50 protein-coding genes and 2 tRNA genes (1 of these 52 cut by a window edge) are annotated in these 56,863 nt (G+C 72.0%); 23 read left to right on the forward strand and 29 right to left on the reverse strand.

What is annotated here, in order from left to right:
* Positions 1 to 590 precede the first annotated feature (590 nt).
* From ABD709_RS07435 to ABD709_RS07465, 7 genes are all read right to left on the reverse strand, one after another.
* Positions 591 to 666, reverse strand: a tRNA-Ala gene (locus ABD709_RS07435).
* A 96-nt stretch (positions 667 to 762) separates the two neighbouring features.
* On the reverse strand, positions 763 to 1,626 hold the full coding sequence (gene sepX, locus ABD709_RS07440; protein ID WP_344773888.1) for a divisome protein SepX/GlpR: 864 nt from the start codon (positions 1,624 to 1,626) through the stop codon (positions 763 to 765).
* 199 nt (positions 1,627 to 1,825) lie between these two features.
* The gene (locus ABD709_RS07445; RefSeq protein ID WP_425575079.1) at positions 1,826 to 2,464 is read right to left on the reverse strand and encodes a GNAT family N-acetyltransferase; all 639 of its coding nucleotides are present in this window, start codon (positions 2,462 to 2,464) and stop codon (positions 1,826 to 1,828) included.
* 32 nt (positions 2,465 to 2,496) lie between these two features.
* Entirely contained in the window at positions 2,497 to 2,973 is a 477-nt protein-coding gene (locus ABD709_RS07450; protein ID WP_344773890.1) for a MogA/MoaB family molybdenum cofactor biosynthesis protein, read from the reverse strand.
* A complete protein-coding gene (gene moaC, locus ABD709_RS07455; RefSeq protein ID WP_344773892.1) occupies positions 2,970 to 3,443 on the reverse strand; it encodes a cyclic pyranopterin monophosphate synthase MoaC in 474 nt (157 codons plus the stop codon). Before moaC ends, ABD709_RS07450 begins: the two co-directional genes overlap by 4 nt.
* Positions 3,440 to 4,681 (reverse strand): molybdopterin molybdotransferase MoeA, encoded by a 1,242-nt coding sequence (locus ABD709_RS07460; protein ID WP_344773894.1) that lies wholly within the window; start codon positions 4,679 to 4,681, stop codon positions 3,440 to 3,442. Before ABD709_RS07460 ends, moaC begins: the two co-directional genes overlap by 4 nt.
* Positions 4,674 to 6,062, reverse strand: coding sequence for a UTP--glucose-1-phosphate uridylyltransferase (locus ABD709_RS07465; RefSeq protein ID WP_344773896.1), 1,389 nt, complete (start codon positions 6,060 to 6,062; stop codon positions 4,674 to 4,676). Before ABD709_RS07465 ends, ABD709_RS07460 begins: the two co-directional genes overlap by 8 nt.
* 49 nt (positions 6,063 to 6,111) lie before the next feature.
* Here ABD709_RS07465 and ABD709_RS07470 point away from each other — a divergent pair, with 49 nt between their 5' ends.
* Positions 6,112 to 6,726, forward strand: coding sequence for a 5-formyltetrahydrofolate cyclo-ligase (locus ABD709_RS07470; RefSeq protein WP_344773898.1), 615 nt, complete (start codon positions 6,112 to 6,114; stop codon positions 6,724 to 6,726).
* A 162-nt stretch (positions 6,727 to 6,888) separates the two neighbouring features.
* Here the strand turns inward: ABD709_RS07470 and ABD709_RS07475 are convergent, their stop codons facing one another.
* Entirely contained in the window at positions 6,889 to 9,531 is a 2,643-nt protein-coding gene (locus ABD709_RS07475; protein WP_344773900.1) for a penicillin acylase family protein, read from the reverse strand.
* Between the two features lie 77 nt (positions 9,532 to 9,608).
* Here ABD709_RS07475 and ABD709_RS07480 point away from each other — a divergent pair, with 77 nt between their 5' ends.
* The 3 genes from ABD709_RS07480 (at position 9,609) to ABD709_RS07490 (ending at position 11,081) form a co-directional block, all read left to right on the forward strand.
* Positions 9,609 to 9,944 (forward strand): FmdB family zinc ribbon protein, encoded by a 336-nt coding sequence (locus tag ABD709_RS07480; RefSeq protein WP_344773902.1) that lies wholly within the window; start codon positions 9,609 to 9,611, stop codon positions 9,942 to 9,944.
* A gap of 72 nt (positions 9,945 to 10,016) precedes the next feature.
* Positions 10,017 to 10,661, forward strand: coding sequence for a Flp pilus assembly protein CpaB (gene cpaB, locus ABD709_RS07485; protein WP_344773904.1), 645 nt, complete (start codon positions 10,017 to 10,019; stop codon positions 10,659 to 10,661).
* A 57-nt stretch (positions 10,662 to 10,718) separates the two neighbouring features.
* A complete protein-coding gene (locus tag ABD709_RS07490; protein WP_344773906.1) occupies positions 10,719 to 11,081 on the forward strand; it encodes an MscL family protein in 363 nt (120 codons plus the stop codon).
* Positions 11,082 to 11,108: 27 nt separating this feature from the next.
* On the opposite strand, the gene ABD709_RS07495 is transcribed toward ABD709_RS07490, so the two are convergent.
* From ABD709_RS07495 to ABD709_RS07510, 4 genes are all read right to left on the reverse strand, one after another.
* Positions 11,109 to 11,279, reverse strand: a complete 171-nt coding sequence (locus ABD709_RS07495) for a hypothetical protein (protein ID WP_344773908.1) — start codon at positions 11,277 to 11,279, stop codon at positions 11,109 to 11,111.
* Between the two features lie 8 nt (positions 11,280 to 11,287).
* On the reverse strand, positions 11,288 to 12,562 hold the full coding sequence (locus ABD709_RS07500) for an LCP family protein (RefSeq protein ID WP_344773909.1): 1,275 nt from the start codon (positions 12,560 to 12,562) through the stop codon (positions 11,288 to 11,290).
* 96 nt (positions 12,563 to 12,658) lie between these two features.
* On the reverse strand, positions 12,659 to 14,047 hold the full coding sequence (locus tag ABD709_RS07505) for a metallophosphoesterase (RefSeq protein ID WP_344773911.1): 1,389 nt from the start codon (positions 14,045 to 14,047) through the stop codon (positions 12,659 to 12,661).
* A 48-nt stretch (positions 14,048 to 14,095) separates the two neighbouring features.
* Positions 14,096 to 14,168, reverse strand: a tRNA-Arg gene (locus ABD709_RS07510).
* Positions 14,169 to 14,272: 104 nt separating this feature from the next.
* Here ABD709_RS07510 and uvrA point away from each other — a divergent pair.
* A complete protein-coding gene (uvrA, locus tag ABD709_RS07515; protein ID WP_344773913.1) occupies positions 14,273 to 16,645 on the forward strand; it encodes an excinuclease ABC subunit UvrA in 2,373 nt (790 codons plus the stop codon).
* On the opposite strand, the gene ABD709_RS07520 is transcribed toward uvrA, so the two are convergent.
* Positions 16,626 to 17,798, reverse strand: coding sequence for a saccharopine dehydrogenase family protein (locus ABD709_RS07520; RefSeq protein WP_344773915.1), 1,173 nt, complete (start codon positions 17,796 to 17,798; stop codon positions 16,626 to 16,628). The genes uvrA and ABD709_RS07520 overlap by 20 nt on opposite strands.
* A gap of 95 nt (positions 17,799 to 17,893) precedes the next feature.
* On the opposite strand from ABD709_RS07520, the gene ABD709_RS07525 reads away from it, so the two are divergent.
* The 4 genes from ABD709_RS07525 (at position 17,894) to ABD709_RS07540 (ending at position 21,689) form a co-directional block, all read left to right on the forward strand.
* A complete protein-coding gene (locus ABD709_RS07525; protein WP_344773917.1) occupies positions 17,894 to 18,418 on the forward strand; it encodes a sigma-70 family RNA polymerase sigma factor in 525 nt (174 codons plus the stop codon).
* Positions 18,415 to 20,565 (forward strand): beta-propeller domain-containing protein, encoded by a 2,151-nt coding sequence (locus ABD709_RS07530; protein ID WP_344773919.1) that lies wholly within the window; start codon positions 18,415 to 18,417, stop codon positions 20,563 to 20,565. Before ABD709_RS07525 ends, ABD709_RS07530 begins: the two co-directional genes overlap by 4 nt.
* A gap of 269 nt (positions 20,566 to 20,834) precedes the next feature.
* On the forward strand, positions 20,835 to 21,101 hold the full coding sequence (locus ABD709_RS07535; RefSeq protein WP_344773921.1) for a DUF2277 domain-containing protein: 267 nt from the start codon (positions 20,835 to 20,837) through the stop codon (positions 21,099 to 21,101).
* A gap of 15 nt (positions 21,102 to 21,116) precedes the next feature.
* On the forward strand, positions 21,117 to 21,689 hold the full coding sequence (locus ABD709_RS07540) for a protein-L-isoaspartate O-methyltransferase family protein (protein ID WP_344773923.1): 573 nt from the start codon (positions 21,117 to 21,119) through the stop codon (positions 21,687 to 21,689).
* On the opposite strand, the gene ABD709_RS07545 is transcribed toward ABD709_RS07540, so the two are convergent.
* On the reverse strand, positions 21,690 to 22,340 hold the full coding sequence (locus tag ABD709_RS07545; RefSeq protein ID WP_344773925.1) for a hypothetical protein: 651 nt from the start codon (positions 22,338 to 22,340) through the stop codon (positions 21,690 to 21,692).
* Complete coding sequence (locus ABD709_RS07550) at positions 22,337 to 22,867, reverse strand: SigE family RNA polymerase sigma factor (RefSeq protein WP_344773927.1); 531 nt, start codon at positions 22,865 to 22,867, stop codon at positions 22,337 to 22,339. The genes ABD709_RS07545 and ABD709_RS07550 overlap by 4 nt, the downstream gene beginning before the upstream one ends.
* A gap of 50 nt (positions 22,868 to 22,917) precedes the next feature.
* Between ABD709_RS07550 and ABD709_RS07555 the strand changes: the two genes are divergently transcribed.
* A complete protein-coding gene (locus ABD709_RS07555; RefSeq protein WP_344773929.1) occupies positions 22,918 to 23,799 on the forward strand; it encodes a Sir2 family NAD-dependent protein deacetylase in 882 nt (293 codons plus the stop codon).
* 70 nt (positions 23,800 to 23,869) lie between these two features.
* On the opposite strand, the gene ABD709_RS07560 is transcribed toward ABD709_RS07555, so the two are convergent.
* Positions 23,870 to 24,556 (reverse strand): iron-dependent transcriptional repressor DtxR, encoded by a 687-nt coding sequence (locus ABD709_RS07560; RefSeq protein ID WP_344773931.1) that lies wholly within the window; start codon positions 24,554 to 24,556, stop codon positions 23,870 to 23,872.
* Positions 24,557 to 24,599: 43 nt separating this feature from the next.
* On the opposite strand from ABD709_RS07560, the gene ABD709_RS07565 reads away from it, so the two are divergent.
* Together ABD709_RS07565 and ABD709_RS07570 are read left to right on the forward strand one after the other, a co-directional pair.
* Positions 24,600 to 25,337 carry a hypothetical protein gene (locus ABD709_RS07565; protein WP_344773933.1) on the forward strand — a complete coding sequence of 246 codons (738 nt, stop codon included), beginning with the start codon at positions 24,600 to 24,602 and terminating at the stop codon, positions 25,335 to 25,337.
* Entirely contained in the window at positions 25,334 to 27,001 is a 1,668-nt protein-coding gene (locus tag ABD709_RS07570; RefSeq protein ID WP_344773935.1) for a glycoside hydrolase family 13 protein, read from the forward strand. The genes ABD709_RS07565 and ABD709_RS07570 overlap by 4 nt, the downstream gene beginning before the upstream one ends.
* A gap of 20 nt (positions 27,002 to 27,021) precedes the next feature.
* On the opposite strand, the gene ABD709_RS07575 is transcribed toward ABD709_RS07570, so the two are convergent.
* From ABD709_RS07575 to ABD709_RS07595, 5 genes are all read right to left on the reverse strand, one after another.
* The gene (locus ABD709_RS07575) at positions 27,022 to 27,474 is read right to left on the reverse strand and encodes a MarR family winged helix-turn-helix transcriptional regulator (RefSeq protein ID WP_344773937.1); all 453 of its coding nucleotides are present in this window, start codon (positions 27,472 to 27,474) and stop codon (positions 27,022 to 27,024) included.
* Entirely contained in the window at positions 27,471 to 29,159 is a 1,689-nt protein-coding gene (locus ABD709_RS07580; protein ID WP_344773939.1) for an MDR family MFS transporter, read from the reverse strand. The genes ABD709_RS07575 and ABD709_RS07580 overlap by 4 nt, the downstream gene beginning before the upstream one ends.
* 371 nt (positions 29,160 to 29,530) lie before the next feature.
* A complete protein-coding gene (locus tag ABD709_RS07585) occupies positions 29,531 to 31,555 on the reverse strand; it encodes an ABC transporter ATP-binding protein (RefSeq protein ID WP_344773941.1) in 2,025 nt (674 codons plus the stop codon).
* Positions 31,552 to 33,297 (reverse strand): ABC transporter ATP-binding protein, encoded by a 1,746-nt coding sequence (locus ABD709_RS07590; protein ID WP_344773943.1) that lies wholly within the window; start codon positions 33,295 to 33,297, stop codon positions 31,552 to 31,554. Before ABD709_RS07590 ends, ABD709_RS07585 begins: the two co-directional genes overlap by 4 nt.
* On the reverse strand, positions 33,297 to 33,887 hold the full coding sequence (locus tag ABD709_RS07595; RefSeq protein WP_344773945.1) for a TetR/AcrR family transcriptional regulator: 591 nt from the start codon (positions 33,885 to 33,887) through the stop codon (positions 33,297 to 33,299). Before ABD709_RS07595 ends, ABD709_RS07590 begins: the two co-directional genes overlap by 1 nt.
* 67 nt (positions 33,888 to 33,954) lie before the next feature.
* On the opposite strand from ABD709_RS07595, the gene ABD709_RS07600 reads away from it, so the two are divergent.
* From ABD709_RS07600 to ABD709_RS07615, 4 genes are read left to right on the forward strand one after another with little or no spacing between them, the layout of a single operon-like run.
* Positions 33,955 to 34,950 (forward strand): 3-oxoacyl-[acyl-carrier-protein] synthase III C-terminal domain-containing protein, encoded by a 996-nt coding sequence (locus ABD709_RS07600; RefSeq protein ID WP_344773947.1) that lies wholly within the window; start codon positions 33,955 to 33,957, stop codon positions 34,948 to 34,950.
* Positions 34,951 to 34,961: 11 nt separating this feature from the next.
* A complete protein-coding gene (locus ABD709_RS07605) occupies positions 34,962 to 35,783 on the forward strand; it encodes an MBL fold metallo-hydrolase (RefSeq protein ID WP_344773949.1) in 822 nt (273 codons plus the stop codon).
* Positions 35,783 to 37,042, forward strand: a complete 1,260-nt coding sequence (locus ABD709_RS07610) for a F390 synthetase-related protein (RefSeq protein WP_344773951.1) — start codon at positions 35,783 to 35,785, stop codon at positions 37,040 to 37,042. Before ABD709_RS07605 ends, ABD709_RS07610 begins: the two co-directional genes overlap by 1 nt.
* Entirely contained in the window at positions 37,039 to 38,010 is a 972-nt protein-coding gene (locus ABD709_RS07615) for an NAD-dependent epimerase/dehydratase family protein (RefSeq protein ID WP_344773953.1), read from the forward strand. The genes ABD709_RS07610 and ABD709_RS07615 overlap by 4 nt, the downstream gene beginning before the upstream one ends.
* A gap of 9 nt (positions 38,011 to 38,019) precedes the next feature.
* Here ABD709_RS07615 and ABD709_RS07620 read toward each other — a convergent pair whose 3' ends face one another.
* A complete protein-coding gene (locus ABD709_RS07620; RefSeq protein WP_344773955.1) occupies positions 38,020 to 39,474 on the reverse strand; it encodes a GGDEF domain-containing protein in 1,455 nt (484 codons plus the stop codon).
* Positions 39,475 to 39,939: 465 nt separating this feature from the next.
* Here ABD709_RS07620 and ABD709_RS07625 point away from each other — a divergent pair, with 465 nt between their 5' ends.
* On the forward strand, positions 39,940 to 42,147 hold the full coding sequence (locus ABD709_RS07625) for an MMPL family transporter (RefSeq protein ID WP_344773957.1): 2,208 nt from the start codon (positions 39,940 to 39,942) through the stop codon (positions 42,145 to 42,147).
* Here the strand turns inward: ABD709_RS07625 and ABD709_RS07630 are convergent.
* The 4 genes from ABD709_RS07630 to ABD709_RS07645 all read right to left on the reverse strand — a co-directional run bounded on the left by ABD709_RS07630 (position 42,104) and on the right by ABD709_RS07645 (position 48,086).
* Positions 42,104 to 42,811, reverse strand: coding sequence for a DUF2306 domain-containing protein (locus ABD709_RS07630; RefSeq protein WP_344773959.1), 708 nt, complete (start codon positions 42,809 to 42,811; stop codon positions 42,104 to 42,106). The genes ABD709_RS07625 and ABD709_RS07630 overlap by 44 nt on opposite strands.
* The gene (locus tag ABD709_RS07635) at positions 42,808 to 44,970 is read right to left on the reverse strand and encodes an MMPL family transporter (protein ID WP_344773961.1); all 2,163 of its coding nucleotides are present in this window, start codon (positions 44,968 to 44,970) and stop codon (positions 42,808 to 42,810) included. Before ABD709_RS07635 ends, ABD709_RS07630 begins: the two co-directional genes overlap by 4 nt.
* On the reverse strand, positions 44,967 to 45,269 hold the full coding sequence (locus ABD709_RS07640) for a hypothetical protein (RefSeq protein WP_344773963.1): 303 nt from the start codon (positions 45,267 to 45,269) through the stop codon (positions 44,967 to 44,969). Before ABD709_RS07640 ends, ABD709_RS07635 begins: the two co-directional genes overlap by 4 nt.
* Positions 45,270 to 45,344: 75 nt before the next feature.
* Positions 45,345 to 48,086 (reverse strand): winged helix-turn-helix domain-containing protein, encoded by a 2,742-nt coding sequence (locus ABD709_RS07645; RefSeq protein WP_344773965.1) that lies wholly within the window; start codon positions 48,084 to 48,086, stop codon positions 45,345 to 45,347.
* 62 nt (positions 48,087 to 48,148) lie between these two features.
* On the opposite strand from ABD709_RS07645, the gene ABD709_RS07650 reads away from it, so the two are divergent.
* Entirely contained in the window at positions 48,149 to 49,390 is a 1,242-nt protein-coding gene (locus ABD709_RS07650) for an MFS transporter (protein WP_344773967.1), read from the forward strand.
* On the opposite strand, the gene ABD709_RS07655 is transcribed toward ABD709_RS07650, so the two are convergent.
* Positions 49,374 to 49,616 carry a putative antibiotic biosynthesis monooxygenase gene (locus ABD709_RS07655; protein ID WP_344773969.1) on the reverse strand — a complete coding sequence of 81 codons (243 nt, stop codon included), beginning with the start codon at positions 49,614 to 49,616 and terminating at the stop codon, positions 49,374 to 49,376. The genes ABD709_RS07650 and ABD709_RS07655 overlap by 17 nt on opposite strands.
* Positions 49,617 to 49,639: 23 nt before the next feature.
* Positions 49,640 to 50,581 carry an NAD(P)/FAD-dependent oxidoreductase gene (locus ABD709_RS07660; RefSeq protein WP_344773971.1) on the reverse strand — a complete coding sequence of 314 codons (942 nt, stop codon included), beginning with the start codon at positions 50,579 to 50,581 and terminating at the stop codon, positions 49,640 to 49,642.
* A 77-nt stretch (positions 50,582 to 50,658) separates the two neighbouring features.
* Here ABD709_RS07660 and ABD709_RS07665 point away from each other — a divergent pair, with 77 nt between their 5' ends.
* The 4 genes from ABD709_RS07665 to ABD709_RS07680 are packed head-to-tail and all read left to right on the forward strand — an operon-like array spanning position 50,659 to position 54,300.
* On the forward strand, positions 50,659 to 51,243 hold the full coding sequence (locus ABD709_RS07665; RefSeq protein WP_344773973.1) for a helix-turn-helix domain-containing protein: 585 nt from the start codon (positions 50,659 to 50,661) through the stop codon (positions 51,241 to 51,243).
* A gap of 29 nt (positions 51,244 to 51,272) precedes the next feature.
* The gene (locus ABD709_RS07670) at positions 51,273 to 52,448 is read left to right on the forward strand and encodes a glycosyltransferase (protein ID WP_344773975.1); all 1,176 of its coding nucleotides are present in this window, start codon (positions 51,273 to 51,275) and stop codon (positions 52,446 to 52,448) included.
* A complete protein-coding gene (locus ABD709_RS07675) occupies positions 52,445 to 53,011 on the forward strand; it encodes a hypothetical protein (protein ID WP_344773977.1) in 567 nt (188 codons plus the stop codon). Before ABD709_RS07670 ends, ABD709_RS07675 begins: the two co-directional genes overlap by 4 nt.
* Positions 53,008 to 54,300, forward strand: coding sequence for a glycosyltransferase (locus ABD709_RS07680; protein WP_344773979.1), 1,293 nt, complete (start codon positions 53,008 to 53,010; stop codon positions 54,298 to 54,300). Before ABD709_RS07675 ends, ABD709_RS07680 begins: the two co-directional genes overlap by 4 nt.
* Here ABD709_RS07680 and ABD709_RS07685 read toward each other — a convergent pair.
* Positions 54,249 to 55,958, reverse strand: a complete 1,710-nt coding sequence (locus ABD709_RS07685) for a CocE/NonD family hydrolase (RefSeq protein ID WP_344773981.1) — start codon at positions 55,956 to 55,958, stop codon at positions 54,249 to 54,251. The genes ABD709_RS07680 and ABD709_RS07685 overlap by 52 nt on opposite strands.
* A 24-nt stretch (positions 55,959 to 55,982) precedes the next feature.
* Between ABD709_RS07685 and ABD709_RS07690 the strand changes: the two genes are divergently transcribed.
* Positions 55,983 to 56,863: the 5' portion of a GNAT family N-acetyltransferase gene (locus ABD709_RS07690; protein WP_344773983.1), read on the forward strand. It continues 22 nt past the right edge of the window; 881 of the gene's 903 nt are visible here — the first part of the coding sequence; its start codon is at positions 55,983 to 55,985; the stop codon falls past the right edge of the window.

Below are 56,863 nucleotides of genomic sequence, written 5' to 3' on the forward strand. Positions count from 1 at the left end.
GATCCTGCCGCAGTTCGACCGCCATCCGGGTGGCCCGCTCACGCAGCTCGTCGGGGTACTTCCTGGGTGCTGCCATGACTCTCATCCTCCATGGATTGAGAGCCTCCATCAGACCCGGGGCGATTCAACCGTGACTGTTCGTAAGTAGCATCGCAACCGCCCCGACGGCTGCCACGAACGGCAACATTTGGGCAGCAGGCTGAGGCTCACTGCGGCATAGCCAGCTCAAGTTCACCGTCACCCGGATGGCTGCCGGAGCTACCGGGAGCGCCGGACTGAGTGACATCTCGGTCCTAGGCCCCCCGCCGGCGCCGTAAACGAGTGCGGGTAGTCGACACCTAGGGGGGAGTGACCCTCATTGAGCGCTTAGGCCGGCCTCTTAGCCAAATCGTGCTTACGTTGACTGCAATTGTCGGAGTTTGGTTGGCAGTCCGCGCTTGGAAGCTGGAGACGGCGAAGTCCAAACAAAGACGCCAGGCTCTTGCCAGGCGTCTTTGGGTTCAAACTTCGAACCTTAGTTCTTCGGAGCGACCGGACTAGCGACCGGTACATCCTGACCTCGAGACTAACTATTCGACCGTATGTTCTATTGGTGGAGCTGAGGGGATTCGAACCCCTGACCTTCTCATTGCGAACGAGACGCGCTACCAACTGCGCCACAGCCCCGGGTGTTGAGTTGTGACCGCTCCTGGGGAGCGATGCGAGGGATGACGTTAGCACCCGGCGCGGTGCCGTTCCGAATCGGGATCCCGCTGGGAAGGGTCAGGCGCCGGACGCGCGCCGAGCGGCCGCGGAGCCGTCCGCGGGGCGCTCGGCGACCGCCTCCGCCTCGCGCGCGAGCTGGGAGTCGGCGGCGTTGCGGCCCGAGCTCCACACGCCGGTGGAGTCGAGGTCGATGGTGCGGACGGTGCGGCCCGCGGGCGCCTTGGCGACGTACGTCGGCAGCGTCATCGGCACCGGGTCCCAGCCGCCGGGCGTCGGCTCCTCGGGCACCTCCGCGACCGCGGCGACCTCCGAGGTCTCGTCCGACAGCTCCTCGGCGGCGGAGTCCTCCTCGGCGATGGCCTCGTCGGCGAGAGTGCGGCGACGCTTGCGCACGACGGCCGCAGGCGCCTCGGCACGCTCCTTCTTGACCATCAGCCGGCAGGCGACCAGCCAGCCGACGAGCAGCGCCGCCGGCAGGACCGCCCAGGCCCACGCGAGAACGGACGCACTGGCGAGGGCCACGACGACCAGGTTGAGCACGAGGATCGAGCCGAGCACCCGGCGTCGGCGCGCTGCCGCGCGCGCAGCCTTCGCGCGGCGGAGACGGGCCTGGAGCGGGGTCGGCGGCGCGGGCGCAGCGGCCGGCGTGGGCTCGGCCGTCGCCACCGCCGGCTCGTCGGCGGGCTCTGCCACGGGCGCGGGCTCCGGCTCCTCGGTGGCCTTCGGCTTCCGGCTCGGTACGACGAGCTCCGCCTTCGCCGCGGACACGGCCTCCCGCCGCGCGAGCACCCGCATCCGGTCGGAGAAGCTGTCGACGGAGCGGCTGAGTGCGTCCTCCTCGTGGTGGCGCAGCGCCTTGGGGATCAGGTAGACGGCCCAGGCCACCGCCAGGGCGACGAAGATCAGTGCGCTCAGGTCCACAGACGAGAGGCTAGGTGCGTTAGCGCAGGACCCCTTGCATGTCCAGCCGTGTGTCGCAGATTGAGTTGTGTGACTGGTGTGGTTTGGGCTCGGGGCCGGGACGAATCACCACGGTATGTGGGCGAGTGGTCGCTCCCCCATGCGAGCTCCGCACGGGAAGTGGCGACTCACCTGCATACCGTGATGATTCGGCCGCACCTCACTCCGCCGCCGACACGTCCCCGCCCGACTCGATCAGCCGGGCGAGCACGCCGCGGGGTGCCTCCTCCTTGGTGATGGCGAAGATCCGGTGGTCGCGCCACTCGCCGTCGATGTGCAGGAACCGCGGCGCGTAGCCGACCTCGCGCACCCCGAGCTTCTCCACGACCCGCAACGAGTTGGTGTTCTCGGGCCGGATGCAGATCTCGACCCGGTGCAGCCCGGCGGTGAGGAAGCAGTGGTCGATGACCATCGCGACCGCGCGCGGCACGACGCCGCGGCCGGCGTACGCCTGGTCGATCCAGTAGCCGATCGACGCGAACTGCGCGGACCCGCGCACGATGTTGTTGACGCTGACCTGGCCGGCGAACCGGCCGTCGACCTCGATGACGAAGGGGTACGTCGTCCCCTGCCGGGCCGCCCGGCTCAGCCGCTTGACCAGGGCCCGGAACGTCGTCGGGCGTCCTTCACCGCCGGGCGGGACGGTGGCGTCCCACGGCGAGAGCCAGTGCAGGTTCTTCTGACGGGCCGAACGCCAGGCGCCCGCGTCGCTGCGGCGGATCGGCCGCAGCGTCACCACCGGGTCGTCGCCGGACATCAGCACGTTCGGCCAGGCGCGCCCGGGGATCGAGGTGAACATCCGGTTCGCCGGCGCGCGGTGCGTGTCGCCGCTCAATGGTCACTCCCGCGGATCTGCTCGACCGCGTGCACGAGCACCGGGCGCAGCACCTCGAGGGCGTCCTTCACTCCCCCGCGCGAGCCGGGAAGGTTGACGACGAGGCAGTCACCGGCGACGCCGGCCAGGCCGCGGGACAGCGCCGCCGTCGGCACGCCCTTCGCGACGCCGGCCGCACGGATCGCCTCGGCCAGCCCGGGCACCTCGCGGTCCAGCAGCGGGCGGGTCACCTCGGGTGTTCGGTCGGTCGGGGTCAGCCCCGTGCCGCCGGTCGTGAGCACCACGACCGCACCCTCCTCCACCGCCGCGGCGATCGCCTCGGCGACCGGCTCGCCGTCCGGGCGGACCACCGGCTCGCCCACCTCGAAGCCGAGCTCCCGCAGCGCGTCGACGATGAGCGGCCCGGTCGTGTCCTCGTAGACGCCCGCCGCCGCCCGGTTGCTCGCCACGACCACCGCGCCGACCCGGGTCATCGGGCCCAGTCCCCGGACCTACCGCCGGTCTTGGTCTCGACCCGGACGTCACTGATGACGGCGGCCTTGTCGACCGCCTTGATCATGTCGACGACGGTCAGGGCGGCGACCGAGACAGCGGTCAGCGCCTCCATCTCGACCCCGGTGCGGTCGGTGGTCCTGACGGTGGCGGTGATCTCGACGGCGTCGTCGGCGACGGTCAGGTCGACCTGCACGCCGGAGATCGCGAGCGGGTGGCACAGCGGGACCAGGTCGGGGGTGCGCTTGGCGCCCATGATCCCGGCGACCCGGGCGACGGCGAGCGCGTCGCCCTTCGGCACGCCCTCGCCGCGGAGCAGCTCCACCACGCGGGACGACACGAGGACCCGGCCGCTCGCGGTCGCCGTACGCGCCGTCACGTCCTTGCCCGACACGTCCACCATCCGCGCCGCGCCGGACTCGTCGACGTGGGTCAGCCGGTCCTCGCTCATCGTCCCTCCGGGTCCAGGGGGATCACCTCGACCGACGTCCCCACGGGCAACAGCCTGTCGCCCGGAGGCACGATGAGCAACGCATCGGCGTGCACGAGGGCGGTCTGCCGGTGCCCGCCGGCCTCCGGGTCGGGCGCCGCGGCGCCGGTCGAGGCGTCGTACCTCCCCGGCAGCAGCACCGTCCGCGCGTGCGCCCGCACCTCGCTCGTCAGCCGGCCGTGCAGCGCGGGCAGCCGGCGCCGGCCGGCGAGCTCGCGGATCGCGGGGCGGACGAAGACGACGAAGGTGAGGTACGCCGCCACGGGCGTGCCCGGCAGTGCGAAGACCGGGACCCGCCGGCCGTCCGGCGAGGTGAGCACGCCGAAACCCTGCGGGCGCCCGGGACGTACGGCGACCTTGCCGAACCACATCCCGTCCTCGCCGGCGAGCGTCTCCTTGACCACGTCGTGGTCGCCGGCGGAGATGCCGCCGGTCGTGACGACGGCGTCGGCCGAGACGAGGGCCTGGTCGAGCAGCTCGCGGAACGCGGCGGGGTCGTCGCCGACCGGCCCGAGCGTCGTCACGTCGGCGCCGGCGATCCGCGCGGCGGCTCCGATGACGACGGCGTTGCTGTCCAGGACCGAGTCCGGACGCAGCGAGCCGGGGTCGGAACCCGACGCGACCAGCTCCGTCCCGGTCGAGATCAGCGCGACCCGGGGCCGCGGGTGACACGCCACGTGCGGTCGCCCGACCGCGGCCAGCAGGCCGAGGTGCCGCGCTCCGAGGAAGGTCCGCTCGCGCAGCACCAGCGTCCCGGCCGCGGCGTCGCCGCCACGTCGGCGGACGTGCCGGCCCGCGGCCACCGGCGCCCCGAACCCGACGGTCGCCGGTCCCGCGCCGAGCACCTCCTCGAACGGCACCACCGCGTCGGCACCCGGAGGCACCGCCGCGCCGGTCATGATCCGCACGGCCGTCCCCGGCGCGACCTCCGCGCCCGGGCCGCCACCGGCGGCGACGACACCCGTGACCGGCAGGCGCACCGGCTGCTCCGCACTCGCCGAGACCAGGTCGGCGGCGCGGACGGCGTACCCGTCCATCGCCGAGTGGTCGAACCGCGGCAGGTCGAGCGCGGCGGTCACGTCCTCGCCGAGGACCAGCCCGGCCGCGTCGTCGATCCGCGTCGGCACGGGCGCCAGGCGGTCGATGGCGCCCAGGATCCGAGCGACGTGCTCCTCGAGCGCCGCCGGAGCGTCAGGCACCCGACCCGGATGCGGCCTCGGAGCCCGAGATGACCTCGTCGGCCGGGATCCGCTCGGCGCCCTTGCTCTGCAGGTGCACCTCGCCGACCAGCTGCACGTTGTGGCCGAAGGTCCAGTCGCCGTCGATCGTCACGGACGTAGCCTTCGCCAGCGACGGCGCGCCCTCCGGGAACCGCTTGTCGAACTCGCCGACCAGCTTGTAGTAGTCGCCGTCGAGGTCGATGTAGGGCACGTCCGCGGCAACCTGGTCGAGGACGAAGTCCTTGCGGATCTCGTAGACGTCCGAGCGCAGCACCAGCAGGTCGTTCGTGGTCTTCACCGGCACGAACCGGTCACGGCCGACCTCGATCAACTGGGAGTCGTCGAAGACCTCGATCGCCGCGCCCATCGCGCACTCGATCTGCACGACCTCGGGCGTGGACGCGTCGCTCGGGTCGAGGTGCTTGACGTTGCGGATCAGCGGCAACCCGAGGATGCCGTCGCGCTGGTCGAGGGTGTCGCGCATCGCGACCAGGTCGAACCAGAGGTTGTTGGTGGAGGTGTACTTGTGCCGCTCCAGGTCGGCCAGCGCCTCCCTGTCGGCGTCCGGCGTCTGCGCGGTCTCGCGCAGCACCAGCCGGCCGTCGGCCTTGCGGCGGGCGAAGTGGCCGCCCTTGCGGTCGGAGGGAGTACGGCGAACCGCCTCGATCGCGAACGGTGCGCCGCTCTGCGCGAACCAGCCCGCCACCCGGGCCTCGGGCACCGCGCCGAGGTTGTCGGAGTTGGACACGAAGGCGTAGCGGAAGCCCTTCTCGATCAGCAGGTCGAGCGTGCCGGACCCGCGCAGCGCCGGGTAGAGGTCGCCGTGGCCGGGCGGGCACCACTCGAGCTCGGGGTCCTTCGGGTAGCTCGCCGGCGTGAGCCCGTCCTTGAGGAGCTTGGGCTCCTTGTTCTGGAGGAACTCCAGCGGGAGCCCGTCGACCGCGAGGTCCTCGTAGCGCGCCAGCGCCTCCCGGGTGTCCTCGGACGTGCGGAAGCTGTTCATGAACAGCAGCGGCAGCGTGGCGTCGTACTCGCGGCGGAGGTGCAGCACCTGCCGGGCGATGATGTCGAGGAACGAGAGCCCGCGGCGCACGCACAGCAGCGACTTCGCGCGGTCCATGCCCATCGACGTCCCGAGGCCGCCGTTGAGCTTGATCACGACGGTCTTCCGGATGGCGTCCGTGGCGGTTGCCTCGTCCACCTCGGCGTCCGCCAGCCGGCCGATCTCGACGGGGTCGATCGACGACTCCGGGATCAGTCCCGTCTCGCCGTGCTCGAGCAGCCGGTAGTAGTGCGCGAAGTTGTCGATCGCGACCGGATCGACGCCCGCCGCCTGCATCTTGGCGCGCGCCAGCTCCATGCCATTGCCTCGCGGGGACCCACCCATACCTCGATCGTAGGCTGGTCCGGTGGCGACCTCGCAATTTCCCGGCGATCGGTCCACAGGGACGGCCAAGCTCGCCCTCCGCGACCAGCTCCTCACCGCCCGTCGCCGGCGCCCCCTCACCGAGGTCGGCGAGGCCGCCCGCGCGATCGCCGGCCACCTCCTGGCCACCCCGGAGGTACGCCGAGCCGCCACCGTCGCGGCGTACGTCTCCGTCGGCACCGAGCCCGGCACCTCCGAGCTTCTCGACCTCCTCGTCGACGCCGGCAAGCGCGTCGTGCTCCCCCAGCTGCTCCCGGACAACGACCTGGACTGGGCGGTCTACCACGGCCCCACCTCCCTGGCCCCGGCCCGCCGCGGCCTCCTCGAGCCCGTCGGCCCCAGCCTCGGCGTCGACTCGATCGCCCTGCCCGACGTCGTCCTGGTCCCCGGCCTCGCCGTGTCCCCCACCGGCATGCGCCTCGGCCGCGGCGGCGGCTCCTACGACCGCGCCCTGGCGAGGGTCCCCGTCGGCACCTTCACCTGCGTCCTGTTGTATGACGACGAGGTCGGCGTCGACCTGCCGTTCGAGGCCCACGACCGACCCGTGCTTGCAGCGTGCAGCCCGGCAGGCATCAGGCTCTTCCCCCACCCCGGCTGACGCGTCCGGGGTCGCCGGTCCCGGGCCCCGCCCGGCGATTCCTCGAAGACGCGCCGGCCGGAGCCCCAGCGGCGGCCGGCCACAGAGCCGAGCGCGGCGAGAGGCTAAGCCGGGTGGGGTTCGGGACCGGCGACGCCGGACCCGCCGGCCACCAGAAAGTCCCTAGTCGGACGGCTTGAGCGTCAGCGTGTCGTCGGCGGCATCGTCGACCGCGTCCTTGGAGAACGCCCACGGAAGGGTCTCGTTCCTCGCCCACAGGTCGGTCTGGTCCGTGTAGTGCGGGTTGAACGCGTGCCCGGAGACACCGGTCAGCGAGATCCACCGGGCAGCGTCGAGGTCGTCCATCGGCACGATCATCCGCATCGACGGCGCGCTGGTGACGCCGTAGCCGTCCCGCGCGTCCCAGCTGGTCGCGTCGACCAGGGAGCCGCCGGAACCCACGTCCCACGGTCCGCGGTTGAAGAGCCACTCGATCGGCCGGATGCCCGACTCCCCCAGCGTCGAGCTCCTCAGGTCGAGCCGGTGCAGCTGTCCCCACGACCACTCCTCCGGGTCCGGCGACTGCTTGGCGGTCAGGTCGTCCCGGGCGGCGCGCAGCGCGGCGGTGAGGATGTCGTCGCGGTGCTCGACCTCGTCGGTCTCGACGTCGTCCCACCACGGGTCGTCGGGCCGCTTCAGCAGGTCGGTGACCACGGCGAACCACCGGTCCCCGCCGTCCGGCTCGACCGACTTCGGCAGCTCGTCGGCGAAGGTGCGGTGCAGCAGCTCGCTCCACACGACGTTGTAGTAGGCCGCCGCAGGGCTGTCGGCCGGCTCGTGGAAGTCCCAGTGCTCCAGCAGCCGCTGCCCGGCGCCGTAGTAGCCGGAGCCGGGGTGCACGTCGAGGAGGTACGGCGTCAGCACCGCCGCCATCGCGTTGTCGTCGTCGCCCTGGATCCGGCTCATGTCGCCCACGGTCAGGCTGTCGTCGTCGGCCAGCAGCTGGGCGATCCGGGCCGACCGGTAGCCGTAGTCGTTGTCGTCGGACAGGAAGTACGGGTAGCCGCCGGCCGGGTCGACGACCGGCTGGTTCGCGGTGACGATCATCCCGTCGTCGGGGTTGCGGACGCTCGGGAGCGCGTCGAACGGCACGTAGCTGCCGGTCCAGTCGTCCTCCGGCTTCCAGCCCGCCGTCGGCACGAGCCCGTCGTTGCCCGACCGCCGGATCGGCACGCGGCCGGTCGCCTGGTAGCCGATGTTGCCGTCGCGGTCGGCGTACACGACGTTCTGGCCGGGTACGTCGAACTTCGACAGCGCGGCCCGGAAGGACGTCCAGTCCGTCGCCGCGTCGAGGGCGAAGAGCGCGTCCGCGGTGGGCCGCGGCGTCAGCGCCGTCCACTCCAGCGCCACCTCGTGGTCCCACTTCCCGTCGTCCCCGACCGAGCTGCCCGCGTCGGCGACCTGGTCCCCGAGATCGACCTCGGCGCCGCCGGCCTGGTCGGCGATGTCGGACAGGAGCGGCCCGTGCGCGGTCGACCGGACGGTCAGGTGCACGTCGTCGCCGTCGCGGACCTCGATCGTCTCCGTCCGTTCGCGGAGCTTCCGCATCCTGCCGTCGTACTGCCACTTGTCGCCGCGGACCCGCTCCACGTAGAGGTCGGTGACGTCCGGCGCCTCGTTGGTGAAGCCCCACGCGATGTCCTGGTTGTGGCCGATCACCACGCCGGGCACGCCGGAGAAGCTGAAGCCCGCCACGTCGAACGGGCAGTCCGCAGTGACCTCCTTGCAGTGCAGCCCGACCTGCATCCACACGCCGGGCAGGGACACCCCGAGGTGCGGGTCGTTGGCGAGGATCGGTGCACCGCTCTCGGTGCGGTCCCCGGACACCACCCAGCTGTTGCTGCCGATGCCGTCGCCCTGGCCGAGCAGCGGAGGTACGGCGTCGATCGCGCCGCCGGCCGAGCGCAGCGCGGCGGTGATCTCCGGCGCGGGCCGCTCCGGCAGCCGGGACTTGCCCGGCGTCGCGTCCTGGTCGAAGACATCGTCCACGACGGCGCCCTGCTTCACGATCGGCGGGTGCGCGGCGAAGTCGTGGGCCGGGTAGAGCTGGCCGGCGCGCTCCTTGCCGACGGCGGCCGCCGACAGCGCCCGGCCGATCTCCTCGTCCAGGTTCCCGCGCAGGTCCCACGCCATCGCCTTGAGCCAGGCCAGCGAGTCGACGGCGGTCCACTTCTCGGGGTGGTAGTCGAGCCCGGAGAGGTCGAGGATCGAGTACTCCAGGGAGATCTGGGAGAGCGACCGGCCGTCCAGGTAGGCGTTCACGCCGTCGGCGTAGGCGTCGAGCAGCGCACGGGTGCTGGGCTGGAGCATGGTCAGCTCGCGCTCGGCGACCCGGCGCCAGCCGAGGGTGCGGGTGACCAGGTCGGTCGGCAGCGCGTCCTCGCCGAACAGCTCCGCGAGCCGGCCGGCGGTGGCGTGGCGGCGTACGTCCATCTCGAAGAAGCGCTCCTGGGCGTGGACGTAGCCCTCGGCGAGCATCAGGTCGTGCGTCGTGCTCGCGTAGATCTGCGGGATCCCGTGGTCGTCGCGGACCACCTCGACGTCGCTGTCCAGACCGGGCACGTCGAGCGCGCCGGAGGTCTGCGGCCACGAGCGGCGGACGACGACGGCCCCGGCGATCAGCACCACGACGAGGACGAGGGCGAGCGCCGCGGCGGCGTACACGGAGAATCGGAGGAGGGCCGGCGATCGTCGGAAGGCACGCCACCAGCGCACCGGCGCGACGATCCGCCGGGGCTGCGGCGGACCCTCGCCTGCATCGACCATGGTGGGCGCCATTGTCATCCATCGCGTATCATTGGCAGTCGAAAGCCGAGAGTGCTAACCACCGGAGACGGAAAGCCATGCCCACTTATCAGTACGCCTGCACCGAGTGCGGCCACGCCTTCGAGCAGTTCCAGAGCTTCTCCGACGACGCCCTGACCGTCTGCCCCGAGTGCGACGGCCGGCTCCGCAAGGTCTTCAACGCGGTGGGTGTCGTGTTCAAGGGGTCGGGGTTCTACCGCACCGACAGCCGAGGCAAGGAGTCGGCGAGTACGTCGCCCGCCGCCTCGTCGTCGACGTCGTCCGACAGCGGTTCGTCGTCCAGCTCGACCGGCTCGTCGTCGAGCTCGTCCGGGTCGTCGTCCAGCTCGTCCAGCTCGACCGGCTCGGCCGCGGCTGCGCCGGCCGCCGGCTGACACACCCGCTTCCTGGAGCGGCCTGTGGATGAGGGCCTCGGAGCCGCCACGCGCTGACTAGCGTCTCGCGGCATGAGTTCTCGGGACCCCGACAGTCCTCGACGGCGCGTCCGCGACCTGCTCGGCTCGGCGCGGCGAGCCGTGCTGCGGCGCCGGCGCCTGCTGGCTGCCCTCTGTGCCGCCGGAGCCGTCCTCGCCGCGGTGCGCGTCGCGGCACCACCGGCGCCTGCCACCGTGGACTTGGTCGTCGCCGCACGCGACCTGCCTGCGGGGACCGTGCTCAGCGCCGAGGACCTGCGGACGACGCGGGTGGCGGCGGGCGCGGTGCCGGCCGACGTCGTGGCTGCGCCGGCAGGAGCGACGCTGGCGGCTCCGTTGCGCGAGGGCGAGGCCGTGACCGACGTGCGGCTGGTCGGGCCCGGGTTGGCGGCGCCGGACCCGGGACGGGTGGCGGTCCCGGTGCGGTTCTCGGACGCGGGCCAGGCCGCGCTCCTCGGACCCGGCGACCGGGTCGACGTGCTGGCGACCGATCCCGAGCAGCGGACGACCAGCACGGTCGCCTCCGACGCGGTCGTGCTGGCGACACCGGGGACCCAGGACGACACCGGCGCGCTGACCGGGCGAGTCGTGGTCCTCGGGGTGACACCGGCGGAAGTGGAGCAGGTCACCTCGTCGGCGGTGACGGCGTTCGTGACTTATGCGTGGCGCAACCAGTAGGTTCGTCGGCCGTAAGGACCCCCTGACCCACCCCCATCTCGGCACTGAGGAGCACGCATGTCCGGGTTCAAGAACTTCGTCCTGAAGGGCAACCTGGTCGAGCTGGCCGTGGCCTTCATCATGGGCGGCGCCTTCGCGTCGGTCGTGACGGCCACGGTCACGCTGATCATGGAGATCATCGGCAAGATCGGCGGTCAGCCCGACTTCACCAAATGGCGTCCGGGCGACCTCGGCGTCGGCGCCTGGCTCACCGCGCTCGTGGCCTTCCTCATCCTGGCCGCGGTCGTCTACTTCGTGATCGTGATGCCCTACACCAGGGCCCGCGACCGGTTCTTCCCGCGCGAGCCCGAGGAAGGCGGTCCCTCCGAGCTCGACATCCTCGTCCAGATCCGCGACGCGCTCACGGCTCAGCAGCGCTGAGCTCGACACCCGCACAACGGTGTCGCCTCACCCGTGGTGGGGCGGCACCTGTGCCTTCAGCCAGCGGTCGCCCGCGGTCTCCCGCTCGGCGGACGGCTCGTCCTGCTCGTCACGGGTGACCTCCGGGAGCACGTCGCCGAACACCTCGGCGAGGCGGCGCTTGCGCTGCCACTCGGTCTCCCGCTTCTCCTCGGCCATCGGGTGCCTCAGGTGCAGAGGCCCGCGGCCTCGCGGGCGTCGGTGGACAGGCCACCGTCAGAGCCGCCCTTCTTGCCGCCGTCGGTGGTCCCGGCCGAGGGCGAGGTCGAGCCGCTGGACGGAGCCGTCGAGCCGTCGGGGTTGTCGGCCGCGCTGATCGACTGGTCGGAGAACTCCGGGGTCAGGGGCTCGTCGTTGATGACCAGGTTCCAGAGCTTCTTGACCTCCGGCGTCCACTCGACGCGGCCGGGCTGGCTCTGCGAGTAGACCCAGGGCGTGGTGACGAACTTGATCTGGCCGAGCCCGATGCCGCGGAAGTTCTTGGCGACGTCGGCGATCTGGGCGATGTTCTTGAAGTCGGTCTGCAGCGAGCCGGTGAGCGCGTTCATGAAGCCCACGATCCGGTCCGGGCGCGCGAGCATGCCCGCGGAGATCGCCTTGTTGATCATCGAGGCCATGAAGGCCTGCTGGCGCCGGATCCGGTTGGGGTCGGTGCCGTCGCCCACGGTGTAGCGCACCCGGACATAGCTGAGCGCCTCGTCGCCCTTGATCTCGCGGGTGCCGGGCTGCAGCGTGATCTGGTGCTCGGGGTCGTAGATCTCCTGCGGGATGCAGACCTCGACACCGTCGAGCGCGTCGACCATGTCCTTGAAGCCGGCGAAGTCGATGACGACGTAGTTGTCCACCCGGATCCCGGTGTTCTGCTCGAATTGCTCGAGCGTGCAGGCGGGACCGCCGACCGAGTAGGCGTCGTTCCAGATGATGTCCTTGGCGGGCGGGATCTTGGTCCCGTCTTCCTTGTAGCAGGCCGGCCGGTCGACCAGGGTGTCGCGCGGGATCGAGATGCCGTAGGCGAACTTCCGGTCCGCGGACAGGTGGATCAGGATCGTGGTGTCCGACCGCGCCCCGATGTGGGTCATGCCGTCGATGTTGCAACCGTCGCACTGCCGGGTGTCGGAGCCCATCACCAGGATGTTGATGGGGCCGGACTCCTTCTTCTCCGGCCGGTCGTGCAGCTGCTTCTCGAGGCCGACGACGTTGAGGTTGCCGTTCCAGTGGTTGTAGACCATCACCACGGAGACGCCCGTCGCGAGGGCGAGCGCGAGCAGCGTGGCGCCGATCGTGCGGGCCACGGTGCGGCCCGGCGTCGGGGCGCGGCGCTTCCCCGCGGCCTCGGCCTCCGCCTCCGAGCGGGAGCGCCCTGCCTTACGCGCGCTGCGCCGACGCCCGGGGTCGCTCGAGGGGTCACCCGTGACGGCGTCGTCCTGCTCGTCCTCGGTCATCGATCCCCCGGTGCGCTTTCGCCGTACGGCGTCGCATCCACGGTACCGAGCAGGCGCAAGAAGTGCCCATTCACGGTGGAAGGCAAACGGGTGCTCTCAGCCCGCCAGGAACGGCGGCCGGACGATCCGGTTGTTCTCGTCGAGCGCCGTCAGCGGGTGCGGCGCTCCGCCCGGGAGGCGCCCCGAGACCGGGGTGAGGACCGCCCGGTCGCCGTCGATGTCGACCGCCAGCAGGTGCGCGTGCGCCGCCCACAGGTCGACGCCGCGCTCGCCGAGGCGCGCCGGAGGCTCCTCGCGGACCTTCCCGCCGGATCCGGAGACCACGTAGGTGCGGCCTTCGACCCGACCGAGCTGGAAGTTGTGCTCGTGGCCGGCGAGCACCAGCCGGACCTCGGCCCGGTCGAAGAGCGGGACCAGGGTCTGGATCATCCCGGGATCGTCCTCGTGGGAGGGGCCGGCGCAGTAGGTCGGGTGGTGGGACACGGGGATCCGCCACCTGACGTCCGGCCGCTCGAACGCCTGCCGCAACCACCCGAGCTGCCGCTCGGCCTGGAAGTGGCGGTGCACGTCCTCCTCGGGGTCCGTGGAGGTGTCGATCGCGACGAGCTCGAGGTCGCGACCGAAGCGGACCCGGTAGAAGAGGCCGGGGTCCACCCGATCCCGGCCCGGCCCTTCGAACCGCTCTGCCAGGTGGAAGTTGTCCTCCATCTGGGCGCGGTCGTCGCTGCCCTCGGTGTCGCTGGTGTCGTGGTTGCCGATCACCGGGAAGACCGGCACCTGGGCAAGGACGTAGCGGTAGGGCTGGAAGAAGCTGGAGTACCAGTCGTCGTCCTCGCCTCCGCTCTCGTCGTCCACCGCGCCCGCCTCGCCCTGGTAGATGTTGTCTCCGAGCGAGACGACGAACCGGACGTCGCCCTCGGCGACCAGGGTGTCGAGCAGGTCCGCGATCCGGCGCTGCCGGCGGCTGGCCTCTGAGTCCGAGCGGATGCCCACCCCGTAGTCGCCGAGCGCGACGAACCGGACGGGCGGCGTGGGCGCCGCCGGATCCGGGAAGGTGCGCAGTCGCAGGTCGTAGGACCGTCCGCCCGGCGCGAGGTCCCAACCGCCCCGAGGATCCTCGACGCAGTCGTGGCGCTCACCCGCCGCCCACTCCCGTCCGTCGACGAGCACGCGGTAGCGGTAGTCGGCGTCCGGGGCCAGGCCTCGGACCCAGACCCAGGTCCGGTCCGTGGTGCTCGCGCTCGCGACGACCTCGCCGTCCCGATCGAGGACCTCGACGGTCGCGTCGCCGTAGGGCTCGGCGTCGTGGCCGATGCAGGTACGGCGCCCGCACACCTCCGGCAGCTCGGAGTCGTCGAGGATCTCCCAGCGCGCCTCGTCGTGGTCGCGGCGGAAGTGGAACGCCCCCCACGCGACGAGCGCAGCGTCGTGGGTCACGTCGACCAGGTGGATGAACGGCTCGACGAGCAGCTCGGGCTTCGACATAGGACCTCCCCGTGCGGGGGTACCCACCGTCAGCCGCCCGGAGACCGGTGCCCCCGGTAGGAGTCGAACCTACGACCTTTCGCTTAGGAGGCGGCTGCTCTATCCACTGAGCTACGGGGGCGCGACGCGCGGACGAACCGCGCGGCGGTGCAGAAGTCTAGTGAGGTGGTCGCCGGAGGACCCAGCCGCACGGGTGGACGCGCTCGACGCGGGTACGGGACAAGCGTGAGCACCGAGGCGAGCGACCACTTCGTGCGCGTCCGCGGCGCGAGCGAGAACAACCTCCGGGACGTCGACGTGGACATCCCACGGGATGCCATGGTCGCGTTCACCGGCGTGTCCGGCTCGGGGAAGTCGTCACTGGCCTTCGGGACGCTCTACGCCGAGGCGCAGCGCCGCTACTTCGAGTCGGTGGCGCCGTACGCGCGCCGCCTGCTGCAGCAGGTCGGCGCACCTCACGTCCAGGAGGTCACCGGGCTGCCGCCGGCGGTGGCCCTGCAGCAGCGTCGCGGAGCAGCCACCTCCCGGTCGTCGGTCGGCACCATCACCACGCTGTCCAACCTGCTGCGGATGCTCTACTCCCGAGCGGGTGACTACCCCGAGGGAGTCGACGCCCTCCCGGCCGAGGCCTTCTCCCCCAACACGGCGGCGGGTGCGTGTCCGCGCTGCCACGGTCTCGGCGTCGTCCACGACGTCACCGAGGAGCTGCTCGTCCCGGACCCCTCACTGAGCATCCGCGAGGGGGCGATCGCCGCCTGGCCCGGGGCCTGGCAGGGCGCCAACCTGCGCAGCATCGTGTCCGGGCTCGGCATCGACATCGACAGGCCGTGGAGGCGGCTGCGGAAGAGGGACCGCGACTGGCTCCTCTTCACCGACGAGCAGCCGTCGGTCCTGGTCGAGCCCGAGCGCGACCGCGTCGACTACGGCTACTACGGGAAGTTCTGGAGCGCGCGCAAGCACGTGATGCACGTGCTGGCCGACTCCAAGAGCGAGCGGATGCGCGAGCGGGCCCTCCGCTTCGTCGAGGACGCTCCCTGCCCGGAATGCGGGGGCAGCGGACTGCGGCCCGAGGCGCTGGCGGTGACGTTCGCCGGCCGCTCGATCGCCGAGATCAACGCGCTGCCGCTCGTCGAGGTCGTCACGGTCCTTCGTCCCGTCGCCGAGCTGCCCGAGGAGGCCAACGAGGTGGCGGTGCGGATCTGCGCGGACCTGACCGCCCGGCTGGAGGTGCTCCTCGACCTGGGCCTGGGCTACCTCAGCCTCGGGCGGAGCTCGACGACCCTGTCGCCGGGTGAGGCGCAGCGCCTCCGGATCGCCACCCAGCTGCGCTCCGGGCTGTTCGGGGTCGTCTACGTGCTGGACGAGCCCTCCGCCGGCCTGCACCCGGCCGACGCGGAGCCGCTGCTCGACGTGCTGGACCGTCTCAAGGCCTCGGGCAACTCGCTGTTCGTCGTCGAGCACGACCTCGACGTCGTCCGGCGCGCCGACTGGGTGGTCGACATCGGGCCGGGGGCGGGCGAGGCCGGCGGAGAGGTGCTCTACAGCGGCCCGGTCGCCGGGCTGGAGGACGTCGTCGAGTCGGCCACGAGCGCCTACATGTTCGGCCGCGCCGAGCGGCTGGAGCACGACGTGCGCGAGCCGGAGGGCTGGGTCAAGCTGACAGGGGTGACCCGCAACAACCTGCGGGACGTGTCCGTCGCCATCCCGCTCGGCGTGCTCACCGCCGTCACCGGGGTCTCGGGGTCCGGCAAGTCGACGCTGGTCAGCCAGGTGCTCGCGGAGGAGACGACCGCCGTCGAGGCGTTCGACCGGCTGGTGCTCGTGGACCAGCGTCCGATCGGCCGGACGCCGCGGTCGAACCTCGCGACCTACACCGGGATGTTCGACGCGGTGCGCAAGCTCTACGCCGCCACGGAAGAGGCGCAGGAACGCGGCTACGGCGTCGGGCGGTTCTCCTTCAACGTCCCCGAGGGCCGCTGCGAGACCTGCCAGGGCGAGGGCTTCGTCGCGGTCGAGCTGCTCTTCCTGCCCGGTACCTATGCGCCGTGCCCGACCTGCCACGGCGCGCGGTACAACGCCGAGACGCTCGGGGTCACCTACCGCGACAAGAACATCGCGGAGGTGCTCGGCCTGTCCGTCGACGAGGCCGCGACCTTCCTCGCCGACGTGCCGGCCGCCGCGCGGAGCCTGGGGACACTACGGGAGGTCGGTCTCGGCTACCTGCGCCTCGGCCAGCCGGCGACCGAGCTCAGCGGCGGGGAGGCGCAACGGATCAAGCTCGCCACCGAGCTCCAGCGAGCGCACCGCGGGCACGCGCTCTACCTCCTCGACGAGCCGACGTCCGGGCTGCACCCCGCCGACACCGCGCTGCTGCTGCGCCAGCTGCACCGCCTCGTCGACGCCGGGAACACGGTGGTGCTGGTCGAGCACGACCTCGACGCGATCGCCACGGCCGACTGGGTCATCGATCTCGGCCCGGGCGGCGGGGACGCGGGCGGCCGGGTCGTCGCGACCGGCACACCGGCCGAGGTCGCGACGGCACCCGGCAGCGCGACCGCGCCCTACCTCGCGCGTCGGCTCAGCGGGTCTCGAACGTGATGCCCACAGCCTGGAGGCGGGCGAGGAGGGCGTCGCCCATCGCCTGCGCCGTGGTCACCTGGCCGGCGGTCTTCGGGTTGTCGTCGACCGCGAGGCAGATCGCGCTCTCGGCGAGCATCTTCGCGGTCTCGGTGTAGCCGGGGTCGCCGCCGGAGACGCGGGTCCGCACCGTCGTGCCGCCGCTCTCGGCGACGAAGTCGACGGTGAACCACGACTTCTCGCGCCGGCCGACGCTCGGGCCGCTCCCCTGGGGCACCCGCTTCTTGAGCTGCTCGCGGATCGGGGGGACCTGCGCCGCCAGGGCGAGCGCGCCGGCGCCGACGCTGCCGCCGACGGCGTACCGCAGGGTCTTGACGCCGGCGTAGTGGGTGTAGGCGAACTCCGGGCCGTACTCCGGGAGGGCGGCGCCGCTGCGGGCGACGACGAACGGGTCGATCGTGGGCAGCGGGAGCAGCCAGTAGCCGAGGTCGCCGTCACGGGACGGCTTCCCGGCGACCGCGCGCGACGTGCGGCCCTCCGGGCGCGGCTCCATCCGGCGTCGCGCCACCATCGCCTCGCGCATCTGCTTCGCGCGGGAGAACGCGCCGAGCGCGGAGTGGAAGGTGCCGCCGGAGAACGTCGCGTTGCTGCGGACGATGCCGCGCATCTTGACCGGCGCGGTGATCTCGCCGCCGAGCTTCTTCGCCAGCTGCTGGATCGTGTAGTAGGCGCCGAGGTCGTGCGGGATCGAGTCGAAGCCGCAGGCGTGCACGATCCGGGCGCCGCTGCGCTCGGCGACGGCGTTCTGCTCGAGGTAGGTGCGGTCGACGAACTCCGGCTCACCGGTCAGGTCGCAGTAGTCGGTGCCGGCCTCCGCGCACGCCGCGACCAGCGGGGCGCCGTACTGCAGGTAGGGGCCGACGGTCGTCGCCACGACCTTGGTCCGGCCGACCACGTCCGCGAGCGCCGCGGCGTCGGAGACGTCCGCGACGAGCGTGGGTACGTCGACGCCCAGCCTGTCCCGCACAGCGGCCAGCTTCGTCTCGCTCCGCCCCGCGATCGCCCACCTCAGGTCCGCGGGCGCGTGCTCGGCGAGGTACTCGGCGGTCAGCCCGCCGGTGAACCCGGTCGCGCCGAAGAGGACAACGTCGTACGTGCGATCGCCTGCGGCCATGCCCGAATCGTCCCATCCTCCTCGGAGGAGATGGAACCTCCCCGGGTCGTAGTCCCGTCGTAGGGGAAACAGGGCGGCAAGAAACGGCAGGACTGGTGGACGAAGAGAGCGAGTCGGCGTACGCCGCGTACGTCGAGCAGGCGTGGGCGCCGCTGGTGCGCGCCGCCGTGTTCCTCGGCGCCATGCCGCACGAGGCGGAGGACCTGGCGCAGACCACGCTGGTGCGCTGCTACACCGGCTGGGAGAGGGTCCGCACCGCCGCGAACCGGGACGCCTACGTCTACCGGATGCTGCTCAACTGCCTGCGCGACTCCCGCCGCACCCGGTGGTGGAAGAGCCGCGCCGACGCCGATCCCGAGGAGGCGGCCGCGGCGGGGAAGGACGTCGTCGACGCCGCCGAGGCGGTGGCGATGGCCGATGCCGTGCACCGCGCCCTCGAGTGCCTGTCCAAGCCCAACCGCGACGTGGTGGTGCTGCGCTACTTCGTCCAGCTCAGCGAGCAGCAGACCGCGGAGGCGCTCGGGGTGCCGGCCGGCACGGTGAAGAGCCGGCTGTCCCGGTCGCTGGCCCAGCTCGCCGCCAACGACCACCTCCTCAGCATCTCCGGAGAGCTCTCATGACCGACCTCGAAGACCTCTGGAACGACCTGCCCGTGGGCAAGGTCCCCACCGACAAGATCCTGCGGGACGCCCACCGTGCCGCGATGGCTGCCGAGGCCGTGGCGTCCGAGGCCGAGCGCAAGGAGCGCAGCGAGCAGCGCCGCCGGCTGCTGTTCAAGCCGCTGCTCACCGCCGGCGTCGCGACCGCGGTGGTCGGCGCGTTCGTCGCCGGCGCCCTGGTGCGCGGCGGCGACGACGGGACCGGCGGTGGGGGCACCGGCGGCAGCGACCTCCCGTCGCCCGCCGCGTTCCAGGCCGACCTGAAGCCGGCGAAGAGCTGCGACGACCTGCTGCAGCAGTACGTCGACCGCGCGCTCACGCGGGTCGGTGCGCACGGGTGGAAGCACCGGCGGCACTATCCGATCCCCTACCCGGCCGCCCCCTACGTGGACCGGCGCGACCTCGCCGTCCCGGAGAACCTGCGTGGCCCCCAGGAGCTGACCAAGGGCCTCTCCGGGACCTACAACGCGCGGCTGGGCGGGCTCGACGACGCGCCCCAGGACACCGGCGCCCTGCCCCGAACGACCCGCTCGACCGACAGCGCGACCGGGACCAACGTCCAGGAGGAGGGCGTCGACGAGCCGGACAACGTCAAGACCGACGGCACGACGCTGGTCCGGATCAGGGACGACGAGCTCGTCGTCTACGACGTCTCCGGCAAGCAGACCGAGCGGCTCGGCTCGCTCACCCTCGACGGGATCGACGACGCCGAGCTGCTGCTGTCCGGTGACACCGTGGTCGCGATCGGCACCGATGCGGGCGCCGCGCGACGCGACCCGTCCCCGGACAGCCGGCTGATGACGGTGTCGATCGCCGACCCGCAGCGGCCGAAGGTCACCCACGACGTCGTCTACCACGGCGACGTCGAGTCGGCCCGTCAGCACGGCGACGCGATCCGGCTGGTGATCAGCTCCGGGCTGCCGGAGCTCGACTTCGTCGAGCCGGGCACCGACTACTCCACCGCGGAGGCGCGGGAGAAGAACCGGCAGGTCGTCGAGGACTCGACGATCGACGACTGGATCCCGACGATGAAGCCCGCCGACGGCGACACCGAGCAGCTGGTCGACTGCACCGACGTCGCGATGCCGTCCGACGACCTCGCGCTCGACCGGGTCAGCATCGTCGGCTTCGATGCGGCCGACCCGACGACGATCGACGGCATCGGCCTCGGCGGGGCGACCAATCTCGCCTACGAGTCGGCCGACCACCTCTACCTCGCGGCCTCGCCGTCGCTCTACACGCCTTGCTACTACTGCTACCGCGACTGCCTCGGCTGCCTGTCGGCCGTCCCGTACCCGCCGACCCCGGACGCGGACGGGACGACGTACCTCTTCCAGTTCGACCTGGACGGCACCTCCGCGACCCATGTCGCGTCCGGCGAGGTGGACGGCCGGATCCCGGACCGCTGGGCGATGGACGAGTCCGGCGGCGTGCTGCGGGTCGCCGTCGCGCCCACCAGCGAGACCGGCGACTTCACCTCGATCGTGACGATGCGCGCCGACGGCCAGGACCTGGTCGAGATCGGCCGGGTGGACGGCCTCGGGCAGGGCGACGAGATGAAGTCCGTGCGCTGGTTCGACGGGCTCGCGATCATGAGCACCTACCGGCAGGTGGACCCGCTCTACGCGGTCGACCTGACGAACGTCCGGCACCCGAAGGTGCTGGGCCGGCTGCGGGTCGCCGGGTTCTCCGACTACCTGCACCCCCTCGGCGCCGACCGGCTGGTCGGCATCGGCCAGGGCCGCGGCCCGGAGGGCAACTGGGGAGCGCAGGCCGGTCTGTTCGACGTGAGCGACCTGGCCCACGTCCGGCGGCTCGACGTCCAGGTCTTCGGCGCGGGGAGCACCGCCCTCGCCGGCACCGATCCGCGCTCGTTCACCTGGCTGCCGTCCGACCGCACGGTGCTGACGGTCGTGTCCAAGTGGCACGGCGCCCGCGAGGGCTGGCTGTCGATCATGCGGCTGCACGGCGGCACGTTCCACAACAGCTGGATGCGGGTGGAGTACGGCGACGACGTCGACCAGGTGCGGACCGTCCCGCTGCCCGACGGCCGGGTGCTGCTGGTGACCGGCGACGACGTGCGGTTCCTGCACCTGCCGGAGGCGTGAGCCCCGCCCCGGACGGCCTCGACGCGGCTGTGGTCGGGGTTCACGCGGCGCACAGGCCGGGTGCGAATCATCACGGTATGCAGGCGACTGGGCGCTTCCCGTGTGGGATCTCGCGCGGGAAGCGGCGATTCGCCTGCATACCGTGATGATTCGGCGGCGACGGGACCCCACCGGCGAGCCGCAACCTACCCCGGCACTCCCTCCGTCGCCGCTACGTGAACCGCGACAAGCGACGCGCAGCCGCCGACCGCTCGACGTACGCTCGGAGCATGTGCCGCAACATCCGCACGCTCCACAACTTCGAGCCGCCCGCCACCCACGACGAGGTGCACGCCGCCGCGCTGCAGTACGTCCGCAAGGTCAGCGGCACCACGAAGCCGTCGCAGGCCAACCAGGCGGCGTTCGACCGGGCGGTCGCCGAGGTCGCGCACGCCACCCGGCACCTGCTCGAGGACCTGGTCACCGCCGCGCCACCGAAGGACCGCGAGGTCGAGGCGGCGAAGGCGCGGGAGCGGGCGCGGCTGCGCTACGGATGATCCGCGGATGACCTGATGTCGCGGGTGGCGGAGGCCTTCGCGGCGGTGCCGCGGGACGGCTTCCTGCCGCCGGAGCAGCGCCGCTTCGTGCGGCGCGACGGTGCGCTGCCGATCGGGTACGGCGCCACCAACAGCCAGCCCTCGACGGTGCGCGCCATGCTCGAGCTGCTCGACGCCCGCCCGGGCGACCGGGTGCTCGACGTCGGCGCCGGCTCCGGGTGGACGACGGCCCTGCTCGCCTGGCTGGTCGGCCCCGAGGGCCGGGTCGTGGGCGTCGAGCGGATCCCGCAGGTCCTCGACTTCGGCCGGGCCAACCTCACGGCCGCGGGCCCGGCCGGTCCGGTCGAGCTGCACCTCGCGCGGCCCGGTGCGCTCGGGTGGCCGGAGGCGGCGCCGTACGACCGGGTCCTGGTCTCGGCGGACGCGTCAGCCGTCCCGGCGCCCCTCGTCGACCAGCTCGCCCCGGACGGGGTGATGGTCATCCCGGTCCGGGGCGAGATGCTGCGGATCGTCCGTCGGGCGGACGACCCGCAGCCGGAGGTCGAGCGGCACGGGCGCTACTCGTTCGTGCCCCTCGTCGAGGAGTGATCAGCCGACGGGGGCCTGGACCACGTCGCTGTTGACGGTGACGCCCTCGGCGAGCTCGACCAGCTGCTCGTCGGTCAGCCCCACGTTCCGCCACACCTCGATCTCGACGGTGAACTTGCCGTCGTCGTAGTACAGAGAGCGGGACAGGGAGTCCGGGGCGGACTCGATCACGCCGGCCTTGCCGCCGACGTCGACCGCTGTGCCCTTGGGCTCACCGGTGGCGTCCGCGGACTGCAGGGAGATGACGACCTTGTGGGCGAAGGACAGGTAGCTGCTCGTGTCGTCTGGCTTCGCGAGGGTCAGCACGAACTGGTCCGAGCCTTGCACCACGTAGCCCTCGGGGACCTTCGCGAGGTTGAAGCCCTCGGGCTGCGCACCGGTGTAGTCGACCAGCGCGATCCGCTGGCCCTTCGACGGCGCGCCGTCCGGCGTCACGGCCACCGAGCCGTCGCCGCCGTGCTGGACGGCGACAACCCCTCCGAGCCCGGCGCCGAGCGCCAGCGTGAGGCCGACGCCCGCGAGCGCTCCGGTCGTACGGCGTCGCCGGGCGAGCGCCGCGTGGCCGCGGGCGAGGTCGGCGGTGACGGTCGCGTCGCCCGGCGAGCCTGAGTCGTGGGCGAGGCGGGCGAGGCGGTCGAGGACGTCGGTCATGACGGGTCTCCTGGGGTCGGGACGGGGTGGGCGTGCTGCGGTTCGAGGTGCGCGCGGAGCTTGTCGAGCCCGCGCGCGGTCTGGCTCTTCACGGTTCCGGTGCTGCAGCCGAGCAGGCCGGCGGTCTCCTCCACGGACAGGTCGTGCACGTGCCGAAGCACCACCGCCGCGCGCATCCGCGGCGGGAGCTCGGCGAGCGCCGCGACCAGGGTCGGGTCGAGCGCTGCGGGACCGGCCGGTGCGACGGTGTCCGGTACGTCGTCGGTGGCCTGCTCCCGGCGTACGGCCGGCTTGCGCCGGTGGTCGACGAAGCAGTTGACGAGCACCCTGCGGGCGTACGCCGCCGGCTCCCCCGAGACCCGGTGCCAGCTGACGTAGACCTTCACCAGTGCCGTCTGGACGAGATCCTCGGCGAGGTCGGCGTCGCCCGCGGTCAGCAGCCGGGCCGTCGTCACCATCCTTCCCCTGTTGGCGTGCACGAAGTCGGCGAAGGCGGGATCGGTGTCCCGGCGCTTGCGGAGGCTCACACCCCGTTGACGCTCCGGGTGCCGCTGGGGGTTGCACGTACCCTCGACGCGTGACCACCGCACCGGCGCGCGCGGCCCTCGACGAGGCCCTGGCGCTGCTCGCGTGCCGGCCGCTGGTGGTGCTGACCGGCGCCGGGCTCTCGACCGACTCGGGGATCCCGGACTACCGCGGGCCGCTGGCGCCGGCGCGCCGCCCGATGACCTACCAGGAGTTCGTGTCCGGGCCGGGTGCCCAGCAGCGGTACTGGGCGCGCAGCCACCTCGGCTGGAGCCGGATGAAGAAGGCCGAGCCGAACGCCGGGCACAGCGCCGTCGCCGAGCTCGGCGCCGAGCTGGTGATCACCCAGAACGTGGACGGCCTGCACGAGGCCGCCGGCACGAAGCCGCTGGTCGCGCTGCACGGCCGGATCTCCGACGTCGTCTGCCTGTCCTGCCGACGTACGTCGCCGCGCACCGTGCTGCAGGCGGAGCTCGAGGCGCTCAACCCCGGCTGGGCCACCCGGCACGCGGACGTCGAGGTGCGGCCCGACGGCGACGTCGACCTCGACGACACCGGCGACTTCGTCGTGCCGGTCTGCGGCTGCGGCGGGGTTCTCAAGCCGGACGTCGTGTTCTTCGGCGAGAACGTCCCGAAGGAGCGGGTCGCCCGCTGCTACGACGCCGTCGACGCCCTCGCCGAGGTCGACGGGGCGCTGCTCGTCGCGGGCTCGAGCCTGACCGTGATGAGCGGCCTGCGGTTCGTCCGCCGCGCCGCCTCCCTCGGCGTACCGGTCGTCATCGCCAACCGCGGCGAGACCCGCGGCGACCCCCTGGCGACGTACAAGATCGACGTCGGCGTCAGCGACTGGCTCCCCCTCCTCGCGTCGAATCGGCGCCCGCTCCGGGTTGAATCGAGGATTCCTCGCGTTGATTCGAGGGTCTCTGGAGGTTGATTCGAGGATTGCTGCGGGAGCCGCGGACACCAATCCTCGAATGAACGCCTACAGACCTTCGAATCAACCCCTACAGCTTCTTGACGAAGATGTGGTCGGCGGCCTCGGGGAAGATCTCGGCGGACTCGCCGCCGGAGCCGACGAGCACGCCGTCGGCGGTGGCCTGGATGGTGATCGTCTTGTCGGGGAGGGCGCCGACCCGGCGCATCGCGCTCATCAGCGACTCGTCCTTCTGCATCTCCTCGGAGATCCGGCGCACGAGCGCGCGGCTGGTCTCCGGGCCCGCGGCCTTGGAGAGCGGCTCGACGTCGGACATGAACGCCTCGCCGAGCGACTCCTGGCCGAGCTCGGAGAGCCCGGGGATCGGGTTGCCGTAGGGCGACTCGGTCGGGTGGTCGAGCAGGTCGATCAGCCGACGCTCGACGGTCTCGGAGATCACGTGCTCCCACCGGCACGCCTCCTCGTGGACGAGCTCCCAGTCGAGGCCGATGACGTCGGTGAGCAGCCGCTCGGCGAGCCGGTGCTTGCGCATCACCCGGGTCGCCAGCCGGTTGCCCTCGTCGGTGAGCTCGAGATGACGGTCCCCCTCGACCGTGAGCAGTCCGTCGCGCTCCATCCGGGCCACGGTCTGGGAGACGGTGGGGCCGCTCTGGTGCAGCCGCTCGGCGATCCGCGCACGCAGCGGGACGATGCCCTCCTCGACCAGCTCGTAGATGGTCCGGAGGTACATCTCGGTGGTGTCGATCAGATCGCTCACCGGCCCATTCTTGCTCATCCCCCCGCGTGCAAGAGTTGGCGCTATGCCCACCCTGCGCATCCCCCGACGCTTCAACGGACCGCGGGGCTCGGGCAACGGCGGCTGGAGCGCCGGCGCACTCGCCGCGACCCTGCCCGACGCCGGGATGGGCAGGCCGGTCACCGTCGCCCTGCGGATGCCGCCGCCGCTCGACATACCGCTGCCGCTGACGACCCGCCCCGACGGCGCCGTCGTCAGCTACCAGGGGCGCACCGTCGCCCAGGCGGCGTACGCCGACCACGCGCCCGAGCCGGTGCCCGGCGTGCCGGCCCGCGAGGCGGCGCAGGCGGAGGCCCGCTACAAGGGCCACGAGCACCACCCGTTCCCGACCTGCTTCACCTGCGGCACCCACCGGCGCCCGGGCGACGGGCTGCGGATCTTCGCCGGGCCCGTCGGGTCTCGTGACGGTCGCTTCGCGACCTCCTCGACCACCGCGGAGACCGGCCGGGTCGCCTCGACGTGGACACCGTTCGAGACGTCGGTGCCGATCACCTGGGCGGCCCTCGACTGCCCCGGCGGCTGGGCCTCGGACCTCGAGGAGCGGCCGGTGGTGCTCGGCACGATCACCGTGCTCGTCGAACGGCTGCCGACGACGGCCGAGCGCTACGTCGTCGTCGGCGAGCAGCGCGGCGTCGAGGGCCGCAAGACCTACACCGCCGCCACGCTCTACGACCCGGTCGGCGACATCGTCGCCACTGCCGAGCACATCTGGATCGCCATCGACCCCAAGGAGTTCGCTTGACCGCCCCCCACGCGCCGTGGTGGCGCGAGGCCGTCGTCTACCAGGTCTACATCCGCAGCTTCGCCGACGACTTCCCGCAGGGCGGCGGTGACGGCGTCGGAGACCTCCGCGGCATCACCTCGCGCCTCCCCTACCTGCGCGACCTCGGCGTCGACGCCCTGTGGGTCACGCCGTTCTACACCTCGCCGCAGCACGACCACGGCTACGACGTCGCCGACTACAAGGACGTCGACCGGCTGTTCGGGACCCTCGCGGACGCCGACGCGCTCGTCGCGCGTGCCCACGAGCTCGGCCTGCGACTGATCGTCGACCTGGTTCCCAACCACACCTCCTCGGAGCACCCGTGGTTCCAGGCGGCGCTGGCGGCCGGCCCGGGCTCGGCCGAGCGCGCACGCTACCTGTTCCGCGACGGCAAGGGCCCGGACGGGAGCGAGCCACCCAACAACTGGCTCTCGGTGTTCGGTGGCCCGGCCTGGACCCGCGTCGAGGACGCGGACGGGAGGCCCGGCCAGTGGTACCTCCACCTCTTCGACCCCTCCCAGCCGGACCTCGACTGGCGCAACCCCGAGGTGCCGGCGATGTTCGAGGACGTGCTGCGGTTCTGGCTGGACCGCGGCGTCGACGGGTTCCGGATCGACGTCGCCCACGGCCTGTTCAAGGAGGCGAGCCTCCGGGACCAGGTGCGGCCGGAGGGCGACGACGAGCCCGAGCTGCACGTGCCGGCCCTGCTGCGCAGGAAGGACGCGCCGGCCGGCGACCCCGGCGAGCGAGAGCACTCGATGGTCGAGCGCCTGCTCGACGACGAGCCGATGTGGGACCAGCCGGAGGTGCACGAGGTCTACCGCAGCTGGCGGCGGATCCTCGACGAGTACGACGGCGACCGGATGATGGTCGCCGAGGCCTGGACCCAGACGCCGGAGTCGATGGCGCGCTTCGTGCGACCCGACGAGCTGCACCAGACCTTCAACTTCGCCTGGCTCGGCGCTCCGTGGGACGCGGCGGCGTTCGGCGAGGTGATCACCGACTCCCTGGCCGCGCTCGCCTCGACCAGCTCCACACCCACGTGGGTCCTGTCCAACCACGACGTCGTCCGGCACGCCACCCGGTACGGCGGCGGCCCGGCCGGCGTCGCGCGAGGCCGTGCGGCGACGCTCGCCATGCTCGCGCTGCCGGGATCGGCGTACGTCTACCAGGGCGAGGAGCTCGGCCTCGAGCAGGTCGAGGTACCTCCGGAGGCCAGGCAGGACCCGTCCTGGTTCCGCACCGGCAAGCCGGGCCGCGACGGCTGCCGGGTGCCGCTGCCGTGGTCGGGCGCCGCGCCGCCGTACGGCTTCGGACCCGGCGCGGGGCAGCCCTGGATCCCGCAGCCGACCGACTGGGCCGACCTCACCGTCGAGCACGAGCTCGCCGACGAGGACTCGACGCTGGCCTTCTACCGCCGCGCGCTCGCCGCCCGGCGCGCCCATGTCCTCGGCACGGACGAGGCCACCACGGCCGAGGTCGAGGGCGACACCCTCGTCGTACGGCGGGGCGCGCTCACCGCCGTCCTCAACACCGGCACGGCTCCCGTCGACCTGCCGGCCGGCGAGGTGCTCATCGCGAGCGGGCCGCTGCCCGCGGGGGGCGCGTCGTTGCCGCCCGACACCGCGGTCTGGCTGCGTTGACCAGGGTTGACCAGGGTTGATCAGGTGCTGGAGTCGAGCGTCTGGTTGTAGCGCGCGAGCGAGCCGACCAGGTCCATGATGTCGGCGGCGCTCCACTCCCCGAGCTTCTCCGAGAGCCCCTCGCGACGCTCGACCTCGACGGCGCCCATCCGCCGGACCGCCTCGTCCGTCACGCTGATCAACGTGGCGCGGCCGTCGGTCGGGTCCGGGGCGCGGGTGACCAGGCCCAGGTCCAGCAGGTGCTGGACCTGCCGGCTGACGGCGCCCTTGTCGAGGTCGAACACCGAGCACATGACCGACGCCCGGAGCGGGCCGTGCTCGCGGACGTAGCCCAGCATCAGGTACGCCGACGCCTGCAGCTCGGGGTGGACCGCACGGCCGCGTTCGCCGATCGCCCGGCGGATCCGGCGCAGCAGCACGCCGAACTCCTGCTCCAGCTGACGCATCGCCTGCTCCCGGGTCGGTTCGCTCACCGAAGCACTTCCTCCCGCGGTCCGTCACCGGACGCCGCGACGACGTGCTCGTCCGGGGCCTCGAACGCCGGCCAGTCCACTGGCTCGCCGCTCGCGACCACGCCGGCCTCGGTGGCCGACTCGGAGACGTCGATCGTGGTGCGCAGCGGGACCTCCTTGATGAACAGCACGCAGACCAGTGCGAGCACCGCGAACGGTACCGCGATGAGGAACAGGTGCCCCGTGGCCGCGCCGAACGCCGATTCGTACAGGGCGGCGAGCGGTGCCGGCAGGGAGGAGATGTCCGGGATGTCGCCGGTGCTGTGCTGCAGGGAGGCGAGCTGGTCGGGCGTGACCTGACCCTTCGCCACGAGGGCGCCGAGACCGTCCTTGAAGCTGGCGGTCACCTGGTGGGCAAGGACCGCGCCGAGCGCCGAGACGCCCACCGAGCCGCCGATCGAGCGGAACATCGCGACCACCGAGCTGGCCGCGCCGAGGTCCGCCTGCTTGACGTTGTTCTGGACCGACAGCACCAGGTTCTGCATGGTGGCGCCGAGGCCGAGGCCGGTGATCGCCATGAAGACGCCGACCACGGCGAGCGGGGTGTCCGCGTCGATCGTCCCGAGCAGGCCGACGCCGGCGATCACGAGCACCATGCCGCCGACCAGCCACTTCTTCCAGCGGCCCGTCTGGGTGATGATCCGGCCCGTCACGATGCTGGAGAGCAGCAGCCCGCCGACCATGCAGATCGACATCAGGCCGGCCCGGGTCGGGGACATGCCGCGGGCGAGCTGGAAGTACTGGCTCAGGTAGACCGTGGCGCCGAACATCGCGACGCCGATCATCACCGACGCGGCCGTGGCCAGCGCCGTCGTACGGTCGCGGAACAGGCGGAGCGGGATGACGGGCTCGGCGGCGACGCGGGCCTCGACCCAGATCGCACCGGCGATCAGCCCGACGCCGAGGGCGACGATCGCGCCCGAGGTGCCGGAGACCCAGGCGAAGTCGGTGCCAGCCAGCGACACCCAGACCAGCAGCAGGCTGATGCCGGCCATGATCAGCGTGGCGCCGAGGTAGTCGATCTTGACGGCGCGCTTCACGGTGGGCAGGTGCAAGGTCTTCTGCAGCACCACGAACGCGAGGGCCGCGATCGGGAGGCCGACGAAGAAGCAGCCCCGCCAGCCGAGCGGGCTGTCGACGATGAGGCCGCCGAGCAGCGGACCGCTGACCGTCGCGGTCGCGAAGACGGCCCCGATGTAGCCGCTGTAGCGGCCGCGCTCGCGCGGGGTCACCATCGAGGCGATGACGACCTGGACCAGCGCGGTGAGGCCGCCGACGCCGAGTCCCTGGACGACGCGGGCGCCGATCAGGACGCCCATGCTGGGAGCAAACGCCGCGATCAGCGAGCCGACGGAGTAGATGACCAGAGCGCTCTGGACGAGCAGCTTCTTGCTGAACAGGTCCGACAGCTTGCCCCAGATCGGGGTGGTCGCCGTCATGGCGAGGAGAGTGGCGACGACGACCCACGTGTAGCCGGTCTGGTCGCCGTGCAGGTCGGCCACGATCCGCGGGAGCGCGTTGCTCACGACGGTGCTGGACAGCATCGCCACGAACATGGCGAGCAGCAGCCCGGTCAGGGCCTCCAGGATCTCCTTGTGGGTCATCGGCCGGGTCTCGGCCTGCGCACCCGTGCTTCGGTCGGTCACGTCGCTCCTTCGGGAACACCCGTCATTGGTTGATGGGAGCAACTTTATCCCTGTTGGTTGTCGCAGTCAACTTCTCGTTCCCGCGTAACCCCTGCCGAGTCGGCACAAGCTTGAGCCGACTCGCGGAAAAATGAGGCGACCCGCAGGCGTGGTCGGTGACCAGGCCGGGGGACGATCCCGGTTTCGCCTGCGGGTCGGGTGGACTGCTGGGTATTCGCCAGCAGCGTCAGGGGCATCTCAACCCCTCCTCAGCGCTGCCGGGGCTGCTAGCGGGCAGCCACCTCACGCGTCCTAGAAGAATTCATTCCTCGGACCACCTCCTTTCCCGTGTGCCACGAATTTAGGTCGTGGACGGCCGCCGCACAACGGCTTTACACAGCGGCCGCTTCGAACTGCGCGGCGTGGAGGCGGGCGAAGGGGCCGCCGGCCGCCAGCAGCTCCTCGTGCGAGCCCTGCTCGACGATCCGGCCGTGCTCCATCACCAGGATCAGGTCGGCGTCGCGGATGGTGGAGAGCCGGTGCGCGATGACGAACGACGTGCGGTCCGAGCGCAGGGCGGCCATCGCGTGCTGGACGAGCAGCTCGGTGCGGGTGTCGACCGAGGAGGTCGCCTCGTCCAGGATCAGCAGCGCCGGCTGCGCGAGGAAGGCCCGGGCGATGGTGATCAGCTGGCGCTCGCCCGCCGAGAGGTTCGAGCCCTCATCGTCGACCATCGTGTCGTAGCCCTCGGGCAGCGAGTGGACGAACCGGTCGACGTACGTCGCCCGCGCGGCCTCGCGGATGTCCTCCTCGGTCGCGTCGGGCCGGCCGTAGGCGATGTTGTCGCGGATCGTCCCCTCGAACAGCCAGGTGTCCTGGAGGACCATCCCGATCCGGCCGCGCAGCTCGGCGCGGGGCATCGCGGTGATGTCGACGCCGTCGAGCGTGATCCGGCCACCGTCGAGCTCGTAGAACCGCATGATCAGGTTGACCAACGTGGTCTTGCCCGCCCCCGTCGGTCCCACGATCGCCACCGTCTGCCCCGGGCGCGCGACCAGCGACAGGTCCTCGATCAACGGCTCCTCGGGGTCGTAGGAGAACGACACGTTCTCGAACGCGACCATTCCATTGGCCGAGCGTGTCGCAGATCGACCACTCGGCATGCTGCCGGCCGTGCCCGGTCCGCCTACGTCGGGGACCTCCTCCTCGGCGTCGAGCAGCTCGAAGACCCGCTCGGCGGAGGCGACGCCGGACTGCAGCAGGTTGGCCATCGAGGCGACCTGGGTGAGCGGCTGGTTGAACTGGCGGGTGTACTGGATGAAGGCCTGCACCTCGCCGAGGCTCAGCGTGCCGTGGGCGACCCGCAGGCCGCCGAGGACGGCGATCGCGACGTAGTTGAGGTTCCCGATCAGCATCATCACCGGCATGATCAGGCCGCTCACGAACTGGGCGCGCCAGGAGGAGGTGTAGAGCTCCTCGTTCTGCCGGTCGAACTCCGCCTCGACGGCCTGGCGGCGGCCGAAGACCGACACCAGCGCGTGCCCGGAGATGGCCTCCTCGATGTGCGCGTTGAGGGTGCCGGTCTGCCGCCACTGGCTGATGAACTGCTTCTGGGAGCGCTTCATGATCCGGCCGGTGACGACCATCGAGATCGGCACCGAGACCAGCGCCACGAGCGCGAGCAGCGGCGAGATCCAGATCATCATCGAGAGCACCGCGACCACGGTCAGGATCGAGGTGAGCAGCTGGCTCATCGTCTGCTGCAGGCTCTGGCTGACGTTGTCGATGTCGTTGGTGACCCGCGACAGCAGCTCGCCGCGCGGCTGCCGGTCGAAGAAGGCCAGCGGCAGCCGGTTGACCTTGTCCTCCACGTCGGAGCGCATCCGGCGCACCGTCGCCTGCACGAGGTCGTTGACCAGGATGCCCTGGAGCCACGACAGGACCGCGGACGCGACGTACACCGCCAGCACGATCAGCAGCACGTGGCCGACGGCGGTGAAGTCGACGCCCACGCCGGGCACGACGTCCATGCCGCGCAGCAGGTCCGCGAACCGGCCCTGCCCGTCGGCCTCGGCGGCCTGGATCGCCTGCGCCTTGGTGATGCCCGCCGGCAGCTGCTTGCCGATGAAGCCGTTGAACACCAGGTCGGTGGCGTGCCCGAGGATCCGCGGGCCGAGCGCCATCAGGGTGACGCTCCCCACCGCAAGCAGGAGTACGCCGATCGCGCGCCCCCGCTCGGGGGCCAGGCTCCGCAGCAGCCGGCGGGAGGAGGCGCGGAAGTCGTTCGCCTTCTGGCCCACCATGCCGCCGCCCATCGGGCCGCGGCCGGGGCCGGGACCGGCGACGATCCGCTCGGTGGTCTTCAGGGTGCCCGGCTTGCCCGCCGGCTTCGCGTCGGGACTCTGGGTCGTCGTCATGCCGCCGCCCCTTCCGTGATGCCCTGGCTGGCCGCGATCTCCCGGTAGGTCGGGTTCGTGGCGAGCAGCTCGTCGTGGGTGCCGCGGCCGACGACCTCGCCGTCCTCGAGCACCACGATCAGGTCGGCGTCGCGGATCGTCGCGAGGCGCTGCGCCACGATGACCACGGTCGCGTCGCGGGTCACCGGCTTGAGCGCCGCCCGCAGCCGCGCGTCCGTGGCGAGGTCGAGCGCCGAGAAGGCGTCGTCGAACAGGTAGATCTCCGGCTGCCGCACGAGCGCCCGCGCGATGGCGAGCCGCTGCCGCTGACCGCCCGAGACGTTCGTGCCGCCCTGGGCGATCGGCGCGTCGAGCCCCTCGGGCATCTCGCGGACGAAGTCGCTCGCCTGGGCGATCTCCAGCGCCCGCCAGAGATCGTCGTCGGTGGCGTCCGGGTTGCCGTAGCGCAGGTTGGAGGCGACCGTCCCGGAGAACAGGAACGCCCGCTGCGGCACCAGCCCGATCCGCTTCCAGAGCACCTCGGGCTCGAGCTGGCGCACGTCGACCCCGTCGACGAGCACCCGGCCCTCGGTCGCGTCGAGCAGCCGCGGCACCAGGTTGACCAGCGTGGTCTTGCCGGCGCCGGTCGAGCCGATCACCGCGACCGTCTGGCCGGGCCGGGCGGACAACGAGACGCCGTGCAGCACCGGCGCCTCCGCGCCGGGGTAGGTCACGCCGACGCCCTCGACGTCGAGGTGCCCGGCGACGCCCGCCAGATCGGTCCCGGTCACCGCAACCGCCGGCGGCACGACGCTGGACCGCGTGTCGAGGACCTCCCCGATCCGGTCGGCGCACACCGACGCCCGGGGGATCATCATCAGCATGAACGTCCCCATCATCACGCTCATCACGATCTGCATGAGGTAGGACAGGAACGCCGTCAGCGATCCGACCTCCATCGACCCGTCGTCGACGCGGTGCCCGCCGAACCAGATCACGGCCACACTGGCGACGTTCGCGATCAGCATCACCAGCGGGAACATCGTCGCCATCCAGCGGCCGGCCCGCACGGAGACCTCGGTCAGGTCGTCGTTGGCCCGGGCGAACCGCTGGGTCTCGAGCGGCTCGCGCACGAACGCGCGCACCACCCGGATGCCGGTGATCTGCTCGCGCAGGATCTTGTTGACACCGTCGAGCCGCTCCTGGACCAGCCGGAACGCCGGCACCATGTTGGCCACGACGACGCCGATGCACACGCCCAGGACGGGCGCGACGACCGCGACCAGCCAGGACAGGCCGAGGTCCTGGCGCATCGACATCACGATCCCGCCGATCATCATCACCGGGATCATCACGGCCATCGTGCACGTCATCATCGCCAGCATCTGCACCTGCTGGACGTCGTTGGTGGCGCGGGTGATCAGCGACGGGGTGCCGAAGTGCATGACCTCGCGGCTGGAGAACGTGCCCACGCGGCCGAACACCGCGGCCCGCAGGTCGCGGCCGAACGCCATCGACGCGTGCGAGGCGAACCACGCCGCGACCACCGAGCAGGCCGCCTGGAGCAGCGAGACGACCAGCATGACGCCGCCGAGCCGGACGACGTAGCCGGTGTCGCCGGTGGCCACGCCCTTGTCGATGATGTCGGCGTTGAGGCTGGGCAGGTAGAGCATCGCCACGGTCGCGGCGAACTGGAGCACCACGATCACCGACAGCCAGGGCTTGTACGGCGACAGGTGGGTCCTGAGCAGGCGGAGCAGCATCAGGCGGTCACCTCAGCAGGTCGGCGGACGACGCCGTAGAGCACGGTGTCGACGATCTCGGCGGGTGTGAGCACCTCGCCGTTCGAGAACTTGGGGTGGCTGCCCGAGAACGTGAGGAGCCGGAGCAGCTGCACGAGCTGGCCGGCCGGGACCATCAGCTCGGGCTGGTCGGGCTCGAAGACCGCGGTCATCGCGGCGAACGACTCCCGGATCCGGTCCATGTGCTCGGCCCGGTGGCGATCGGGCGGCCCCACCATCCCGACCGCGTGCATCAGCGCGAACATCTCGCGGAACCGGTCCTGCAGCAGCGTCACCAGGACGATCGCGCGGTCGCGGAGGGGCAGGTCGGGGTCGATCGCGAGGACGTCCTCGATCATCCGGCCGGGCTCGAAGGCTTTCGCGAGGGCGGCCTCGACGAGCTCCTCCTTGCTGTCGAAGACCCGGAAGATGGTGCCCTCGGCGACGCCGGCGGCCTCGGCGATCAGTCGGGTGGGCACGGCACGGCCGTGCTCGGTGAGCAGCGGGAGCGTGGCGTCGATGAGGGCCGCCCGGCGCTCGTCGGGCGCCATCGGGGCTGCACGGGGTGGCATGCCCGCCAGCGTAAATGAGTGAGCACTCACTCACAAACCGGTTATCGCGTGCCCTATCCTGCCGTGCGTGACCGCAGCCCGCGCGCTCCGCATCCTCGGGACCGGGGCGGTCGTCCCCGACAACGAGCTCCTCAGCACCGCGATCGACGAGCGCCTCGGCCTGGCCGCCGGGACGGTCGAGGCGAGAACCGGCGTCCGGGTGCGGTACGTCGAGCACGGCACCGCCGCCCAGCTCGGTGCCCGGGCGGCCCGGAAGGCGCTCGCCGCGGCCGGCCTCGACCTCGCCGACGTCGACGTGATCATCGGCGCCAGCGCCACCCCCGACCAGCCGCTCCCCTGCAACGCCGCCCTGCTCCACGAGGAGCTGGCCCCACCGCACCCGGTGCCGGCGTGGGACGTCAACGCCAGCTGCCTGAGCTTCCTGGTCGCCCTCGACCTCGCCGCCACCCTGATCGACGCGGGCCGGCACCGCCACGTCCTGGTGGTCTCCTCCGACATCGCCTCGGTCGGGCTCGACTGGTCCGAGCTCGGCGCGTCGGGGATCTTCGGCGACGGCGCCGCGGCGGCCGTGCTCGGCCCCGCCGACGGCACCGACTCCGCGGTCCTCGCCGCCGGCTTCTCCACCCACAGCGAGGGCGCGCACACCTGCGAGATCCCAGGCGGCGGCTCCCGGCACGCACCCGACCGCGTCGAGGGGCCCTACGGCGACATCGCCCGCTTCCGGATGGACGGCGGAGCGGTCTTCCGGCTCGCGATCCAGCACCTGCCGCCGTTCGTGGACGGGCTCCTGGCCGAGGCCGGCGACATCGAGCTCCCGGACCTTCCTCTCGTGATACCTCACCAGGCGAGCCACCACGGCCTCTCCTGGCTGCGCCAGCGGCTCGGGCTGCGGGACGACCAGATGGTCGACATCTACGCCGACCGCGGCAACCAGGTCGCGGCGTCGCTGCCGTCCGCCCTCCATGCCGCGATCGAGTCCGGCCGGCTGCGCCGTGGCGACCTCGCGCTGCTGCTCGGCACCGGAGCCGGGCTGTCCATCGGAGGGATCGTCCTGTGCTACTAGAACAGCCCGAGGTGGACCTGCACTGGCTGCGGGTCGGTCACTGCAAGGGGCCGGAGGCGATGGCCCGCAGCGGCGGGAAGCTGCGGATGATCGAGTTCCCGTCCTACGTCGGCGCGATCCGGCATCCCGAGCACGGCTGGACGCTGTTCGACACCGGCTACTCCGACCACTTCTTCGACGCGACCCGGTCCGGGACGGGCCGGATCTACCGCGGCATCCTGCCGGTGACGCTGCCCGAGCAGGAGCACCTCCCGCGGCAGCTGGCGGCGCTCGGCGTGGAGCCGGGCGACGTACGACGGATCGTGCTCTCGCACTTCCACGGCGACCACGTCGGCGGCCTCGTCGACTACCCGCACGCCCGGATCGTCGCCGGCGCGTCCGGAGCCGAGCAGGCGCTGTCGGTCCGGGGCGTCGCGGCGCTCCGGCACGCGATCGTCCCGGCGCTGCTGCCCGGCGACCTCCAGGACCGGCTGGACCCGGTGGCCGGCTACCCGCGGGTGGAGCTCGACGGCGGTCTGCAGGGCTGGGACCTGCTCGGCGACCGCAGCCTGGTCGCCGTCGACCTGCCCGGGCACATGCCCGGCCACCTCGGGCTGCTGGTCAGGGTGGACGGCCGGCAGGCGCTGCTCGCCGGCGACGCGGCGTGGACGACGGCGTCCTACCGCGACCTCGACCCGCCGGCGCGGCTGGCCCGGTCGATCTTCGACGACTGGCCGGCGTACGACCGCACGCTGCACGCGCTCCACCGGGCCGCCGCCGACCACCCGGACCTGGTCGTGCTGCCGGCCCACTGCCCGGAGGGCGCCCGGACCTGGTCGGGGGCGCAGGCCTGATGGCAGTCGGGCAGCTGGACGTCGCACGGGTCTTCGCGCGCGACCGCTGGCTGCCCCACGACCCGCGGCGCGCGGGCCGGGCGTTGCGCCGGTTCCTCGCGGAGGACCTGGTCCTCTCCGACTTCTACCGGCCGTACGCCGGCCTCCCGCTCGCCGAGATCCCGGTGGTCGACAAACGCACGGTGCTCGCGGAGTTCGCCGCCTTCAACCGGCACCGGATCACCCTCGACCAGGCGCTCGCCGTGGCCGAGGGCGCCGAGCGCAGCCGCGACTTCGGTGCGCGGGTCGGCGGGGTGACGGTCGGGCTGTCGACGGGCACCTCGGGCACCCGCGGCGTCTTCCTCGTCTCCGACGCCGAGCGCCGGCTCTGGGCGGGCACCCTGATGGCGCAGCTGCTCGCCCCGGAGGCGCTGCGGCTGATGGCGCGGCGGCCGCTCCGGGTCGCGCTGTTCCTCCGTGCCAACAGCAACCTCTACGAGACCCTCGACAGCCGGCGGGTCGCGTTCGCGTGGCACGACCTGACCGTGCCGCTCGAGCAGCAGCTGCCCGCGCTGCGCGGCACCGACGTCGTGGTCGCCCCGGCCAGCGTGCTGCGGGCGATCGCGGAGGCCGCGGTCCCCGGGCTCGAGCCGACCCAGGTCGTCTCCGTCGCGGAGACGCTCGAGCCGGACGACGAGGCGGTGATCGCCGCCGCGTTCGGCCGCCGGGTCGACCAGATCTACCAGGCGACCGAGGGCCTGCTCGCCGTCAGCTGCCCGGCGGGACGGCTGCACCTCAACGAGCGCTACGTGCACGTCGAACCCGAGTGGCTCGACCACCGCCGCTTCCACCCGGTGGTCACCGACTTCGCGCGCACCACGCAGTTCGTCGTCCGGCACCGGCTCGACGACGTGCTGCTCGCCGCCCCCGGGCCGTGCCCGTGCGGCCGTCCCGGCCGGACGGTGGCCGCGGTGCTCGGCCGGGCCGACGACGTGCTCGAGCTGGCCGGCGAGGCCGGTCCGGTGCGGGTCTACCCCGACGCGCTGCGGCACGCGGTGGCGCTCGCGGGACAGGTCGAGGACCACCGGATCCGGCAGACGGGCCGCGAGTGGCAGGTCGCCGTACGAGCGAGGGAGCCGGAGGCCGCCCTCGACCGGATCGCCGACGAGGTGGCGCGGCTGGCGCGCCGGCTGGGCGCCGAGCCGCCGCGGGTGGTGGCCGCGCCGTGGCCCGACGAGGCGCCGGACCAGAAGCGGCGGCGGATCAGGAGGACATCGTGAGGATCTTGGTGACGGGGGCGTCCGGGTTCGTCGGCGGCCGGCTGGTCGAGCTGGCCCGCGACCGGCACGAGGTCTTCGGCATCGGCCGGCGCAAGCTGGACCGCGCCGACTACGCCAGCGTCGACCTCGGCCGTACGCCCGTCGACGAGCTGCCCGAGCTGCCCTGGCACCCGGACGCCGTCGTCCACTGCGCGGCCCGCGCGACGCCGTACGCCTCCCGCCGCGACTACGAGCGCGACAACATCACCGGCACCCGCACCGTCGTCGAGTGGGCCCGGATGCTCGGTCGAGTGGGGGCATCCCCCCGGTTGGTGCACGTGTCGTCGAGCTCGGTGCTCTACCACGACGGCGACCAGCTCGACCTGACCGAGGAGTCGCCGGTCGGGCCGACCTTCGCCAACGACTACGCGCGCACCAAGGCGGCCTCCGAGCAGGTCGCACAGGAGTACGACGGCTCGGTCGTCGTGGCCCGCCCGCGCGCGGTGTTCGGGCCCGGGGACACCGTGCTCTTCCCGCGGATCATCGCCGCCGCCAAGGCCGACCGGCTGCCGCTGCTCACCGGCCGGGACACACCGGCGGTCGGCGACCTGATCTATGTCGACAACCTCGCGGAGTACCTGCTCGAGCTCGCCGTCCGGCCGGAGCTCACCGGCGTCTACCACCTGACCAACGCCGAGCCCGTCGACATGCAGGCGCTGCTCGTCGACGTGCTCGACCGCCTCGGCTTCCCTCCTCCGCGCCGCGAGGTGCGCATCGGTACGGCGCTGCGTGCTGCCACCGCGCTCGAGCGGACCTGGCGGCTGCTGCACCTGCCCGGCGAGCCGCCGATCACCCGCTACGGCGTGGGCGTGCTCAGCTGGTCGAAGACGTTCGACCCCGACAAGATGCTCCGCGACCTGGGCGCTCCGGGGATCTCGATCGAGAAGGGCATCGCCGAGTTCGTCGACTGGCAGAAGGAGCGGCTCTAGGAGCCGGGCTCAGGGCACGCCGAGCGCGCCGCGCTTGGCGTCGTACATCGCCACGTCGGCCATCGCGACGAGCGAAGCTGTGTCGTAGTCGGCCGAGCAGGCGGTGCCGACCGACGCGCGCACGTCGACCGAGCTGCCCTGCCAGTCCATCGAGAACGTCAGCGCGTCGCGCACCCGGTGGCCCAGGTCCTCGGTGGCGCTGCGCGGGAGGCGGGCAGCGACCAAGAACTCGTCGCCGCCCATCCGCGCGACGAGGTCGTGCTGCCGCGCGGTCGCGCGCAGCCGCCGGCCGACCTCCGCGAGCACCGCGTCCCCGGCGGCGTGGCCGAGGCCGTCGTTGATCGGCTTGAAGGAGTCCAGGTCGGCGTACGCCACAACGACCGCCTCGGTCGAGGACAGCGCCGCAACCTCTCGGGAGAGCCACGGATCGACGACCCTGCGGGACGCGCACCCGGTGAGTGCGTCGGTGTCGGCCTCGTCGCGCGCGCGGCGGAGGGCCTCCTCCCGCACGGCCTGCGCGCCGATCAGGCGTGCGAAGAGCCGCATGGTGGGCAGGTGCGCCTCGGCGTCCCCGGCGACGACGGAGTCGGCCGCGCAGAGCGTGCCCCAGAGCCTGCCGTCCGGCATCTCCACCGGCACGGAGACATAGACCTGGATGCCGAGCGTCCGCGCGGCGTCGCTGTCGCCCCACATCGACGGCACGTCGGTCGTGCAGGGCCGGTCCTCCTCGAGCGCGCGCTTGCAGAGGGTGTCGGCCCACGGGACGAACAGCCCCTCCGGCATCTCGAAGCCAGAGCGGGAGTTGCGCGCGTAGCGGATCTCCTGCACCCCGGACGCCTCGTGCACGACGGTCAGGTACGTCGATGCGAGGCCGGTCAGGTCAGCCAGCGCCTCCAGCAGCGGACGCGTGAGGTGCTCGACGTCCTCGGCCCCCTCGACGGCGGTGGCCAGCGACTCCAGCCCGGTCGGGGCGGCCGGCGGCTGCTCGACCGAGGACCCGAGCGCGAGCACGAGCGGTGCCATCACCTCCGCGAGCCCGGTCAGGACGTCGCCGTCGCGAGAGTTGAGCGAGGTGTGCACGGTGCTGCCGTGAGCAGCAAGGACCCCGAACACAGCGCCGTCCTCGTCGCGCAGCGGCACGCCGGCGTAGGAGCCGATCACCCCTCGCTCGTGCAGCCGCTCGTCGGTGCGGGCGTCGGCCACCAGGAGCGAGCCCTCGGCGAGCACGCGGTCGGAGCCGAGCCGGTCCACCGGTAGGAGCGCCTCCGCGGTTCCGTCGGCCTCGGCAGCGGCATGCACCGAAGCGACCACCCTGCTGGGCCCGACGTCATCGGCGACGACCACGCACGCCGTCTCCATGGCCAGCTGCTCGCACACCAGTGTGAGGAGGCGGGTGAGCGCCGCTCGAGGCTCGCCTCCCGCCACCTGGCGTGCGAGGTCCTGCAGGACGGGCACCGCGGTCACGAGGGCCATCCTGCGGAGCAAGATGCGCCGGGCGGCAGGCTTCTCCGGCATTTCGACCGGTCGGGCCGCGCTGCCTGGTCCTTCCGGGCCATGCCCGCATGGCTCGGTCGGCCTTGTTGTCGTCCGCGGGCCACGAGGGAGGGAAGGTCGATGTCGGACGAGCCGGATGCGACGCAGCGGGCGGCAACCTACGGACGGTCCGCGCTGGCGGAGCCGACGGCCGCCTGACCCCCTCGCGACACCGTCCCCGCGCGAGCCGCGAGCGCGCGCTTTCCCGGAAACAGCAACAGGGGCTGGCGTCCGGCGCCGGGAGCGAGGACGTTGGGGGTCTGAGCGATCGCACGGTCTGGACCATCGCTCCTCGGGAAGTCCTCGCTTGATCGGGGCGGCGCCTCCGGCGCCGAACTGCTCGACTCGGCGCGAGCGTGCCGTCACCTCGCGCGTCCCGATCCTCTGGAGCTCATCATGCTGATCCGCCTCGCCAACCTCTGCTATCGACGGCGCCGGGTCGTGGTGGTCGTCTGGCTCGCCGCCCTGCTCGGTGCGTTCGCCCTCGCCAGCGCCTTCGGCGGCGAGCTCAAGCAGGACTATCTCCAGCCGGGATCGGAGTCCAAGGCCGCCGCCGACACTCTCGACCGGAACTTCCCCCAGCGGTCGGGCGACACGATCCAGGTCGTGGTCCACTCCGACGCCGGCCTCTCCTCGCCGGCCGTGGTGGCCCGGGCCGAGGCGATCTTCGCGGAGGTCGCCACCGAGGATCACGTGGTCGGCGTCGCCAGTCCGTTCGCAGCCGGCGGTGCCCGTCAGATCTCCGCGGACGGTAGGACGGCGTACGCCGAGGTCGCCCTCGACATGACGCACTCGGACTTCACGGTCCAGGAGGCCAAGGACCTGGTCGAACCGATCCTTGCCAATGGCGACGGCTCCCTCCAGGTCGAGGTGGGCGGCGAGGTCGCCCTGCTCTCCCAGACCGTCTCGGTCGGGACCGAAGGCATCGGTCTGGCCGCCGCGGCGGTCATCCTGCTCCTGGTCTTCGGGTCCGCCGTGGCCATGGGCCTGCCTTTGATCACCGCCTTGTTCGGCCTCGGCACGTCGCTGATGCTGGGCGAGGTCCTGCGTCGCGTGGTGGACGTCCCGGACTGGGCTCCCCCCACCGCCGCGATGGTCGCCCTCGGCGTCGGCATCGACTACGCGCTCCTCATCGTCACCCGGTTCCGGTCCGGCCTCGCCGACGGACAGGAGCCGCGACGGGCGACCCTGAACGCCATCGCGACAGCGGGACGGTCGGTCTGCTTCGCGGGACTCGTCGTGATCGTCTCGATGCTCGGCATCCTGCTCGTGGGTCAGGCGGCCCTGAACGGGTTCGCCTTCACGGTGTCTCTCGCCGTGCTGATCACCATGGCCGCCTCGCTCACACTGCTGCCGGCCATGCTCGGCTTCGCCGGCCGCAACATCGAACGCCTCCACGTCCCCTTCATCGGCAAGGCCACCCAGGCTCCTGGTGCGTCGCGGTGGTTCCGGTGGAGCCGTCTCGTCCAGCGCCGTCCGTGGGCAGCCGCCATCGGTGGGCTCGTGGTTCTCCTGGCCCTGGCCGCGCCGTTCCTCGGCATCCGGTTCGGCTTCCCCGACGCTCAGAACGACCCACCCACGTTCACCACGCACAAGGCCTACGAACTGCTCGCAGAAGGCTTCGGCCCAGGATTCTCGGCACCTCTTCTCCTCACCGTTCAGGGCGCATCCGGCGAGGAGCTGCTGAGCGAGGTGGACGCCCTGAGCACCGAGCTGTCCGACGTGGCCGGCGTAGCAGACGTCTCCCCCGCGTCGATCAACGACGCAAAGGACACCGCGCTGCTCGCCCTGATCCCCACGACCTCGCCCCAGGACCAGGCGACCGAGAACCTGGTGGACCGCCTCCGCGGCACGGTTCTTCCCGAAGCGACCGCGGGCACGGACCTCACCGTCGACGTCGGGGGGTCGACCGCGGTCAACCTCGACATCACCCATGGTGTCGCCGACCGTCTTCCCCTGTTCTTCGGCGGCGTCCTGCTCGTGTCGTTCCTCCTCCTGATGATGGTCTTCCGTTCCATCGTGGTGCCGCTCAAGGCAGTGGTCATGAACCTGCTCGCCAGCGCCGCCGCCTTCGGGGTCCTGACCCTCGCTGTCAGCGGCGGTCGGCTGGGGGACCTGGTCGGCATCCCGGAGCGAACGCCGGTGCCGATCCTGCTGCCGCTGGGGATCTTCGCGATTCTCTTCGGCCTCTCCATGGACTACGAGGTCTTCCTGATCTCACGGATCAAGGAGGAGTACGACAAGACCGGCGACAACGCGCTCGCGGTCGCCGACGGACTCGCCAAGTCCGCTCGAGTCATCACCGCCGGCGCGGCCGTGATGGTCGCGGTGTTCCTGTCGTTCGTACTGGGCCAGGACGTCTTCGGAAAGATGTTCGGGATCGGCCTGGCTTCGGCCGTGCTCATCGACGCGACCATCGTCCGAATGGTGCTCGTCCCGGCCACCATGGAGCTGCTCGGCGACCGCAACTGGTGGCTCCCGGGCTGGCTCGATCGGCTGCTCCCCCATGTCCGGGCCGAGGGTCATGACCTCTCCGACGACGATGTCGAGGTGTCCGGCGTCATCGACGAGGAGCCACCAGTTGCGGCCGGAGCCGGCGCGTGAGCGCCGTCCTGCCGCGCCGGATCGTCCACTCCGCGATGGCGGCGTTGATGGCCCAGGCGGCCGTCATCGACATCGCCTTGCTGAGGTCGTTCACGCCGAGGGTGGCCTCGCCGATGCCCTCGGTGAATGCCTGGGTGCCGGCGCCGACGGCCAACGCATAGGCACGGATCATCCACGCGCGGTGCGCATCCACCTGACCGCGCCGGATCGCGGTGACCCCCAGGACGATGAACGCCGCGGTGAGGGTGCCGACGAGGAGCCGGACCGCCCAGAGCAGGGCCCCACCCGGGGCGTCGGGGTAGAAGAGCGTCATCCAGACACCGGAGCCTGCGACGACCAGTCCAGCGCCGGCGGCGACGCGCCCTGACCGCCGGTGCCATCCGGGTCGGCGGCGGCGCAAGCCGCCCGAGAACTGGAGCACGCCCAGCACGACGTACAGGACCGCTCCGATGACGTGGAGCACCAGGGGAGCGGGAGACGCCGCGATGCGCGGGTTGACCGGCAGCAGTGGGGGACCGCCGGCGATCTCGACCAGTCGAAGGGCTCCCGAGACCAGCGGGATCAGGCTCAGGACCAGCAGCGCGACGAGCACCCGCCAGCCCGCCCCACCACGGGCCGCCCGATCGGCCGTGGTGGGGCGAGCTTGGGAAGCGTGCTGCGTCACCGGACGAGGGCCTCAGCCGTCCGGGCCTCCGGCTCGGTGGCGGCCGCGTCGCTGCTCTCGACCGTCACCTGGGGCAGGACGCGGTCCAGCCAGGCCGGCAGCCACCAGTTCGCCTTGCCGAGCAGAGCCATCGCGGCGGGGACCAGCACCATCCGCACGATGGTGGCGTCGATGGCGATGGCGACGGCGAGACCGAGGCCGAGCATCTTCAGCGACGGCACCGGGCTGGCGACGAAGCTGAGGAAGACCACGATCATGATGAGTGCGGCGGAGGTGACCACCCTCCCGGTCCCGGCCAGGCCTCGGGCGACCGCCTCGGCGTTGTCGCCGATCCGGTTGTACTCCTCCCGGATCCGCGAGATGAGGAACACCTCGTAGTCCATCGAGAGCCCGAACAGGATCGGGAACATGATCACGACGATGATCGAGGTGATCGGAGTCGGGCCCTCGAGGCCGAGCAGCTCTGCTCCCCAGCCCCACTGGAAGACCGCGACCAGGACGCCGTACGCGCCACCGATGGAGAGCAGGTTCATCACCGCGGCCTTGAGCGGCACGGCGATCGAGCGGAACACCAGCATGAGCAGCAGGAACGAAACGGCGATGACGGTGCCGATGAAGAAGGGCAGGGTGTCGCTGAGCTGAGCGTTGAGGTCGTCGGTCGTGGCCGTGACGCCGGTGACGTAGACGTTTCCGGGGATGATGTCTCGCACTCGCTCGATGGTCGCGGAGGTGTCCGCGGCGGCGGGTCCGGTCGTCGGCACAGCCGTGAAGACCTGGATGTCGCCGTCCTTCGAGGAGAGGGGTTGGTTGACGGCTGCGATCCCGGGAACGTCCGCGATCTGCTGGGAGAGGGCATCGACGCCGGCGGCGTCGACACCATGCTCGTCGAGGTCCACGACCACCGAGAGTGGCGCGTTGATGCCGACACCGAAGCCCTCGGTGAGCAGGTCGTACGCCTGTCGGTGAGTTGTGTGGGCCGGAGCGTCTCCCGCGGCGGGGAAGGCGGTCTGCATCGCCAGCGCCGGCAAGGCGACGACGAGCAGGGCCGCGACGGAGGCAAGCAGGTAAGGAAGGGGACGTGCCGAGACCCGGTGGGCGAAGCGCCACCAGGCGGTCTCCTCGGCAGGCTTGTGCGCACGGTGGCGGCGGGTCAGGCGACCCTTGTCGATGCGGTTGCCCAGGAGGCTGAGCAGTGCCGGCAGCAGGGTGATGGCGGAGGCGACCGCGGCAGCCACCATGAGAGCCGTGGCGAGGCCGATCGAGGTGAGCACCCCGAGGCCGGTGATGGCGAGGGCGGCGGTGGCGACGACGACGGTCCCGCCGGCGAAGACGACCGCGGCTCCGGAGGTGCCCATCGCGTTTGCCAGCGCGGTGCCGTTGTCCTGGCCTCCGGCCCGGTTCTCGCGGTACCGGGACACGACGAACAACGCGTAGTCGACGCCGACGCCCAGGCCGACCAGACCTGCGACAGGGATGGCCGACGGTGAGACGTCCATGACCGCTGTCATCAGCATGATGCCGCCGACACTGGTCCCGACGGCGATCAACGAGATCCCGATCGGCAGGACCGCGGCCACCATCGTCCCGAAGACGACGAGAAGAACGAGGAGCGCCACGAGGAGCCCGATGGCGATGTGAGGAGAGGGCTCATCCTCGGCCTTGAGGAACACGGCGTCACCACCGAGCTCCACCTGGAGTCCGTCGACCTCCACTGTGGAGACGGCCTTCGAGATCACCGTGAACTCCGGCTTGTCGAGGTCTCGCACCGGTGCGTCCAGCGTGAGCTGTGCGTACCCGATCCGGCCGTCCTCGGAGATCGTGCCGTCCGCGAAGGGGTCGCCGACGGACTCGACGTGAGCGACCTCGGACACGTCGGCGAGAACGTCGGCAATCTCTGCGCGACGCGCCTCGAGCGGCTGGCCGTCCTCGGATGCGAAGACGACAAGGGCCGTCGCCTTGGCGGCATCGGGGAAGGTGTCGGTGATCAGCTCCGTCGCGTGCGCGCTCTGGCTGCCCTTGGCCGAGTAGTCATCGACGAAGGTGCCTCCCAGAGCGCCGGCGACGGCAAAGACCGCAGCCATCAGGAGGCCCCACGCCGCGATCGTGCGCCAGGGGTGCCGCGCGGTGGCCATGGCGATGCCACGGGTGAATCTGTTCATGGTCGTGCCTTTCGAGGAGGGGTGGTGTGCGAGGTCGGATCGACCGGTGCAACCGGCGACTCGTCCGCTGGAACGCGGACGACCGAGACGAGGGGCAGCCCGGTGTCGCGGACCTTGTGCAACAGGCCGTGCAGGGCCGACTGGTCGACGACGACCCCGCGGAGGACGGTGGTGCCGTCGTCCTCGTTGGTCACGGTCAGGTCGTCGAACCAGGTGGTCCAGCGCGGGTGGAGGTGCCCCTTGAGTCGGATCTCGTAGCGCCCGGGACCGTGGGTGTCACCGCTCGACATCGCGCTCATGTCGGCGAAGCTAGGGAGCGATGTGGTGAGCGCGGATCACCACATGTGGTGAACGGCAGGGTGATCCGGCTCGGATCAGAGACCGAGGTCCTCGGCGCGCCGCACAGCGGCTCGACGGCTGCTGACGCCGAGCTTGGCGTAGACGCTCTTGGTGTGCGTCCGCACCGTGTTGAGCGAGAGGACCAGTCGCCGGGCGATCTCGGGTCCGCTCAGGTCGGTCGCGAGCAGCCGGAGCACCTCGCGCTCGCGGTCGCTGAGCGGCTCGACCAGTCCATCCGGGGCGCGGCGGTCGAGGGATGTCTGACCGAGCGCTTCGAGCAACGTCCGAACGTAGCCGCTCGTCGTCCGACCCGCAGCGGCGACCGCCGTCAGCAGCTCGGCCATCGGGCTTCCCTCGTCGACGAAGACGCCGACGTGACCTTCCTGCTCCGCGAGCGCGAGAGCGCGCTCCAGGGCAGCCAGGGCCCCGGCACGGTCGCCGCGCAGCTGTCGAACGCGCGCTCGCAGCACCAGGATCTCGACGATCGCGCTCTGACGACCGCCAGCCTCGGCAGCGTCGAGAAGGCGGGCGAGCAGGCCGTCCGCGTCGTCGAGCACGGTCTGGGCGCGGTCGGCCTCGAACTCCGCGATCAGGGCACGTGCAAGCGTGACGTGCTCGTACTCGCGCACGTAGGTGAGCGTGTCGCTCGGCGACAGCTCCTGGCGGCCGGCCCAGGACCGGACCTCGCTCAGCCGGCCCTGCTTGATCCAGACCCGGGCCTTCACGGCCGGAACCGGCCGAACCCGGGGAGAGAAGTCACCGACATAGACCCGATCCGCCTCGTCGAGCAGGTCGAGCGCTGCATCGAGATCGCCCTCGGCCTCACGCACCTGTGCCATGGCCACCCGCCAGCGGTACCGGTTCTGTGGCAGGCCCTTGTGCTCGCCGAGAGCCTGACTGCGGGCGAGATCCTCCCGCGCGGCCGCGAGGTCGCCGCGTGCGTAGTGGATCGCGCTCATCGCGACGTACATGTCGGCTGCTCCACGCGGCAGGGCGTCCAAGATCCCCGCGAGACGGAGGGCGTCCCGGTAGGTGCGCATCGCGTCGTCCAGCCGGCCCCAGATGACGAGGACGTCGCCGACCGTGATCGCGATGCCCATGACGTCCGCCACGTGGCCGGCCCGCTCGAAGGTGTCCAGACAGGCGACGTACGACGCATGCGTGGTCTCGAGGTCGCCGTTCGCCCAGGACGCCAACCCGATGAGCGCAGTCGCGGCGCCGAGGGCGAGCAGGTCGTCCTCGTCGCGCAGCTCGAGCGCGCGCCGAGCGTGGACCACGGTCGTCTCGCTGTCGCCCTGCGCCAAGGCGAGCCCGGCGCGGTAGACCGCGGTCCAGGTCGGGAGCCGGCCGAGCTCCAGCTCGTTGACCGCGACCATCCCGTCTGGCCGGCCGTCATCCGCGCGAGCGATCGCCTCCTGCCAGTACTCGGCATCGTGGAGTCGAGCCTCCACCCCGTCCGTCTCGGCAGTGCCCAGCCGGGACCCGGCGTAGGCGACGCAGAGGACCGGGCGCATCCGGACCACGTCGTCGGGTAGCGCCTCCAGCCACCGACGGAGAAGCGGCTCCTGGCGATCCCGGCGAACCGCGGCGAGATTCAGCTCCACGAGATCGGCCGCTCGCTGGACGTCGCCCCCAGCCATCGCATGGCGGATGGCCTCCGCGGGCTCGCCGTTGTCGGCGTACCAGCCGCTCGCCCGCTGGTGCAGGTCGGGCACCAGCTCAGGACGCTCGTCGAGCAGTCGCGCCTGCAGCACGTCGGCGAAGAGGTGGTGGTAGCGGTACCACCGGCGCTGGTCGTCGAGAGGCACCAGGAACAGGTTGCCGCGCTCCAGCTGCAGCAGCATCGACCTCCCGTCAGAACCAACGGCCACGGCGTCGCACAGTGATGCGGACATCCGACTCAGGACCGAGGTCTGGAGGAGGAACTCCTGCACCTCGCTCGGTTGTCGCTGGACCACCTCCTCGACGAGGTAGTCGACGACATAGCGGTCGTCTCCGGCGAAGCCCGCGATGAAGGCGGCGGCGTCGTCGCGACCCTGCATGGACAGTGCGGCGAGCTGCAGCGCCGCGATCCACCCTTCGGTCCGGCCCTCCAGCGCCGCGACGTCGGCGGCGGTCAGCTGGAGGCCCATCGCGTCGTTGAGGTACGACGACGCCTCGTCGGCCGTGAACCGCAGATCCGCGGCCCGCACCTCCACCAGCTCTCCGCGGGCGCGCAGCCGCGAGAGCGGAAGCGGCGGATCGGCGCGGCTGGCGATCACCAGGTGGAGCTGAGGCGGCAGGTGGTCGAGGAGGAACGCCATCCCATCGTGCACCTCACGCGACTCGATGACGTGGTAGTCGTCGAGCACCAGCACGACGTCGTCGTCCACGGCAGCCAGGTCGTTGAGGAGCGTGGTGAGCACCGCCTGCACGGGCAGGGCCTGCGGGTCCTGGAGGAGGTCGAGCGCAGACGCCCCCATCGATGGGACGAGGCTCCGGAGGCCTGCGATGACGTACGTCCAGAAGTGGGCAGGATCGTTGTCGCCGGCGTCCAAGGAGAGCCAGGTCGCCGAGCCGCGTTCTCCGCCGACCGAGCGGCCGGCCAACCACTCGGTGAGAAGCGTTGTCTTGCCGAAGCCGGCCGGCGCGGAGACCAGCACCAGCTTCGACTGGATCCCGCGGTCCAGCCGCTCGCTCAGACGCACCCGCGGCACCCGTCCCTTCCGGGGGCGGGGAACGTAGAGCTTGGTCTCGAGCACGGTCACGGGGATGACGGGCTGCGGCTGCGCGCGCATGATGGACCGACTCTAGGTTTGCTTCTCGGGCCAGGTGACCGCTTCGGCGACGGGAGGCGCAAGTGACTGCGACCCCACCGAGCGAGCGGCGCGTCGGGTGGGGCTTCGTCACGTTCTACGCCTTGGCATTCCTGGGCACCTGCCTGGTCCTGATCGCTCCTCTCCTGGTCACGCTGGCCCTGAAGGTCAACTCTCTGGTCGGCATCGAGGCCGCACCGCGGAACCTCTCACTCGTGACCGGGGTCGGCGCCCTGGTCGCCATGGTCGGCAACCCGTTCCTCGGGAAGATGAGCGATCGCACCACGTCACGCCTCGGAATGCGGCGCCCCTGGATGGCGATCGGACTGCTCGGTGGTTCTCTCGGCGTCCTGGTCGTCGCGCTGGCAGCTGACGTCTGGGTCGTGCTGATCGGCTGGTGTGCCGCCCAGCTCTTCTTCAACGGGCTGCTCGCCGCCCTCGTCGCGGTGCTGCCGGACCAGGTCCCCGGGTCGCAGCGCGGCCTCGTCTCCGGTGTGCTCGGCGTCTGCCTGCCCATCGCCTCGGTGAGCGGCACCTATGTGGTGCAGCTGTTCAGCGCCAGCGAGCTGGCGATGTTTCTCGCGCCCTGCGCCATCGCCGGGGTGCTGATCGCTCCGTTCGCCGTCCGGTTGGACGACCGGAGGCTCGCGCCGTCTGACCGCCCTAGGTGGTCGCTGCGCGAGTTCCTCGGCACGTTCTACGTCGACCCTCGACGGAACTCGGACTTCACGTGGGCCTTCGTGAGCCGGTTCCTCTTCGTCACTGCTTACGCCTTCCTGGTCACCTACCAGGCGTACTTCCTGATCAATCGGCTCGGGAGCGACGAGGCGGAGATCCCGGGCTTGATCTTCCACAGCACGCTCGTCCAGTCGGCAGGGGTGGTTGGCGCCTCGTTGATCGGGGGCAGGCTCTCCGATCGGACCGGCCGGCGCAAAGCGTTCGTCCTGACCGCTTCGGCGACCTATGGAATGGCGCTCCTCGCCATCGCGAGCTCAACCGATCTCGACAGGTTTCTCGTCGGCATGGCCCTCGCGGGTCTCGGGTTCGGTGTCTACGTGGCGGTAGACCTCGCCCTCGTTGCCGACGTACTGCCCGACGACTCCAGCACTGCCAAGGACCTCGGCGTGTTCAACATGGCCGGCGCTCTGCCGTTCTCCGTGGCGCCGGCGGTCGCACCGACCGTCTTGGCGCTGGGCGGCGGCAGCTACGGCGTGTTGTACGCGGTTGCCGGTCTCTGCGCCTTGCTCGGAGCGCTGGCGATCCTTCCCGTCAGGCGCGTGCGATGAGCCGGGCGCGCAGGCGGTGCAGCCGCGGCATCAGGCCATAGATGACGATCGGGACGGCGATCGTCGCCAGGACGAACGTCCTCGGGACCGTGGAAAGATCGGCCAGCGCGTCGTTCAGCAGCAGGTTGAGGCCGATGAGGGTGGGCACCACGGCGAGCCAGATCATCAGGGCGAGTTGGTGCTTGGTCGGCGGCGGGACCGATGTTGCGCGTGCGTTGTCGTCCATGGTCGTGCTCCTTCGTCGATGGTTCAGCGGTCGGTGGTACGGGAATTCCGCACCGCCTGGCGGACGTCTTCGTCCACGAGGTCGTTGTTGATGGCGATGGCGGCGGCAGATCCTTCGCCCGCGGCGGTGATCACTTGTGCCCGGGGGTTGGCGGCGTTGCCCGCCACCCAGGCGCCGCGGACGGACGTTCCACCGGTGTTGTCGATGACGGGCCAACCGCCATCGTCTGTCTCACAGCCGAGCGCGGTCAGCAGGTCGTTGTTCGGGATGAACCGAGGCCGGACGAACACCGCGGACCTGGCAATCGTGCGGCCATCCTGCAGCTCGACGCCTCTCAGCGTGTCGTCCTCGACGACCAGACGCGCCACGGGCGTGTCGACGACGTCGATCCCGCGGGCTTCGAGCTGCTCGCGCTCCGGGGCGGTCAGGTCGCCGCCATGGGTGAAGAGCACGACGTCCGGTGACCACTGGCGGATGATCAGCGCGTGCTGGACGGTCTCGGGGCCCGGGCCCAGTACGCCGAGTGGCAGATCGTGGACCTCGTAGCCGTGGCAGTAGGGGCAGTGCAGGAGGTCGCGTCCCCAACGGTCCCGAACCCCTGGGACGTCGGGTAGCTCGTCCCGCAGCCCGGTGGCGAACAGCACCCGGCGGGCGCTCAAGGTCTCGCCGCTTGCGAGCTGGACCGCGAATCGGGACGCGTCGAGCCGCCGCACCTCGGACACCAGGCCCCCGACCAGGTGACCGCCGTACTGCTCGACCTCGCCGCGCCCGGCGGCGACGAGGTCGCGCGGTGGCATGCCGTCGCGGGACAGGAAACCCTGCATGTGCGCAGCGGGGGCGTTGCGCGGTTCGCCGCTGTCCACGACCGCGACTCGGCGCCGGGCCCGGCTCAGCACCAGGGCCGCCGACAGTCCGGCCGCACTTCCGCCGATCACGATGACGTCGTACTCGTTGGGGTCGTTCACCCCTCCAGGTTCCGTCGAGCGCCGCATGAACGGCAACTACTGTTGCCAAACCCGGGACGACGGAGTGAACTGGGCCGATGAACGCCACTCCGATCGCCGAGGCCCTCGACCTGGTCGGGCCACGGCTCAAGCGGATTCGAACTCAACGAGGGGTGACCCTGACGGCGCTGTCCGAGGCGACGGGGATCTCCAAGAGCACGCTGTCCAGGCTCGAGAACGGCCAGCGCCGCCCGAGCCTCGAGCTGTTGTTGCCGCTCGCTCACGCGCACCGACTGCCGCTGGACGACCTGGTCGGCGCACCCGAGGAAGGCGATCCGCGGATCCGGCTCAAGCCGAGGCGCGTGAACGGTCGCACTGTCATCCCGCTGACCAAACAGCCCGGAGCCGTCCAGGCGTGGAAGATCGTCATTCCCGCGACCCAGTCGAACCCGCAGCCACGGACCCACGATGGCTACGAGTGGTTGTACGTCCTGACCGGGCAGATGCGCCTCGTGCTCGGCGACCAGGAGCTCGTGCTGGGACCGGGTGAGGCCGCCGAGTTCGACACGACGCTCCCGCACTGGTTCGGCAGCACGGGCGACGGCCCGGCCGAGGTCCTGAGCATCTTCGGCCGCCCGGGTGAGCGGATGCACGTCCGAGCGGAGGCGGAGGATCGCGCGTGACGAGTCGCCCGCGCGGCTAGGGTCGGCCCGTGACCCGGCGGCGACCCTCTCCTCTGGCACTCGCGGCCGCCGGCTACGTCGCGCTCCAGGCCGGGAAGACGGCGGCGGCGCTGCGGGCTGCGGGACGGGCGCCGGCGGCCGTGGAGCCGAGTCCCGGGAGGCTCGCGCGGGTGGTCGTGGCCCAGCCGATCCTCAGCGGTGACCCGGGCCTCGAGGACGCGCTGCGCGACAACCTGCTCGCCCTCGAGGGCGCGCGGTTCTGCTGGCTGGTGGACACCGACGACCCGGAGGCACAGCGGGTGGCCCGGAGGCTCGCGGCCGACCTCGGCCGGGCCGACGACGCCACGACGGTCGTCGAGGTGGTCCTGTGCGAGCCGGCTCCCGACGGGACCAACCCGAAGCTCTGGAAGCTCCAGGCCGCGCTGGACGGCTGCCGCCCCGACGACGTGCTGGTCGTGCTGGACGACGACACCCGGCTCCCGCTGGCCAGCCTCGGCGCCCTGCTCGGCGGGCTCGACCGGGCCACGCTCGCGACCGGGCTGCCGGCGTACCTCCCCGGCAGCACGCTCTGGGCCCGGCTCGTCGAGCAGTTCGTCGACAACAACGCCGCGGTGACCTACCTGCCGATGGAGCCGGTGACCATCAACGGCATGACCTGGGCGATGCGGGTCGCCGACCTCCGGGCGATGGGCGGGTTCGGCCCGATGCTGCGCAGCCTGACCGACGACCTCGCCGTCGCCGGGCGGGTGCTGGACGACGGCGGCACGATCTGCCAGACCGCGTCGCCGCAGTGGCTGACGACGACGGTGCCGACGGGCGGCCACTACGTGCGGCTGATGCACCGGTGGATGCTCTTCGCGACCGTGCTGCTCCGTCGCCAGCCGCTGTCGAAGGTCGCCGCCATCAGCACCCTGCACGGGACCCATCCGCTGCTGCTCTGGACCCTCCTCCTCGGCACGGCACGGACCCGCCGCCCGGGCCCACTGCTCGCGGTGCTGACGGTGCGGTCGCTGCTGCTCGAGGTCGTGCAACGACGGATCCACGGACGCTCGCTCCAGCGGCCGGTGCTGTCGGTGGTCTCCGAGCTCGCCCAGCCGGTCCACCTCGGCCACGGCGCGCTGCGGCGCACGATCACCTGGCGCACCCATGTCTACCGGGTGCACGCCGACGACCGGTTCACGCCCGTGCCCGAGCCGGCCCGATGACGCTCCCGCTCCAGGTGCTGGTGCTGACCGGCCAGAGCGACCCGCGCAGCTGCGCGCTGTCGCCGGCCCAGCACGCGTTCCTCGACGCGCTGCCGCTGACCGAGGAGGCGAAGGTCCGGCTGAACTTCCCGTACGACGACGCGACGCCGCTCTACGCCCCGGTCCCGCTCTGGCTCGGCAGCCTGCGCCACGCCGCGCTCGCCGTACGCATCCGGCGGGCGGGCTGGGCCGCACGCCACCGCGCCGCGGTCGCCGGCCGCCTCGAGCGGGCCGACCGCAGCCTCGTCCTGGCCGGCAGCATCGGCCTGGACCTGCTCGGGCGGCTGGACCTGCCGGCCACGCTGCTCGACAGGCTCGTCGTGGTGGCGTACGGCGCCGTCGCGACCCGCCCGCCGGCCTGCCGCACGATCCGGGTCGGCAGCCGTCACGACCCGATGGCGCGCTGGTGGCCGAGCGACGTGTACGTCGACGGCGGCCACCTGGACTACCTGGCGCAGCCGGAGCTGGCCGCGGTCTGCCGCGACCTGATCGCGGAGCTGACCGGTCCCGGGGTCCCGACGTGAGGGTGGACCTGGTCGCGCCGCCGATGGCCGGCCACCTGCATCCCGCCCTCGGCGTCGCCGCCCGCCTTGCGCGGGAGCCCGGCGTCGACGTACGCGTGATCAGCACGCCGGGCGCCCGGGCGGCCGTCGCCGCCGCCGGCGTGCCGGGGCTCGCCGTCCTCGACGGCGCGGACGCCGAGGTCGAGGCGATCGTGAACCCGCCGTACCCGATCGGCAGCAACCCGGTCCGGCTGTCCCGCCAGTTCAGCGCCGCGCTCCGGCTGCAGGCGCGGTTCCAGCGCGAGCTCGCCGGGATCTGGGCCGAGCAGCGCCCGGACCTGGCGATCGTCGACTTCACCCTGCCGGCCGCGGGCTACGCGGCGGAGGCGGCCGGTGCCGGGTGGTGGACGCTGCACGCCTCGCCCTGCGCGATCGAGGCGACCAGCGGCCCGCCCGCCTACCTCGGTGGGCTCCGCCCCGGCACCGGACCGCTCGGCCGGGGCCGGGACGCCGCCGGCCGGCTGCTGACCCGCGGCTTCAAGCGCTCGGTTCACCTCGCGACCCGGCGCCGGCTCGCCGCGCTGGGCGTCACGGGCGCCTACCGCGCCGACGGCAGCGAGGCCGCCTACTCCCCCGACCGGATCCTCGCGCTGACCCCCGAGGCGATCGAGTTCCCGCGGCGGCTGCCGCCGTCGGTGCGCTACGTCGGCCCGGTGCTGCACACGCCGCCGACCACCCACCCCGTCCCGGAGCTGACGTCCGGGCGCCGGCACGTCCTCGTCACCGCCGGCACCCACCTGCCCTGGCACAAGCAGACGCTCCTCGACCTCACCGCCACCGCCGCCGCGGCCCTCCCGCACGTCGACCTGCACCTGAGCCTGGGCACCGTCGAACCCTCACTTCGAGCACCTCGAACCCTCACTTCGAGCCCCTCGAACCTGCACATCCACCCGTACGTCGACTACGCCCGCGACCTGCCCCGCTTCGACGCGGTCGTCCACCACGGCGGGTCGGGGGTGCTCGGTCACACCCTCGCGGCCGGGCTGCCCGCGGTGGTGCTCCCGGTCGACTACGACCAGTTCGACCACGCCGCCCGGCTGGTCGCCGCCGGCGTCGCCGTCCGCCCACGGAGGCAGGGCGACCTCGCAGCCGCCCTCCGCACGGTGCTCGACGACCCCGCCTACGCCCGGGCAGCCGCCCGGATCGCCGCCGGCATCGCCGCTGCGCCCGCCGTGGACCTGATCGCCGCCGAGGTCCTTCAGTTCGAGAGCGCGGCGCCGAGGTCGCTGCCCGGCAGCACCGGCACGTAGAGCCGCGCGCCGTCCGACCCGCCGAGCCGCACCGTGTGCAGCGCGGGGAGGGAGGGCATGGATGCCGCCGAGGTGCCGACGATCTGCACGCCGATCCGGTGCCCCGCCTCGAACTTGTTGCCGACCGGCCACAGCTCGACGTGGTAGCGCCGCGCCACGAGCGGCTTCGCCGGGTCCTTGTGGCTGTAGTCGCCGTACGGCTCCACGATGTCGCCGTCGGCGTCGATGCGGGACTTCCCGGCGACCACGCCGGGATAGGACGTCGAGAGGCGTCCGACGGTGAGCGGGTGGTTCGTGCCGTCCGGCGCCACGTCGGTCAGCACCACCCAGATGCCGCTGTCCGGCGTCGTCGTGGACAGGGTCAGGTCGAGCGAGAGCGGGCCGGCGAGGGTGACGTCCTGCCGCAGCGGCGCCGTCCGGAAGCTCAGCCCGGTCAGCCCGGCGAGGTCGGACTGGGTGAGCAGCGGCAGCGCTCCGGTGAGCGCGTCGAGACCGGCGGCACCGACCAGCGCCATGTTGGGCACGTCGGTCATCGTCGGGAGCGTCGGCACGGTGGCGTACGACGCCGTCGAGGCGCGCGCCGCCGGGGTCTCGCTCAGGGCGTGGCCCGCGCCGAGGTAGAGCGTGTCCCAGTCGGTGCCGGGCACCGGCCAGTCGGTGGCGTCGTAGGTCGTGTAGTCGCCGTGCAGGTAGTCCTCCCGGTCGCCGACCGGCATCAGCAGCTGCACCCGCGGGTGCTGCTCCACGCCGTTGTCGACGCCGCGGACGTAGTGGTCGAGCCAGGCGGCCTCCTCGGCCGCACCGCCGTCGGTGCCGGCCGGCGAGCCGTCATGGCCGCCGGCGAGCAGCAGGTGCGCGCCGTCGTCCTTCAGCGCCTGGTAGCCCTCGAACGCGCCGCGCGACTCGACGTCGAAGAACCCGTCGACCATCAGGACGGGAATGTCGTTGGCGTCGCCCCGCCACCCGCGCTGCTGCCACCAGCTGTCCAGGGTGGGGTGCGCCAGCACGCTGGTGCCGGTGGTGAACATCCCGCCGATGACGTCGAGGGAGCTCGAGGGGTCGCGCTGGAGCCGGTCGATGCCCTGCATCAGCGCCGGCGCGCCGATCAGCGCGAGCACGCCGGCGCCGGGCAGCAGGTTGAGGATCCCGCCCGGGACGAGCAGGTCGCGGTAGAGCTCGTGGGTGCCCGACTTCAGGATCGCCGCGCGGACGCACGGCAGGTGCTCGTGCCAGCTGTTGTAGAGCACGATCGCGCTCGCGGAGAACCCGTTGAGCGCCAGGTCCCCGTCGCTGAACGGCTGGTGGCACGCCCAGTCGAGCACCTCGGCGACATCCTGCTGGCTGCGCGGGCCGAGGGCGTCGAAGGAACCGTCGCTGTCGCCGGTACCGCGGATCTGGACGAGCAGGTAGTTGTAGTCCGGCCCGACCGTGAGCGTCTGGCTGTTGTCGCCGTACGGCGAGAACTCGACCACCGTGGGCCGCGGCTGCACCGGCCCGGTGCTCGTCAGCGTCGTCTGCAGCTCGACGCCGTCGGAGGCCGTGAACCGCTGGTCCACGACGACCGGCGCGGGCGCGTCGGCGGGCACGGCCGCGGACGCGCGCGGCACTGCCGCGAGCGGAGCCAGGAGCACGGCGAGGGCAATTGCCAGGACTCGCACGGGCTGAGCATTGCATGATGAGCCATGACCGTCACCGGGATTCCGCACGAGGTGCGGGTCGGCGACCCCGATGATCACGCCCCGCTGGTCGACCTGTGGCTGGCCCGCATCCCGTCACTGCGCCGCTCCGAGGCGGAGTTCGGCTTCGTCAACCGGGACAAGGCCAGGTACTTCCACCTGCGGACGGCGTACGTCGGCGAGGACCTCGCCGGCTGGGGGATCTCCGCCCACCCCTCGATGTTCCCGCCGGACTTCGCCCTCGTGAACGTGGTGGTGGCGCGCGAGCATGCCGGGCGCGGCATCGGCCGGGCGCTGTACGACGAGCTGCTCACCACCGTGCCTGCAGCGATCACGCTGCTCGGCACGGCCGTCGCCGACGACGATCCCGAGTCGCGCGCGATCGCGGAGGCCCACGGGTTCGCCGTCACCCAGCACGGGATCAACTCCGAGCTCCGGCTCGTCGACCTCCCGGAGCCGGTCCCGGTCCCGGGCCTGACCTACGAGGACGTCAGCGACCTGGTCTTCCCGGACGAGGACGCCGTCGAGGCGATGCTCCAGGACAGCCAGACCAATCCCGAGGCTGCCGCCGGGATCCGCCAGTCGCTGCCGATGTTCCGGCGGTTCCAGGAGACGCAGGACTTCCTCGCGGTCCTCGCCCGTCTCGACGGCGCACCGGCCGCGATCATCACCGGTGACATCGACGACGGCGTGCTGTCCATCCACTACACCGGCGTCGGCCAGTCGTTCCGCGGGCGCAACATCGGGCTCGCGCTGAAGCAGTACGCGCACCGGCTGGCGGCCGAGCGCGGCGCGACGGCGAGCTACACCACCAACGAGGAGGGCAACGCCGGCATCCGCCGGGTCAACGCGAAGCTGGGTTACGAGATCGTGGGCGGCGCCTACCG

It is taken from the genome of Nocardioides panacisoli, assembly GCF_039537325.1.
In the GTDB taxonomy this organism is placed as follows: domain Bacteria; phylum Actinomycetota; class Actinomycetes; order Propionibacteriales; family Nocardioidaceae; genus Nocardioides; species Nocardioides panacisoli.

Bases quoted from the DNA above. Each gene is read 5' to 3' on its own strand.
- ABD709_RS07475 (WP_344773900.1), bottom strand. From the start codon at position 9,531: ATGGTCGATGCAGGCGAGGGTCCGCCGCAGCCCCGGCGGATCGTCGCG.
- ABD709_RS07445 (WP_425575079.1), bottom strand. From the start codon at position 2,464: ATGTTCACCTCGATCCCCGGGCGCGCCTGGCCGAACGTGCTGATGTCC.
- ABD709_RS07610 (WP_344773951.1), top strand. From the start codon at position 35,783: ATGGCAGTCGGGCAGCTGGACGTCGCACGGGTCTTCGCGCGCGACCGC.
- moaC (WP_344773892.1), bottom strand. From the start codon at position 3,443: ATGAGCGAGGACCGGCTGACCCACGTCGACGAGTCCGGCGCGGCGCGG.
- ABD709_RS07640 (WP_344773963.1), bottom strand. From the start codon at position 45,269: ATGAGCGCGATGTCGAGCGGTGACACCCACGGTCCCGGGCGCTACGAG.
- ABD709_RS07585 (WP_344773941.1), bottom strand. From the start codon at position 31,555: ATGACGACGACCCAGAGTCCCGACGCGAAGCCGGCGGGCAAGCCGGGC.
- ABD709_RS07545 (WP_344773925.1), bottom strand. From the start codon at position 22,340: ATGACCGACGTCCTCGACCGCCTCGCCCGCCTCGCCCACGACTCAGGC.
- ABD709_RS07565 (WP_344773933.1), top strand. From the start codon at position 24,600: ATGCCCACCCTGCGCATCCCCCGACGCTTCAACGGACCGCGGGGCTCG.
- cpaB (WP_344773904.1), top strand. From the start codon at position 10,017: ATGAGTTCTCGGGACCCCGACAGTCCTCGACGGCGCGTCCGCGACCTG.
- ABD709_RS07520 (WP_344773915.1), bottom strand. From the start codon at position 17,798: ATGGCCGCAGGCGATCGCACGTACGACGTTGTCCTCTTCGGCGCGACC.
- ABD709_RS07495 (WP_344773908.1), bottom strand. From the start codon at position 11,279: ATGGCCGAGGAGAAGCGGGAGACCGAGTGGCAGCGCAAGCGCCGCCTC.
- ABD709_RS07450 (WP_344773890.1), bottom strand. From the start codon at position 2,973: ATGACCCGGGTCGGCGCGGTGGTCGTGGCGAGCAACCGGGCGGCGGCG.
- ABD709_RS07675 (WP_344773977.1), top strand. From the start codon at position 52,445: ATGACGCTCCCGCTCCAGGTGCTGGTGCTGACCGGCCAGAGCGACCCG.
- ABD709_RS07465 (WP_344773896.1), bottom strand. From the start codon at position 6,062: ATGGAGCTGGCGCGCGCCAAGATGCAGGCGGCGGGCGTCGATCCGGTC.
- ABD709_RS07645 (WP_344773965.1), bottom strand. From the start codon at position 48,086: ATGCGCGCGCAGCCGCAGCCCGTCATCCCCGTGACCGTGCTCGAGACC.
- ABD709_RS07530 (WP_344773919.1), top strand. From the start codon at position 18,415: ATGACCGACCTCGAAGACCTCTGGAACGACCTGCCCGTGGGCAAGGTC.
- ABD709_RS07590 (WP_344773943.1), bottom strand. From the start codon at position 33,297: ATGCTGCTCCGCCTGCTCAGGACCCACCTGTCGCCGTACAAGCCCTGG.
- ABD709_RS07480 (WP_344773902.1), top strand. From the start codon at position 9,609: ATGCCCACTTATCAGTACGCCTGCACCGAGTGCGGCCACGCCTTCGAG.
- ABD709_RS07490 (WP_344773906.1), top strand. From the start codon at position 10,719: ATGTCCGGGTTCAAGAACTTCGTCCTGAAGGGCAACCTGGTCGAGCTG.
- ABD709_RS07625 (WP_344773957.1), top strand. From the start codon at position 39,940: ATGCTGATCCGCCTCGCCAACCTCTGCTATCGACGGCGCCGGGTCGTG.
- ABD709_RS07540 (WP_344773923.1), top strand. From the start codon at position 21,117: ATGTCGCGGGTGGCGGAGGCCTTCGCGGCGGTGCCGCGGGACGGCTTC.
- ABD709_RS07595 (WP_344773945.1), bottom strand. From the start codon at position 33,887: ATGCCACCCCGTGCAGCCCCGATGGCGCCCGACGAGCGCCGGGCGGCC.
- ABD709_RS07500 (WP_344773909.1), bottom strand. From the start codon at position 12,562: ATGACCGAGGACGAGCAGGACGACGCCGTCACGGGTGACCCCTCGAGC.
- ABD709_RS07635 (WP_344773961.1), bottom strand. From the start codon at position 44,970: ATGAACAGATTCACCCGTGGCATCGCCATGGCCACCGCGCGGCACCCC.
- ABD709_RS07665 (WP_344773973.1), top strand. From the start codon at position 50,659: ATGAACGCCACTCCGATCGCCGAGGCCCTCGACCTGGTCGGGCCACGG.
- ABD709_RS07505 (WP_344773911.1), bottom strand. From the start codon at position 14,047: ATGTCGAAGCCCGAGCTGCTCGTCGAGCCGTTCATCCACCTGGTCGAC.
- ABD709_RS07655 (WP_344773969.1), bottom strand. From the start codon at position 49,616: ATGGACGACAACGCACGCGCAACATCGGTCCCGCCGCCGACCAAGCAC.
- ABD709_RS07535 (WP_344773921.1), top strand. From the start codon at position 20,835: ATGTGCCGCAACATCCGCACGCTCCACAACTTCGAGCCGCCCGCCACC.